Genomic DNA, 56,838 nt, shown 5'->3' with positions numbered 1-56,838 from the left:
AACGCGTGATCTCGGGGCAGGGGCAATTGTTCGGCGACTGACGCGCCGGCGCCGCGCGGCTCATTCTTACTCGTTCTGAAACACTGCTGGAACGGATTCTCCATTTATCCGGGCGGTGCGGGTTCCTAAACTTGCATCGTCGGTTCAGCCAAGCGAATGCGTGCAGGACCGTAACGAAACCGTCTGAGGAAACCGTGAAATCCGTCATCGTCACCATCGCCGCCGTCGCCGCTACCGCCACCGCTCTGCTCGCCGCGCCGGCCGTGTCGTACGCGCAGTCGTCTCACTCGACGCTCACGCGCGCCCAGGTCCGCCAGGAGCTGTTCGACCTCGAATCGGTCGGCTACGTGCCGATTGCCGCCGACGGTGACAACTATCCGGGCGACATCGTCGCCGCGCAGGAACGCCTGGCCGCCAAGCGCCTCGCCGAACGCGAGCACGCCGAGGCGGCCTACGGATCGAACGGCGCACCGGCTACGGAAGCGGGCACGCCGGCGGTGGCGACCGTGAAGCCGTAACGCGCGCGGCCGGTTGCGTCGGGACAGAACGCCGCCGGGCCGCTCGCCGCGCGTCCGGCTAAAATACCGGCCTGCCGCGCCTCCCGCCGCGGCCGGAGAACCTTCATCATGACCGCACGTCGCGGTGCCGCGGTCGTCATCGCACCCGGCCACGAAGCAGCCAGCCTGTCGAAAGCCCAGAAAACGTTCAATACGCTCGTCAAGCAGATCGAGCAGCGGCGCGAGCGGCTCGGCGCGTGGGACGCCGTGATGCCCGCATTCCAGAAGAAATTCGTCGACGGGCTGCTGCCGCTCGAACAGGCGTCGACCGCGTTGCGGATCCGCTTGCTCAATCTGCTCGACGACGCGTTCCTGCAGAAAGGCTTGAGCAAGGCCGAGCAGCGCACGCTGTCCGCGCTGATCGCCGACATGGCGCGCAACCTGCTCGACTTCAGCGACGACGCGCAGTTGAAAATCATCTACAACCGGCACGCCAAATCGGACGACGACCGCCCGGCGGCCGATCGCGCACCGGCGAAGCAGCATGCGGAGCCGACTCCCGACGTGGCGCCGGCGGACGATCTCGACATGCTGTCGCCCGACGAACTCGCCGAGCGCATGCAAGCCGAGCTGGACGCACAGTTCGAGCGCGACATGGCCGCCCACGAGGCCCGCGAGGCACAGCGCGCCAAACGCAGGAAAGCACCCCGGCAATCGGCCGCGGCGGCGAGGCGCGAAGCCGAGCAGGCCGAATCGAGCAAGTCGATCCGCGAGGTCTATCGCAAGCTCGCGAGCGCGCTGCACCCCGATCGCGAAACCGATCCGCAGGAGCAGGCACGCAAGACCGTGCTGATGCAGCGGGTCAACCACGCGTATGCAAAAGGCAACCTGCTGCAATTGCTGGAACTGCAGCTGGAGATCGAACAGATCGACCGGCGCGCGATCGACGGCCTGAGCGAAGACCGGCTGACCCGCTACAACGGCATCCTGGAGGAGCAGATTCGCGAGCTCGATCAGGAGATCCGGCACGTCGAGAACGACTTCCGGCGAACTTACGGGATCGCGCCATCGGTCAAGCTGGCGCCCGATACCGTGATGCGCACGCTCACGCGCGACATCGCCGCGATGCAGCGCAGCAACCACGACCTGACCGTGACGCTGCGCGAGTTCGACGATCCGGAAAACGTCCGCGACTGGCTGAAGGACATGAAGCGCCGGCCGGCTTCGTCGCACTTCGACGACGATTCTTTCTAGGCGCGTCGCCGAGCAACCCGCAGTTGCCGAGCATCAACGCGACGGAACCTTCCCGACGACCGGCTGCGATGCGAATGCGGTTTCGACATACGCGAGGAAGTCGGAGGCGGGCCGTGTCAGCTGCAGCCCCGGTGGCGTGAGCCGGTACAGTTGAAGCGGCGGCGGTGACATCGGCAGCGGCAACGGCGTCAGCTTCTGGCCGAAAACGGTCTCGGCGAGCGAGTGCCGGGTCCACGAAAAGACGGCGTCGGTGGTCAAGAGCAGGCTGTAGAACAGCGCATACGACGTACAGCGGGTGACGCAGTGCGGCGGCGGCAGCCCCGCCCGCTCGTGCAGATCGCGGATGTACGCGGGAAAGCTCTCGCTCGCGTCAGCGTGGATCCACTCCGCTTCGCGCAGCGCATCGAGCGACGTCGCGCCGGCAAAACGTCCGTTCTCGCGCGTGACGAACACGGTGTCGAAGGCGCGAATCGCCTTCACGTCGGCCGATTCGGCGAGCGGGCCCGTGACGGCCGCAAACGCGAGGTCGAGTGTCCGGTTGCGTAACTGCTCGGCGAGCTGGGTGAACGTCAGCTCGCGCAGTTCGCACTCGACGTGCGGCCAGTGACGGCGAAACGTCGCATACGCATCCGCGAAGCCCGTCACCGCGACGATCGGCGTGAAGCCGATCACGAGCCGGCCGTCGCGAAAGCCCTTCATGTGCGCCATGTCCTCGCGCGCCCGTTCGAGCTCGCGGACCACCGCCTGCGCACGCCCGAGCAGCGCGTCGCCTTCCGGCGTCGGCACGACGCCCCACGGCATGCGCTCGAGCAGCGGCACGCCGAACTCGTTCTCCATCTCCTGGATCGCCTTGCTGACCGCCGGCTGGGTCACGTGCAGCGCGGCTGCGGCGCCCTTGATGCTGCCGGCCGTCGCCACGGCGACGAGTGCGCGCAATTGATGGGTTTTCATGATGTGGAATGTATCACCGGAAGTTATTTATATCAAAATTGGTGAGTTTTTTGAGCGGGTGGGTCTCCCTATGCTTGGCCGTGACGGTCGCGAGGCGGCCGATCTCATGGAGCTCATCAATGACGCAGGACCTTGCTCACGTGCTCGCGGCCATTCGCGAGTCCGAGTCCCGATTCATCGCGATCCGGCGCGACATCCACGCCCATCCCGAACTCGGCTTCGCCGAAACCCGCACCGCGCGGCTCGTCGCCGAACGGCTGGCCGAATGGGGCTATGACGTGACGACCGGTGTCGGCGGGACCGGCGTCGTCGGCCGGTTGCGGCGCGGCGCATCGGCGCGCACGCTCGGCCTGCGCGCCGACATGGACGCGCTGCCGATCCAGGAGGCGACCGGGTTGCCGTATGCGAGCACCGTCGAGCGCACGATGCACGCGTGCGGGCACGACGGCCATACGGCGATCCTGCTCGCCGCGGCGCACTATCTCGCCCGCCAGGGGCGTTTCGACGGCACGCTGAACCTGATCTTCCAGCCGGCCGAGGAAGGGCTCGGCGGCGCGAAGCGGATGATCGACGACGGTCTGTTCGAGCGATTCCCGTGCGAGCGAGTGTATGCGCTGCACAACGCGCCGGGCGTGCCGGTCGGTCATTTCGCGCTGCGCTACGGCCCGATGATGGCGTCGTCCGATTCGGTGACGATCACGCTGACCGGCAATGGCGGCCACGGGGCGATGCCGCAGCTCGCGAGCGATCCGATCGTCGCGGGCGCATACATCGTCACCGCGCTGCAGTCGATCGTCTCCCGCAACATCGACCCGGCGAAGCCGGCGGTCGTGACCGTCGGCACGTTTCACGCAGGCACCGCGCCGAACGTGATTCCGCAAAGCGCAACGCTGCAGTTGTCGGTGCGCGCACTCGACGCGGCCACGCGCAATGAAATCGAGGCGCGAATCCACCGGATCGTCGACACGCATGCGCAAGCGTACGGCATGACCGCGCAGGTCGACTACCAGTCGATCTCGCGCGTCGTCGACAACAACCCTGCCGCGTCGGATCTCGCGGTGGAGACCATCGCGGCGCTGGCCGGCGACGGCGCGCTCACGCTCCTGCCCGACGGCGTGATGGGCAGCGAGGATTTCTCGTGGATGACCGAATGCGTGCCGGGTTGCTACGTGCTGCTCGGCAACGGCGTCGATTCGCAAGGCGGCTGTTCGGTGCACAACCCCGGTTACGACTTCAACGACACCGCGCTGAGTTGGGGCGCGGCCTATCTCGCCGGGGTCACCGAGCGCTACCTGAAGGTCATCTGACGAGCGCGTGCGGGGAAAGGCGACGTATCCGCTGCCATCACGATAAGGAATCCAAATGAAAAAACGAATTTCACTGAGCGCCGCCTGCCTTGCACTCGGCGCAGGCCACGCGCGTGCCGTGCCGTACCAGGACACGCTGCTCGCCGCCGTCCCCGAGTACAACGGCCGCATGGCGGAAGGCGTCGCACTGTACGGCTCGGTGGACATGGGGATCAATTACCAGACGGTCGGCGGCCGCTCGTTGTGGCAGACGCAGAGCGGCGGTGAGTGGACGTCGAAGTTCGGCCTGTTCGGCCGCGAGAACCTCGGCGGCAGCTGGCGCGCCGAGTTCAATCTCGAGAGCGGATTTCTCGCCAACAGCGGTGCGCAGCAGGACCCGCAATCGACCTACAACCGGCAATCCTGGGTCGGCCTGTCGTCGGACAGCTACGGCCGGCTGCGTTTCGGCAAGCAGATCGGAACGGCACTGCCGCTGTTCATCGACGTGTTCGGCACGGTGGGCACGAACTCGGTCTATACGTGGCTCGGTGCGGCGGCGGTGCAAACGAGCCGTGGCGTCGGCTACAACTCGGACCTCGGCCCGGGCGCGACACAGTTGCCGGCGCGCATCGACAACGCGATCACATACCGCACGCCGATCGTCGCCGGCACCACGTCGCTGATGCTGATGCTCGCCCCGAGCAACGTGGCCGGACGCGCACCGGCCGCCTCCGCACAAGGGGTGCTGCTGCAGTGGTACAACGGCACCACCTATCTGGCGGCGAGCTACAACCAGGCCTGGGGCGTCAATGGCGCGAGCACCGTGCGCAACGACCTGTACGGATTCGGCGTCGTCCACGACACCGGGCGGCTCGTGCTGTCCGCGTCCTTCAACCAGTACGCGCCGAAGCTGGCCGGCGACGGTATCGCGCGCGTCTACACGGTCGGCACGATCGTGCCGTTCGGGGTCAATGCGATCCGCGCGTCGGTCGTCTACCGCGACACGTCGGGCGTGCGCGACGCAACCGGCCGGCCGGCGAAGGACTCGGCGCTCGGCGTGATGCTCGGCTACGACTACCTGCTGTCGAAGCGCACCGGCCTCTATGCCCGCGCCGGTTTCATCCGCAACTACGGGATCTCGACCGTCATGCTGAACGGGAATCCGTTGCCGACCGAGCCCGGCAGCACCGCGCCGCGCACCGGGACGACGCCGGTCACGATGTCGCTCGGCATGTATCACAACTTCTGACCAGGGCCGCTCTTCGATGAACACACTGAATCGCACGGCCGCCCTCCCGGCGGATGCCGGACAGCGCCCGATGCGCCGCACGATCGTCGCGGCCGCACTCGGCAACGGGCTCGAATTTTTCGATTTCACCGTCTACAGTTTTTTCGCGGCGCTGATCGGCAAGCTGTTCTTCCCCGCCTCGAGCGACACGGGCGCGTTGATGCTGTCGCTCGCGACGTTCGGCGTCGGCTTCGTCGCGCGGCCGCTCGGCAGTGTCGCGATCGGCGCGTATGCGGATCGCGTCGGGCGCAAGCCGGCGCTCGTGCTGACCGTCGCGTTGATGGCGCTCGGCACCGGGCTGATCGGTTTCGCGCCGACCTACGCGCAGATCGGCATCGCGGCGCCGTTGCTGATCGTCGTCGGGCGTCTGCTGCAGGGTTTCTCGGCCGGCGGCGAAGTGGGCGCGGCGACGACGTTGCTGATGGAATCGGGCGGCACCCGCCGGCGCGGCGAACTCGTGAGCTGGCAGATGGCGAGCCAGGGCGGAGCGGCACTCGTCGGCGCACTCGTCGCGCTGACGCTGTCACGCACGCTGTCGCCCGACGCGCTGCATGCGTGGGGCTGGCGTGTGCCGTTCATGCTCGGCCTGCTGATCGGGCCGGTTGGATTCTACCTGCGGCGTCACCTCGACGACACGCTGCCGCACGCGACATCCGGTGTTATGCGCGAGCGCGTGCGCATTCCATGGCGGTTGATCGCGGCTGGCACGTTGCTCGTGATCGGCGGCACGTCGACGATGTACACGATCGTGTTCTTCCTGCCGTCGTTCCTGACGTTGACGACGGGTATGCCGGCATCGGTATCGCTGCTGTCGGGCTGCACGGCCGGCGTCGTGCTGCTGGCCGGCTCGCCGTTCGCGGGACGGCTCGCGGACCGGCTCCGCCGCCGCAAGCCGCTGGTGCGCAGCGTCTGCGTCGTGTCGGCCCTGCTCGTCCTACCGGCCTTTTACGCGATGCACGCGTGGCCGTCGGTGACGACCGCCATCGTCGTCGTCGCCCTTCTGATCGGCCTGATGACGCTGTCGAGTCCGGCCTGTTTCGTGATGATCCTCGAGGCACTGCGCCCCGAAGTGCGCGCGACGTCGCTCGGGATGATCTATGCGCTCGGCGTCACGATCTTCGGCGGCTTTGCGCAACTGATCGTCGGCATGATGTGGCGTGCGACCGGCAGCTTCTATGCGCCTGCCTGGTATGTGATGGCCTGCTGCGCAGCCAGTCTTGCCGGCCTCGCGTTGTTCACGGAGGAAACCGGTGGCGACGGCACACGCGGGTAAGCGGTTCGGCGTAGGCGCCGCGACGCATCGGAGAGGCGCCGCCGGTCGAATCGTCGTGCTGCGGGATGAGCCGCAGCTTCGGCCACGAAGCCGAGCATGACGACACGTCGAGGGCGATGCCGAGTGGCCGTTGCTGCCCGGCTGCGTCACCGCACGTCGCCGATTCCGCCCATCAGCGTCATCAGTTGCTCGCGCAGCCACTGGCTGCCCTGGTCCTGATCCGCGCTGCGGTGCCAGTAGCAGAAGTAGTCGAGCCCCGGCATCTCGAACGGCAGTTCGAGGATGCGCGCCGGATAGCGCTGCAGCAGCCGCAGCGGCGCGGTGAGCGCGAGGTCGCCGCGCATCGCGATCAGCGGCGCGACCATGTAGTGCTGCACGCGCATCTGGATGTTGCGGCGCAGCCCGAGGCGCGTCAGTTCCGCATCGACGTGCCCGCTGCCCTTGCGGCGGCTCGACACGTGGATGTGCCCCATCGACAGGTAGTCGTCCATGGTGAGCGTGTCGCCCCTGAACGGATGATCGTCGCGGATCATGCACGCGTAGCGGTCACGCACGAGCAACGCCTGGTGCAGATGCGGATCGCCGATCAGCGGCGCGTCGATCGCGATGTCGACCGAGCCGTTCGCGAGCGCGGTCGCGACTTCGCGGCGATCCATCGTGTAGCTGCGCACGTGCATGCCGGGCGCATGCGTCTGCAGCAGCTCGCCGAGCGCGGGCAGCAGCAGCGCTTCGGTCAGGTCGCTCATGCTGAGCCGGAACACGCGCTCCGAAGACGCCGGATCGAACACGTCGCCTTCGTGCGCGCTCGAATCGAGCAGTTGCAGCGCCTCGCGCACGCGGCCGACGATGTTCTCGGCCATCGGCGTCGGCATCATCCCGGCCGGCGTGCTGACGAACAGCGGATCGTTCAGCGTCTTGCGCAGCCGCGCCAGCGCATTGCTGACGGCCGGCTGCGTGAGGTTCAGCACCTCGGCCGCGCGCGTCAGGTTGCGCTTGTTGTAGATCGCCTCGAATACGACGAACAGGTTCAGATCAATCTTCGTCAAGCGCATCGCCGGATCTCCTTGCCGGCATCTTACGGCGCGCGCCGCTCGTTCGTCCATGTCGCCCGGCCGATCGTGCCGCTGCTCAGCCGCGCGGCGGCGGCGTCAGGTAAGGCGCCGTCGAACCGGGCTCGCCGTCCTTGATCTCCATCCGCGCGATCGCCTGCAGGTGCACCTCGTCCGGGCCGTCGGCGAAGCGCAGCGCGCGGCCCCACGTCCACAGGTCGGCGAGCGGCGTATCGGGGCTCAACCCCGCCGCGCCGAACACCTGCATCGCGCGGTCGCATACGTCCGTATAAACCGTCGGCACGAGCGCCTTGATCATCGAGATTTCCTTGCGCGCGGCCTTCGCGCCGACCTTGTCGATCATCCATGCGGCCTTCAGTACCAGCAGGCGCGCCTGATCGATCTCGATGCGCGAGCGTGCGATCCATTCGCCAACCGTGCCATGCCGGTTCAACGGCTTGCCGAACGCGACACGCGACTGCGCGCGGTCGACCATCAGCTCCAGCGCCAGTTCGGCCGCGCCGATCGAGCGCATGCAGTGATGGATGCGCCCCGGCCCGAGGCGCGCCTGCGCGAGCGCGAAGCCGCTGCCTTCCTCGCCGAGCAGGTTGCGCGCCGGCACGCGCACGTTGTCGAACGTGATCTCGCAGTGCCCTTCCGGCGCGTAGTGGTTGACCACCGTGATGTTGCGCACGACCGTCACGCCCGGCGTGTCGCGCGGCACGAGAATCATGCTCTGCTGCCGGTGCGACTCGGCGTCGGGATCGGTCTTGCCCATCACGATGAAGATCTTGCAGTTCGGATGCGCGGCGTTCGTGATGAACCACTTGCGGCCGTTGATCACGTATTCGTCGCCCACGCGCTCGATGCGCGTCGTGATGTTGGTCGCATCCGACGACGCCACGTCCGGCTCCGTCATCGCGAACGCCGAGCGGATCTCGCCGCGCAGCAGCGGCAGCAGCCACTGTTCGCGCTGCTCGGGCGTCGCGAACATGTGCAGCAGCTCCATGTTGCCGGTGTCCGGCGCGTTGCAGTTGAACACTTCCGACGCCCAGCCCACGCGCCCCATGATCTCGGCGAGCGGCGCGTATTCGAGGTTCGTCAGGCCCGTGCCGGGCTCGTCGTCCTTCAGGTGCGGCAGGAACAGGTTCCACAGCCCTTCCGCCTTCGCACGCTCCTTCAGTTCCTCCATGAACGAGACCGGATACCGGCCCGCGTGCACTTCCTCGTTCCACTGGCGGATGCGCGGCACGATGTGCGCGTCCATGAACGCGCTCACGCGTTCGCGCAGCGCCTCCACTTTCGGGGTATAGCCAAACTCCATGATCGACTCCTCGAGATTGTCGTGTTCCGTTCGGTCAGAAAGCCGAGACGCCGCCGTCGACGGCGACGGCCTGCCCGGTCAGATAGGTGTTTTCCTTTGCGCACAGCGTCAGCATCGTCGCGACGATTTCGTCGGGCCGGCCGAGCCGCTTCATCGGCGAGCCCTGCGCGAGGAAGTCCTGGCGCTCGCCGATATCGCTGTCGGTGACCATCGGCGTCGTGCTGTAGAACGGGCACACCGCGTTCACGCGGATGCCCTGGCGCGCGTATTCGAGCGCGGCCGTTTTCGTCAGCCCGACCACCGCATGCTTCGACGCCGCGTACGCGGCGAGCTTCGGCGCGCCGCCGAGCCCGGCCATCGACGCGACGTTCAGGATCACGCCTTCGCGCTGCGCGAGCATCTGGCGGATCTGATGCTTCATCCCGAAGAACACGCCCTTCGCGTTCACCGCGAAGCTCAGGTCGAGATCGGCTTCGTCGGTATCGATCAGCGCCTTCAGCGGCGGCGCGATGCCCGCGTTGTTGATGCCGACGTCGAGCCGCTCGAAGCGCGCGGCGGCCTCATGCACCAGCGAAGCCACCTCCGCTTCGACGCGCACGTCGCAACGCTGCGCGATCACGTCGGCACCGGCCGCGCGCAGCGGCGCGGCCACGCGTTCGAGCGCGTCGCCGTTCAGGTCGCCGAGCGCGAGCCGCGCGCCCATCGCGGCGAGTTCGCTCGCGAGCAATGCGCCGAAGCCGCTCGCGGCGCCGGTGATCATCACGGCCTGCCCGGCGTAGCTGTCGATTTTCATCGCGCGCTCAGATCGTCAGGCCGCCGTCGACGACGATGCATTCGCCGTTCGTGTAGCTTGCCGCATCCGACACGAGGTACAGCACGGTGCCGGCCATCTCGCGCGGCTCCGCGTGGCGCTTCAGCGGGATCTTCGCCTTCCACGTCTCGTAGATGTCCTTGTCGGCGAACAGCGCGCCCGCGAACTTCGTCTTCGTGAGCCCCGGCAGCAGCGCGTTCACGCGGATGCCGAGCGGCCCGCATTCCTTCGCGAACGCCTTCGTCATGTTGACGACGGCCGCCTTCGTGATCGAGTAGATGCCCTGCCGGTCGCCCGGCTGCAGTGCGTTGACCGACGCCGTGTTGACGATCGCGCCGCCGCCGTGTTCCTTCATCAGCTTGCCGGCCTCGACCGACATGAAGAAGTAGCCGCGGATGTTCACGTCGACGGTCTTCTCGTACGCGGCGAGATCGGTATCGAGGATATGCCCGAAATACGGGTTCGCGGCCGCGTTGTTCACGAGGATGTCGAGCCGCCCGTGCTTGCCGCGAATGGTCTCGAACGTCGCGGCGATATCCTCCAGACGCCCGACGTGACACGCCAGCGCCTCCGCGCGGCCGCCCGCCGCGACGATCGCGTCGGCCACGGCCTGGCAGTCGTCGAGCTTGCGGCTCGACACGATCACGTGCGCGCCCTGCTCCGCGAGCAGCTTCGCGATTTCCTCGCCGATGCCGCGGCTTGCGCCCGTCACCAGTGCGATCTTGCCCGTCAGGTCGAACAGGTTCGTTGCCATGTTGCTGTGCTCCTCCATTGATTGGATTGTCGTGTCGCCGCCCGGCGACCCTGGCGCGCTCAGCGATGCGCGTCGATCACGCCGACCGCCAGTTCGGCGAGCCGGCCGGCCATTTCGCCGACACGCAGCGCCTGCTCGCTCGATGCGTTGCCCTGCAGCGCGCGCGCCTTCACGCCCTGCGCGATCGCCGCGAGCCGGAAGAAACTGAACGCGAGGTAGAAGTGCCAGTCGCGAATCGGCGCGATGCCGCGCAGCTCGCAATAGCGCGCGACGATCGCCGCTTCGTCGGGAATCCCGAGCGCCGCGCGATCCTGGCCCGCGAGCCCGCGCACCTGCCCGCCGGACGGCAGCCGCAGGCACATGCAGAAATACGCGAGATCGGCGAGCGGGTTGCCGAGCGTCGACAGTTCCCAGTCGAGCACGGCCTGCACGCGATAACCGTCATGCGCGAACATCAGGTTGTCGATCCGGAAATCGCCGTGCACCAGCGCCGGCCGGCCCGTATCCTCGGGGCACGCGTTCGGCAGCCAGTCGATCAGCGTCTCCATCGCGTCGAGGCGCCCCGTTTCGGCCGCGCGATACTGCTTCGTCCACACGCCGATCTGGCGCTCGAAGTAGTTGCCGGGGCGGCCGTAGTCGGCCAGGCCCACCGCGTCGACATCGACGTCGTGCAGTGCGGCCATCGTCCGCAGCAGCGCGTCGTAGCACGTCGCGCGATCGGCCCGCGGCAGTTCCGGCAGCGCGGGATCCCAGAAGATCCGGCCGTCCTCGAAACTCATCACGTAGAACAGGCTGCCGATCACGTCGCGGTCCTCGCAGAGGTGATACGGGCGCGCGACCGGCACCGCGGTGCCCGACAGCGCGGTCAGCACGCGGAATTCGCGGTCGACCGCGTGCGCGGACTTCAGCAGTTCGCCCGGCGGCTGGCGGCGCAATACATAGGGGCCGCTCTTCGCGTTCAGCAGGAAAGTCGGATTCGACTGGCCGCCGGCAAACTTCTCCGTGTCGACCGGGCCTTCAAAGCCCGGCACGTGCGTTTCCAGATAGCGCGTCAGGCGGGCTACGTCGAGTTGCTGGGAAGGGTTCGTCATCGTCGCGATCGTTCGTGGGTCAGCCGTAGGTTCGCCACGCGTGCCGTTCGGGATCCTCCAGATGCGGGATGCCGTTGAACGACGCGAGGTGGAACGCATCGGCATTGAAGAAAAACTGCGAAAGACTGCTGTTGCGGATCTGCAGGTTCAGCGCGATCGCGCTCGACGGCGGTGCCGCGAGCACCTGCTGGACGGTCACCGCGATCGGGCCGCCGGAACTCACCGCGAGCACGCGCTGACCGCCGCCCTCGCGGATCGCGGCGCGTGCGTCGGCGACGCGCTGCTGGAAATGCGACCAGGTTTCGGGGGCCGCGTCGCCGAGCTTGTCCTCGGTCCACAGCTGCAGCACCTGCCGGAGCGCGCGGAAGTGCTCCTTCATCGAGCCGGCGGCCAGCTGCGCGACGTCCGGATAGTCGCTCGCGGCCGCCGCGAACAGCCCGTGGAAGTCGTATTCGTTCAGGCCGGGATGGCGGTCGACCGGCACGCCCTCGCGGCCCATCCCGCGCAGGATCGCGTCGACCGTCTGCGCGTGGCGGGTCATCGTGCCGCGGATCACGCGATCGAACGTCAGGCCCTGCCGCGCGAAGTATTCGCCGAGCCACGCGCCCTGCTGCTCGCCGGCAGCGGAAAGCCGGTCGTAGTCGTCGGTGCCGAATGATGCCTGCCCGTGCCGTACCAGAAAGAGTTCAGCCATCGCATGCCCGCCTGAGTGAAGGATTCAGCATAGCCAGCGGGGCAGCATTTTTGAAATTTATTTGTTGAATGAACCGACATTCATGACGGAAATACACCTGCCCTCGCGGGCGGCCCCGGATTTGTCCGACTTATACTGCCCGATCCGCCCCCTTCACAGGAGTCCAGACCATGTCGCATTCCCCGCCCAACGACCTGCCCCGCTATCGCTTGCTGACGGGCAAGGACGACGCCACGTTTTGCCACCGTGTATCGGATGCACTGGCGCTCGGCTATCGCCTGTACGGATCGCCCGCCGCCACCTTCAACGGCGATCACGTCGTCGTCGCCCAGGCCCTGCTCTGGCCGGACGCCACCGACACGGACGCCGGCGCGTAATCCCGGCCGCCCGCCGCGCATCGTCCGATGCGGCAGCGGCGCCCCACGGACGCATCGGCCCCGGCGGCGCGGTACGCAAATTGCGACAGCACCGTGTCGAATAAATTCTGGAGGGATGCGATGCTCGGTACGATCCTCATCATCGTTCTGATTCTGCTGCTCATCGGCGCATTTCCTGCATGGCCGCACAGCCGAAGCTGGGGTTACTGGCCATCGGGCTCGGTCGGGCTCATCGTCGTCATCGTCGTCGTGCTGGTGCTGCTGGGTCGGATTTGACGCACGAACGCGCGTGCCCGTTGCATGAGCACGCGCGTTCCAGTCCCGGCGCCAGGACTTCCGTCGTGACTTCTTTACACACGCGAGCAAACCGTAGCAGCACACGCGGTGCCGTGCGTCACGCTTGCACGCTCGCCCACCTGTTCCGGGCGCGTTGCCCGCCTTCGTTCGATCGACCGGACCGTGCGGTAGTATGGCGACTCGATGGAACCCCGATGGATCTGAACGAGTGGCCATGCCCGAATTTTCCTCATCTCCCGGCGCCGGCCAGGGCACGCAAGCGCTCGTCCTCATCGCCGAGGACGAGCCCGAGATCGCCGAGATCCTGACCGCCTACTTCGCGCGCAACGGTCTGCGCACCGTGCATGCCGCCGACGGCCGCCGCGCGCTCGAACTCCACCTGTCGCTGAAGCCGGACCTCGTGCTGCTCGACGTGCAGATGCCGCACGTCGACGGCTGGAAGGTGCTCGCCGAGATCCGCCATCGCGGCGACACGCCGGTCATCATGCTGACCGCGCTCGACCAGGACATCGACAAGCTGACCGGGCTGCGCATCGGCGCCGACGACTACGTGGTCAAGCCGTTCAACCCGGCCGAAGTCGTCGCGCGCGCGCAGGCCGTGCTGCGCCGGTCGATGGCCGGCTCGCGCCAGGAAGAACAGCGCGTGCTGCGCGCCGCGCCGTTCGAGATCGATCTCGAACATCACGAAGCGACGGTCGAGGTCGGCGGCACACGCCACACGCTCGTGCTGACGCTCACCGAATTCAAGCTGCTCGCGCAACTCGCGCGCGCGCCGCGCCGCGTGTTCAGCCGCGCCGAGCTGATGGCCACCTGCCTGCCGGAAGGCGATGCGCTGGAACGTACGGTCGACAGCCACGTCAGCAAGCTGCGCAAGAAACTGGACGACCTCGGCGTACAAGGCGTGCCCGCCAGCGTGCGCGGCGTCGGCTACAAACTGTGGAGCGGCGAGTGAAACTCGATGGCCTGAGCCGCCAGATCGCGCTGACGATGGGCGCGATCGCGTTCGGCATCACGGTGCTGATCGTCGTGACGGCCTACGCGTTCTACTACCTGCTGTACCAGTACTCGCCCGAGTACTTCAAGCCGCAGAGCTGGCTCCCGAGCGGACCGGAGTGGGTGTGGATCGTCTCGACCACGCTGGTCGGCCTGCTGATCTCGGTCGTCGTCGCGATCAACCTGTCGCGCCGCATCCTCGTGCCGCTGAACTCGGTGACGGACGGCATCCGCCGCGTCGCGCGCGGCGACCTCCGCGCGCGCGCCGTCGCCGGCGACCGTTCGCTGCGCGAAGCCGCGCTGCTCGCCGACAACTTCAACGCGCTCGCGAGCGAGCTGCAGCGCGTGACCGAGGAGCAGACCTTCTGGAATGCGGCGATCGCGCACGAGCTGCGCACGCCCGTAACCGTGCTGCGCGGCCGGCTGCAGGGGCTCGCCGAAGGCGTGTTCACGCCGAACGAAGCGCTGTACCGCAGCCTGCTCGCGCAGGTCGAGGGGTTGACGCGGCTGATCGAGGATCTGCGCGTGGTCAGCCTCGCCGACAGCGGCCACCTGAGCATCGAGATCCGCGACGCCGACCTCGCCGCCGACGTGCGCGCCGTGGTCGACGTGTTCACGCCCACGCTGCAGGCCGCCGGCCAGCATCCGGAGCTCGATCTCGATACGCGGCGCATGTGCTGCGACCCGGTCCGCATCCGCCAGGCGTTGCTGGCGCTGCTGGAGAACGCGCGCCGCCATGCGGTGCCCGGCGCGATCCGGATCCGGACGCGCGTCGAGCACGGCATGTGCCGGCTGAGCGTCGAGGACGACGGCCCCGGCATCCCGGCCGATTTCGCGCCCCATGTGTTCCAGGCATTCCGCCGGATCGACGATACGCAACCCGGCGGCACCGGCCTCGGGCTCGCCGTCGTCGCGGCGATCGCGCATGCGCACCGCGGCGAGGCCATCTGCGTGCCGACCGGCGCGGGCGGCACGCGCTTCGAGCTGCAGTGGCCCGACAACCTCGTGCCGGCATCCGACCGCGAGCGCTTCCCGGCGTAACGCGGCGCCGTTACGCGCTCATGCGCACCGCTCGCGTCCAACCTGGTCGAGCGGCGGGCCGAAGCCGAGCACCGTGTACTCCGTCACGGACACCGTTCCTCTCCCGCCGGCGCCCTGCACGACCACCGCGCGCACGGCGCCGGCGCGATCGAATTTCAGCTGCGTGCCGACCGTGGCGTGACGCAGCGCCTCCAGTTCCTCGATCCGGGCGATCGCCAGCTTGCGCACCGCGCCGGACACGTACACCGGCAGGAACACCAGCGCGATGAAGATCGACACGGCTTCCTTCGACACGCTGTCCAGCACCGGCCGGCCCGACATCACGAGCGACAGCGACGTCGCGGCGACGCAGATCGCCAGCACGGTCGCACCGACGCCGAGCGACGCGAGCCGCTCGGCCGCCTTCTTCATGCGCGCCTTCACGAGCGCACGCGCGGTCGCGGACGTCACGAGCCATTCGCGCTGCGCGCCGTGGTAACCGGCGAAGCCGAGGAACAGCGTCGCGGCCGCGCTGACGGCGATGCTCGTGTACAGCGCGTCGACCATCATGCAGACGAATTCGAGCGCGAACACGATGACGAGCGGGACCAGCAGCAGACGGAACGAATAACCGTCGCGGCCGTGCCCGCGAATCCACCACCTCACCGGCGCAAGCTGCCAAAAGCGGCTTTCCGGGCGGAGCGATAGTGCTTCGTTGTCGGTCAAGTTCCCCCCCTGTCGGATGCTGCGCCGTGTCGGCGCGGGCCGTGGACCGGCACGGCCGCAACCGCATTCTCCCAGATGCGCGGCACGGCGAGAAAGGAACCACCGCCTGCCGCCCGGCTCCGGCCCGACTCCGGCATGCGCCTCGCCCGACCACCACATTTTGTGCATCGCACGACCGACCCTGAGCAAAAAGTATCGGTTTCCAAACTCTTTTGATGTGGTGATCGCATCGCCCGCGTCACACCATTGTTCCTGCCGTCATCGACGGCATTCGAACAAGCAGAATCAAGGAGACACGGGTGAACAAGATGCGAATCGTCGCAGCCGGCCTGCTGCTCGGCGCCTGTCTGCCGGGCGTCGCGGCCGCGCAAGCCTGCAAGGTGCCGACCCTTCGGGTGCTCGCGCAGAAGAGCCTCGGCCTGTCGGTGATGGAGAAGTCGCTGGCCGACTACGAGAAGAAGAGCGGCACCAGGGTCGAGATCAGCTATTTCGGCGAGAACGACCGTCGCGCGAAATCGCGGCTCGACGCGTCGACCGGCGCGGGTTCCTACCAGATCTACTACGTCGACGAGGCAAACGTCGCCGAATTCGCGTCGGCCAACTGGATCGTGCCGCTCCTCAAGTACTACCCGAAGGAATACGACTACGACGATTTCCTGCCCGGCCGCCGCGCGGTCGCGAGCTACAACGGCGTCGCGTACTTCGCGCCGCTGATCGGCGGCGGCGACTTCCTGTTCTACCGCCGCGACCTGCTCGACGCCGCGCACATCCCGGTGCCGAAGACGCTCGACCAGCTCGTCGCCGCGATCAAGAAGCTCAACGCGCCGCCGAAGCTGTACGGCTGGGTCGCGCGCGGCCAGCGCGGCTCGGGGATGAACGTGTGGCGCTGGTCGCCGTTCATGCTCGGGATGGGCGGCGCATGGACCGACAAGGGCGGCCAGCCCGCGTTCAACTCGCCGGCCGCCGTGAAGGCCACGCAGCTCTACAGCGACCTGTTCAAGTACGCGCCGCCGGGCGCCGCGACCTACGACTGGAGCAACGCGCTCGAAGCGTTCCGCTCGGGCAAGGTCGCGTTCATGATCGAATCGACGCCGTTCGCCGACTGGATGGAGGACGCGAGCAAGTCGAGCGTGGCCGGCAAGGTCGGCTACACGCGCCCGCCCGCGCCGCTGCCGTCGGCCGCGTACGGCCACGGCTTCGCGATCTCGGCGGTCGGCGCGAAGGACGACTGCACGCGGATGGCCGCCGGCCGCTTCATCGCGTGGGCGACCAGCAAGGACCAGGAACAGGCGCGGCTGCGCAACGGCGTGTTCAGCGACTACAACCGCTCGAGCACGATCGGCAGCCCGTACTTCAAGCAGCACGTCGCGCCGCAGATCCAGGCCGGACTGAACGACACCAACCCCGTCACGCAGGTGACGATCTGGCGCACGCCGCAGTGGCCGGACATCGGCGACAACCTCGGCATCGCGCTCGAACAGGTGTTCACCGGCACGCAGACGGATATCCGCGGCACGCTCGACGACGCGGCCCAGTACGCGAAGGATGCGCTCGAACATGGCACTCGCAAATGACGGCGCGGGCGGGCGCGCGCTCGACGTCCGCCCTGCCCCTTCCCCTCCTGCGGCCCGGCACGGCCGCGCGCGCCGCGACCGCACGAGCCTGCCGTGGGTATTCCTCGCGCCGACGCTCGCGCTGCTCGCGGTCCTGAGCCTCGTCCCGACCGTCGCCGCGATCAACCTTGCGCTGCGCAACCGCGTGCTGCGCTACCCGGACAGCGAATACGTCGGCCTGCGCAATTTCGTCCGGCTCGCGTCGGACCGCCGCTTCCTGAACGCGATCGAGGTGTCGGTGCTGTGGGAAGTCGTCACGGTCGCCGGCGCGGTGCTGGTCGGAATCGCGCTCGCCGTGTTCCTGTTCGAGCGTGTGCACGGCCGCTGGCGCCGTCTTGCGTCGCTGGTGCTGATCATGCCGGTGCTGCTGCCGCGCGTGTCGGCCGCGTTCATCTGGAAGTTCATGTACGCGCCGCTCACCGGCATCCTGAGCTGGCTGCTCGGCACGCTCGGCGTCGAGAACACCGCGTTCCTCGCCGATCCGCATCTCGCGCTGTACGCGGTCGCGCTCGTCGACGTATGGCAATGGGGGCTGTTCTTCTCGGTCGTGATCCTGAAGCTGCTGGAGACGCTGCCGCCCGAGCCGCTCGAAGCCGCGCGGCTCGACTACGCGACGACGTGGCAGGTGCATGCGTACATCGCGCTGCCGATGCTGAAGGCGCCGCTCGTGAGCCTCGTGTTCATCAAGATGGTCGAGTCGCTGCGTTCGTTCGACCTGATCTACGTGATGACCAAGGGCGGCCCCGGCATCGCGACCGAGACGCTCGATCTCTACGCGTACCAGCAGGGCATCGGCCTCGCCGGCAAGGTGTCGTATGCGTCGGGCATGGCCGTGCTGATGATGGTCGCGACCACGCTCGTCTTCACGCTCATCTGGAAGAGGGTCAACAAATGGGACGACTGATGGCTCGCCGAATGGCTCGCCGCGGCCCCGCCGCCGTTTCCACCGTCGCGATCGCCGGCGCGATCCTGCTCGTCGCCGCGTTTCCGCTGTTCTGGGCCGTGCTCAATTCGCTCAAGCACCTGCTCGACATCGTCACGCCGACGCCGCGCTTCATCTTCACGCCGACGCTCGCGAACTACGAGCAGGTGCTGTCGAGCCCCGAAGTGTTGATCGGGCTCGGCAACAGCATCGCGATCGTCGGCGCGGCCGTGCTGATCGGCGCGGTGCTCGGCGTGCCGGCCGCGTATGCGATCGCGCGCTACCCGGTGCGCGGCAAGCGCGACATCCAGTTCTTCCTGCTGTCGCTGCGCTTTTTGCCGCCGGTCGCGGTCGCGCTGCCGCTGATCGCGATCTGGGTCGATCTCGGGCTGTACGACACGAAGCTGTCGATGATCGTCACGTACCTGCTGGTCACGCTGTCGACCATCACGTGGCTGTCGATCCCGGTGTTCCGCCGGCTGCCGCGCGAGATCGAGGAAGCCGCCGCGCTCGACGGCTACGGCCCGTACGCGGTGTTCTGGCATATCGCGCTGCCGGTGTGCGCGAGCACGCTGCTCGGCGGCATCGTGTTCAGCTTCGTGCTGGTCTGGAACGAACTGACGATCGCGCTCGCGCTGACGTCGTCGCGCAGCGCGACGCTGCCGGTGGTCGCGTCCGCGTTCACGTCGCTCGGCCAGGAAGTGCCGTGGGGCGTGATCAATGCGTCGACGGTGCTGCTCGCGCTGCCGCCGCTCGTGTTCGTCGGCATGCTGAGCCGCCTGCTCAATTCGATGGTCAAGGGAAAATAAGGAGGAAACGTTGAAAGCGCTCGTACTCGAACGCACGCGCGAGCTCGCGCTGCGCGACATCGACCTGCCGCAACAGGTCGGCCCCGGCGATGTCCGGATCAAGGTGCATACGGTCGGCGTCTGCGGCAGCGACGTGCATTACTACGTTCACGGCGGCATCGGCCCGTTTCGCGTCGACGCGCCGATGGTGCTCGGCCACGAGGCGTCCGGCACCGTCGTCGAGACCGGCGCCGCCGTCACGCACCTGCGCGTCGGCGACCGCGTGTGCATGGAGCCCGGCGTGCCGCGCCTCGATTCGCCCGCGACGCTGCGCGGGCTCTACAACCTCGATCCCGACGTGCGCTTCTGGGCGACGCCGCCCGTCCACGGCTGCCTGACGCCGTTCGTCGTGCACCCGGCCGCGTTCACGTACCGGCTGCCCGACAACGTGTCGTTTGCCGAAGGCGCGATCGTCGAGCCGCTGTCGATCGGCCTGCAGGCCGCGAAGAAGGCGGCGATGAAGCCGGGCGACCTCGCGGTCGTGATCGGCGCCGGCACGATCGGCGCGATGACGGCGCTCGCCGCGCTCGCGGGCGGCGCCGCGCGCGTGATCCTCGCCGACGTCGTACCCGAGAAGCTCGCGCTGTTCGCCGGCAACCCGGCCGTCACGACCGTCGACGTGCGCACGCGGCCGCTTGCCGACGCCGTAGCGGAAGCCTCCGGCGGCTGGGGCGCGGACGTCGTGTTCGAGGCAAGCGGCAGCGCGAACGCCTATGCGGGCCTCGTCGACCTGATGTGCCCGGGCGGCTGCGCGGTGCTGATCGGCATGCCGGTCGCCCCCGTGCCGCTCGACGTGGTCGCGCTGCAGGCGAAGGAAGGCCGCATCGAATCGGTCTTCCGCTACGCGAACATCTTCCCGCGCGCACTGGCGCTGATCGCGTCCGGCGCGATCGACGTGAAGCCGTTCATCTCGCGCACGTTCCCGTTTTCCGAAGGCGTGCGCGCGTTCGAGGAAGCGGCGAGCGGCCAGCCGCGCGACGTCAAGATTCAGATCGAAATGGATTGAGCCATGGCCCAGATCACCTGCAAGGCTTTGTCGAAGCACTACGACGGCGGCCCCGCCGTGCTGCATCCGCTCGACCTCGAGATCGCCGACGGCGAATTCATCGTATTGCTCGGCCCGTCCGGCTGCGGCAAGTCGACGATGCTGCGGATGATCGCGGGCCTCGAGGCGATCACCGGCGGCGAACTCGTGATCGGTGATGCGGTCGTGAACGACCTGCCGTCGCGCGAGCGCAATGTCGCGATGGTGTTCCAGAACTACGCGCTGTACCCGCACATGACGGTGTACGACAACATCGCGTTCGGCCTGCGGCGCCTGAAGGTGCCGGCCGACGAAATCGACCGCCGTGTGCGCGACGTCGCGCGCATCCTGAGCCTCGACGCGCTGCTCGAGCGCCGCCCGCGCGCGATGTCGGGCGGCCAGCAGCAGCGCGCGGCGATCGCGCGCGCGATGATCAAGACGCCGGCCGTGTTCCTGTTCGACGAGCCGCTGTCGAACCTCGACGCGAAGCTGCGCACGCAGTTGCGCGGCGACATCAAGCGGCTGCACCGGCGGCTGAAGACGACGACGCTGTACGTCACGCACGACCAGCTCGAGGCAATGACGCTCGCGGACCGCGTCGTGCTGATGCGCGGCGGTCGCATCGAGCAGATCGGTACGCCGGCCGAGCTGTACGGCCAGCCGCATACCGTGTTCGCCGCCGGGTTCGTCGGCACGCCCGCGATGAACTTCGCGGACGGCACGATCGGGCGCCACGGCGCGACCGTGGTGCTCGACTGCAACGGCACGCGCTGGCCGCTCGCGTCGTCGCGCTTCGCGCGGCTGCAGGACGGCCAGCAGGTCAAGGCGGCGGTCCGCCCGAATCACCTGCGGCTCGTCGCCGAAGGCGATTCGACCCCCGGCACGCACGCGCTGACCGGCACCGTGGAACTCGTCGAGCTGCTCGGCGCCGAGGCGCTCGTCACGCTCGACTGGCGCGGCCAGCCGTGCGCGGCCCTCGTGCCGGCACCGATGGCCCCGGCCCCGGGCGCCGTGGTAGCGTTGCGCTTCGACGAAGCAGCCCTGCACCTGTTCGACGCCGGCACCGAGCGCAACGTCACGCTGCCCGACGCGAACCCGATCGCGCACGCGGCCCCGCCGGCGGCCGCGACGCGCGCCACGCCGCCTGCCGCGACGGGCTGGTCGATGTCCCGCTCGTAGCACGCCGGCACGCCCGACGGAGCACATGATGAACCCGGATCTCGAGATCGTTCCCACCCACCGCGACGAATCGTTCCGCGCGTGGGTCCACGACTATCCGCATTCGGTCGCGAAGTGGCACTTTCATCCCGAATACGAGATTCATCTGATCCAGGCGTCGCACGGCAAGGTGTTCGTCGGCGACCATATCGGCGATTTCGGCCCCGGCAACCTGATCGTCACCGGGCCGAACCTGCCGCACAACTGGGTCAGCGAACTCCCCGACGGCGAGCGTGTGCCGTCGCGCGACGTCGTGCTGCAGTTCTCGCGCGATGCGATCGAGAAGATGGTCGGCGCGTTCAGCGAGCTGCAGCCGGTGATCGACCTGATCGACGACGCGGCGCGTGGCGTGCAGTTTCCCGACCGCATCGGCATCGAGGTCGCGCCGCTGATGCTCGAGCTCGCGAACGCGCACGGCTGCCGGCGCGTCGAGATCCTGATGTCGCTGTTCGACCGGCTGTCGTCGTGCCGCGAGCGGCGCGTGCTCGCGGGCCCCGGCTACCGCAGCGACGCGCAGCACTACATGTCGTCGACCATCAACCAGGTGCTGTCGTACCTGCAGCAGAACCTGCCCGGCGTGCTGCGCGAGACCGACGTCGCCGCGTTCGCCGGCATGAGCGTCAGCACCTTCACGCGGTTCTTCCGCCGCCATACCGGCTCGTCGTTCGTGCGCTACCTGAACCGGCTGCGCATCAACGAGGCGTGCGAGCTGCTGATGTTTTCCGACCTGACGGTGACCGACATCTGCTACCGGGTCGGCTTCAACAACCTGTCGAACTTCAACCGTCAGTTTCTCGCGATGAAACAGGTGCCGCCGTCGAAGTTCCGCGCGCTGCATCGCCTCAACGAACCGCACGGCCGCGACGACGACGCGCCGCTCCCGCGACGCGCGCCGCCGCGCGCCCCAGACAGGACGCTTCATACGTGACATTTCTCGGCATCGATCTCGGCACGTCCGAGGTCAAGGTTCTCCTCACCGATTCCGGCTCCGTGCCCCTCGCGACCGGCTCGGCCACGCTGTCGATCAGCCGCCCGCATCCGCACTGGTCCGAACAGAGCCCGCAGGCGTGGTGGCACGCGATGCTCGATGCGATCGCGTCGGTGCGCGCCGCGCATCCGGCCGGCTTCGCCGCGCTGCGCGGCATCGCGCTGTCCGGGCAGATGCACGGCGCGACGCTGATCGATCGCGCGGACCAGGTGCTGCGGCCCGCGATCCTGTGGAACGACACGCGCGCCGGCACCGAATGCGTCGAACTCGAGGCGCTGGTGCCGGAGTCGCGCGCGATCACCGGCAACATGGCGATGCCGGGTTTCACCGCGCCGAAACTGCTGTGGCTCGCGAAGTACGAGCCGGCCGTGTTCCGCGCGGTGCACAAGGTGCTGCTGCCGAAGGATTACCTGATCTGGCGCCTGTCCGGCGAATTCGTGTCCGACCTGTCCGATGCGTCGGGCACGCTGTGGCTCGACTGCGCGCGCCGCGACTGGTCCGACCGGATGCTCGCCGCGACCGAGCTGTCGCGCGCGCAGATGCCGCGCCTCGTCGAAGGCAATGCGCCGGCCGCGCAACTGCGCGATGCGCTGCGGCGCGAATGGGGCATCGCGGGGCCCGTGACGATCGCCGGCGGGGCCGGCGACAACGCGGCGTCGGCGATCGGCATGGGCGTCACGGGCGCCGGCAGCGGCTTCCTGTCGCTCGGCACGTCCGGCGTGCTGTTCGCCGGCAACGACCGCTTCGCGCCGAACCCGGATGCGGCGGTGCACGCGTTCTGCCACTGCATCGAAGGACGCTGGCACCAGATGAGCGTGATCCTGTCGGCCGCCGCGAGCCTCGACTGGCTCGCGCGCGCGCACGGCACGACCGCCGGCGCGCTGGCCGCGCGCGCCGGGCACGCCGATCCGGCGCGTGCGCCGCTGTTCCTGCCGTATCTCGGCGGCGAGCGCACGCCGCACAACGACGCGCATGCGCGCGGCGTGTTCTTCGGGTTGTCCAACGAGCACGACGCGGACGACCTCGCCTATGCGGTGATGGAAGGTGTCGCGTTCGCGATGGCCGACGGCTACGACGCGCTGCGTGCGGCCGGCACGACGCTCGACACGGTGTCGTTCATCGGCGGCGGCTCGAAGAGCGCGTTCTGGGCGCGGCTGTGCGCGAATGCGACCGGGCTCGCGATGCAGCGTCATGCGGACGGTGCCGTCGGCGCGGCACTCGGCGCCGCGCGTCTGGCGCGACTGGCGGCGACGGGCGACCCGCTCGAGGCAGTCTGCGTCGCGCCGCCGGTGACGGAGACGGTCGCGCCCGATTCGGCGTCGGTCGATCGGCTGGCGGGGCGGCTCACGCGGTATCGGCGGTTGTATCGGGCGTTGCGGGAGGAATTCGCGGCCGCCGACTGAGCGGCCGCGCCATCGCGCTTGACCCGGCCCTTGGGGTCGCCTTTATGCTGGACGCAACCAATCGACCGCAAAGAGGTGACGGATGGGTAGGTCCACGCCCCGTTTGAACGCATCCGCGGCCGCCGCGCAGCTTGGTGTTTCGACCAAGGCGCTGCGGCTGTATGAGCAGCATGGCCTCGTCATGCCGGAGCGCACGCCGGCCGGATACCGCGCGTACGGCCCGGACGACCTCGCCCGCGCCGCCGACATCGCGGCACTGCGCAAGCTCGGCCTCAGCCTCGCGCAGGTGGCGGACGTGCTCGACGGCGATGCGCGCAGCCTCGATGCCGCACTGGCGGCACACGAAACCGCGCTCGATCGCGGCGTTCAGGATCTGGTGCGCAAGATGGACCGCGTGCGCGCGATCCGCGCCGGCCTCGCGCGCGGCCGGATGCCTGCCGGCGGCGAGCTGACGCGGCTGCTCGACGATTCGGGTACCGGCGTCGCGTTCAGCCTGCCGTGGCCGTGGGGCGGCGAGTGGTTCGAGTGTCGCGATATCCGGCCGCTGAACTACATCATCGGCTCGCTGGGAAGCGGCAAGACGCGGCTCGCGCTTCGGCTGGCCGACGCGCTGCCCGGTGCCGTGTTCGTGGGGCTCGATCGACTGGAAAACGACTGTGCGGCGGCATGCGCGGCAGTGCGCGCCGATCCAGCGCTGAAGTCGTGCGTCGACCGCGCGCTGACCTCGCTCGCCGACAGGGGCGCCACGCCGTCGGCAGCGCTGACCGCGCTGCTCGTCAACCTCGAAGCGGAAGGCCCGCGCACGCTGGTCGTCGACATGATCGAACAGGATCTCGACCGTTCCACGCAACTGGCCTTGATGGCCCATCTGCGTGAACGCGCCGCCGCCGGCAGGCGGCCGCTGTTCCTGCTCACGCGCTCGTCGGCGATCCTCGACCTGGCGGCCGTCGGCCCCGACGAAACCATCCTGTTGTGCCCGGCCAATCACAGCCCGCCTTCACGGGTGGCGCCTTACCCGGGCGCGCCCGGTTACGAGGCGGTGGCGACATGCCTGGCGTCGCCGGCGGTCCGCGAGCGGCTCGCCCGCCGGCCGGAAGCGGCGTGAGCAGGTATCAGGATTCCAGCCGCCCCAGCCTGCGCGCCATCGCCGGGCTCACCGCATGCACGGGATCGAAGCCGAAGAATTCGAGCACGTGCCGCGCGACATCGTCGCGATCGTTGTCCGCGCAGATCATGTGATAGCTGTTTTCCAGCACGATCCCGCGCGCGTCGGGCATCTTCTCCAGCAGGAAATCGGCCGAGCGCAGGCTCGTCAGTTCGTCCTCGCGCGCATGCAGCACGAGTGTCGGGCACGGCGTGCCTGGCGCGGCCTCGCGCACCCAGTCGCGCATCCGGTCGACCTGCCGCACGCACGCGAGCGGCACCCACGCATAGTGGAAACCGTCCTGCCGCTCGAACTTCTTCTTCACGATCGCGCGGATCGTCGCGTTCTTGATGCCGAACGGATCGCCTTCCTCGACGCGCATCCGTTCCGCCACCCCCGGCACGCGATACAGCACGTGCCGCAGCGACCGATACCACGGCGTCGACCAGCCGTCGATGAATACCGGCGCGGCCAGCAACGCGAGCCGGCCGCGCACATGCTGCACGCGGTGGCACAGCAGCAGCGCGACCAGCGCGCCCATGCACATCCCCGCGACATGCAGCGTGTCGTACTCGCGTTCCAGCGCACGATACTGTTCGGTCACCGCGTCGAGCCACGCCTCCGCGCGCACGCCGACCAGATCCTCGGGGCGCGTGCCGTGCCCCGGCAGCGTGATCATGTGCGGGTCGGCGCCCGCGCGCCGCATCGCCTTGTGCAGCGAACCGAGATCGTATTGCGTGCCGCCGAGCCCATGGATCAGCAGGACGCCCGTACGCCCTGTCATGACGCGTGCCCGCTCATTCGTCCGCCGGCCACACGCGCTCGATCTGCCAGACGCCCGCGACCACCGTCACGTCGACGTTCGAATCGAGCAGCGGCGCGCCGTGGTCGGTGATCGTCCGCGTGCCGCCGTCGCGCAGCACGATGCGCAGCGACAGCGACGCGCGGTCCTCGCCCGCGATCTCCGCGTTCCAGTAGTCGCTCAGTGCTTCGCGGTCGCCCGGCTGCACGCGTTCGAGCACGAGCGGCACGCTCGCGATCTGCGACGCGTCGACGCCGACGCCGAACACGCGCTCGACGTCGCCGCTCCAGTCGATCCGGCCCGACTCCGGATCGAGCACGTACGCGATCTGGCCGGCGCTCGCGAGCGCGAGCTCCATGTTGTTCTGCAGCACCGCCGCATGCTCGTGCACGCGTTCGCGGGTCGTCTTCAGCGTGCTGACCGCCAGCACCAGCAGCGATGCAACCGCGAGATAAAGCTGCGCTTCGAGCAGCGCGCTGCCGTAGTGTTCGTGGAACGACGAGAACGGGCCGTCGCCCTGCGCGGTCTGCTCGATCACGATCAGCGCGAGCACCAGCACCGACGACGAGCCCGCGCGGCCGCCGAGCAGCAGCGTGACCGCCACGGCCAGGAACAGCGGGACATAGGTGAGCGCGAAGCCGGCGCCCGTGCCGAATTTCCGCGACGTGTCGCCGTCGAAGATCGCGAGCGCGACGAGCGCGAGCAGCGCGAACGCGACGATGCCGAGCATCAGGTCGAAGCGCTCGTGGTCGCCGGAGCGGTGCGCGCGAAAGCGCGACCACGACGCGAGCACCGGCGTGACCAGCAGCACGCCGACGAAATCGGACGCGGCCCACACCGACCACACGTCGAAGAACGACGCGCCCTTGACCGTCGTGTACCACGCCGCGCCGCCGATCGCGCCGACGACGCCCGCGATCAGCCCGGCGAGGATCACCGAGCGCAGGAAGTACAGCCCTTCGAGCGAGAAGCGCACGCGCTGCACGAGCCAGACGGCCAGCGCGGCCGCGCCGACCTCGTCGACCGTGAACAGCACGGCGTTGACGAGGCTGCCGTGTTCGATCGCGGTCAGCGCGAGCTGGCCGACGAGGAACGCGCCGGCCAGCGTCAGCCAGTCGCGCACCGGGCGCAGCATGAAAGCGCCGACCGTCACGCCGGCCGGCAGCCAGATATAGCCCGTCAGCCGGACGGGGCCGTTGAACTCGTGCGAGATGTAGCCGGTCGCGAGATACAGCGCCGCCCAGAGCAGCGCGGCGACGAGCCCCGGCCGCGATCGTTTGGTGTCCATCGAGAATCCCTGTATGCCGCGCCTGCGGCCTGCAGGTGCGCGATGTGCGAATGATATGCGGACGGCGCGGGCCGGGGAATACCGGGGGCCGGCGGCGCCGGCGTGCCCGCAAGCCGGCGGTTGTGACCGGGAAGATATCGGAAAAGTTCGCGGGTGGCCGGATGCTGTCGGGACACGTCCGCGTGTCCCCCTGGCCGAATGGCCAAATTCGCGCATGGCAGGTCGTTCACCCCCATCATGAAAGACATCCGGAAGCACACGTTTCGGGTATCGTCCCCCTTTCCAGCCCGCATTCGACATGACCACATGCAATGGAAACCGTCCCGGCCCGGCCGATCTCGGCCCCTTTGATGCCATGAGCCGATTTCGCGTCACGTACGACGGCCCCGCGCTCGAATCGTCCGAGATGGACGTGCGCGAACTCGCGCCCGCGCTGCTTGCATTCGGCGATTTGCTCGACGCGTCGACGCGTGCACTGTGCGGCGATCAGGTTCGGCCGCAAGTGAATGTGCGCGGCAGCTTCAAGACCGGCAGCTTCGGCATCGACTTCACGCTCGCGACCTCGTTGCTCGGCCGCATGCGCGACATGCCGAGCGGCAACGAAGGCACGGCGCTCGCCAATGCGGTCACGATCCTGACGGCGCTCGGCATCGCCGCGCCCAAGGCGAGCAAGGGGCTTTTCGCCGTCCTCAAGTGGCAGCGCGGACGCGAGATCCGGCACGTGCGGGTGCAGGACCACGGCGCGGTGCTGCAGGTCGACGGCGACGAACTCGAGATCGACCTGCCCGTCCTCACGCTGTTGCGCGACGTCCGCGTTCGCCACGCAACCGCGCAGGTCCTTGCGCCGCTCGCGCACGAAGGCATCGAGATGTTCGCGGCCGGCACCGATACGCAAGTGTTCGAGACGGTCGCCCGCCACGAAATTGCGTGGTTTCACGCGCCCGAGCCAGCCGATGCGCTCCTGCTCGACGAGCATCGCAAGATGGCGTTCTCGATCGTGTCGCTCGCGTTCAAGGACGACAACAAATGGCGGCTGCACGACGGCACGTCGACGATTCATGCGGCGATCACGGATGCCGGCTTCCTGTCGCGCGTGAACAACAGCCAGATCAGTTTCAGCAAGGGGGACGTGCTCGTCTGCAATGTCCGCATGCAGCAATGGCAAACTTCGGACGGGGCAAAAACCGAATACGAAGTCACGGATGTCCTCGAACATCGTCCGGCCGGCCGGCAGATTCAGTTGCCCGGCCTGTGATCCGCGTCGCCGCTCCAATGCCCAACGCAATCCGTCATCCATCATGAAAACGGCGATCGATCTGCGTCCTGCCTCCGCCGCCGACCTCCCCTTCCTGCTGACGCTCCGTCGACTGACGATGACCGAGCACCTGCAGCGGGTCGGCGCGCCGACCGACGACGCAGCGCACGACCAGCGCATCCGCGCCCACTTCGAAGACGCGATGATCGTCTGCGAAGGTGCCGCCGCGATCGGCCTGCTGAAGGTGACGCGCACCGCCGTCGAGTGGCACGTCCACCAGATCCAGATCCTCCCCGCGCACCAGTGCCGCGGCATCGGCGAGGCCGTGCTGCGCGCCTTGCTGGCCGACGCCGCACGCGAGCACGTGCCGGTCTCGCTGAGCGTGCTGCACGGCAACCCGGCGCGAAGGCTCTACGAACGGCTCGGCTTCCGGCTCGCGTCGGAAACCGCCACGAGCGCGAACCTGATCTGGCGCGCATGACGCGCGCGATATCGCCGTCGCGTTACTGCGTGATCTTCGCGTCCTTCAGCAGATCGCCGATCATCTGCGCGCTCGCCTTCTCGACCGCGATCGCCTGCAGCTGCTGCTGAAGTCCCGGCTTCGCGGCCTCGAAACCCGGCACCTGCGTCGGCCGCTTCGCATCCAGCTTCACGATCGCCCGCACACCGTCGACCGGAATCGAATCCTTGGTCGTCGCGCCGACGGCCAGTTTCTCGAGCGCCTGCGCGACCGGCAGCGGCAACCCGCCCGTCTTGCCTTCCGCCGCCGGCGTGTTGAAGCTCACCCAAGACAGCTCGCCGCCGCTGTCGCGGCTCGGCGCCATGCTGTACTGCCGCGCGAGCCCGTCGAACGACTTGCCCGATTTCAGTTCGCTCAGCACGGTCGCGGCCGTCACCGGATCCTTGACGACGATCACGCGCGGCTTGTATTCGCTCTTGCCGAGCGTCGCGACGAGTGCGTCGTAGCGTGCCTTCACCTGCTCGTCGGTCACCGGCTCGGGCTTCACGTTGTCGCGCAGGTACAGCTGCACCTCGGCCGTCACCTTCGCCTGCTGCACCGCCGCCTTGACCTCGGGCTTGTCGCCGTAGTTCGCCTTTTCGGCGGCCTGTTGCACCAGCACGCGCGTGATCAGCTGGTTCTTGATCGCCTGCCGGACCTGCGGCGAGTCGGGTTGCCCGGACGCACGCAGCAGCGTATCGACGTCGGCCTGCGTGATCGGCGTGCCGTTGACGGTCGCGACGGTCGCGGCCGTCTGCGCGTGAACAGGGCCGCACAGTGCGCCGGCCAGCGCGGCAATCAGCACCAGGCGGTTCGGTGTCGTCTTCATCTTCATCGTTATCGTCGCTTCGAGCGTAAGAAGCGCGGCATGGAGCGCCGCGCCGGTTCATCGTGCACGCACACGCAGCGCCTGCGTGTGCCGCTGTCATTGTGCACGGAACCGCGTTTCCGCGTCGGGAGGTTGGGGAATGCCGCGCCGCGCAACGCGGCCGCACGCCCGGCACATCAAGGCGTCCAGCGGTACACGGTGATGCTGTTCCCCTTCACGTTGTTCTTCATCACCACGTACTCGCCGTTCGATCGACGGTACGCGCGGAGGCTGTACATCGCGTCGATCGCGCTGCTCGTATCGACCGTCGCGGGGCTCGCATTGACCAGCGTGGTGTCGAGATTGCCGGTGGCGAGGTTGAACGCGTCGACGTTCGGCCACAGCGGTCCGCTGCTGCTGAACCAGTAGCCGACGAACAGATGATTGCCGACCGCGTCGATCGATTTGGCGCCGCTGTGCGGCAGCGTGATCACCGGATCGGGCTTCGTCGTGTTGCCCGCGCTCCAGCCGTGGTACACCTCGATGCGCGTGCCGATCGACGTCCAGTCGTTGCTGCCGGGCGCACCCTGCGCGAGCACCATCGTGTCGCTGTCCGCGAGATAGACGATGCGCGTCAGCGGCAGGATGCTGGCCGGAATGCGCGTCGCGACACCGGGCCCCCACGACGGCTTGCCGTTCGCGTCGAAGCCGGTCAGCGGGTAATGCGTGATCGCGCCGGTCTTGTCGAGGCCCGCCCACACGCCGCCCTTGCTGTCGATGCTGAAGCCGCTCGTCACGCGCTGCGTCGTGTTGAATGCGGGGCCCGGAATCGAGCCGTCCGGAATCGCGATATAGCCGTTCGCCGCGTTGAAATGGTAGAAGTAGAAGACCGGCGGATTCTGGCCGGCCGCGACGAGAATCCGGTTCGTGCCCACCGACGTGAGCAGACCGAAGTGTTCGTCGCGCTGCGTGTCGCTCATGTTGATGCGCGGGTCCGCCGGGTACGCGAACGGATCGACGGTGTTCGCGACGAACTTGCCGCCCGCGGTGCCGCTGTACACGTGCGTGCCGCCATAGAACAGCGCGCCGTCCGTGACGGGATCCGGCGCGGCGATGCCTTCGAAATTCAACGACTGCAGCGTATAACGCAGGCTCCCGGTGCTGCTGTACGCATGAATGTCGGTCGCGCCGTTGCGGCCGAGATCCCAGCTGCCGCCCCACGGATTGTTGAGCACGTACAGGTTGCCGCCGGTGTCCTTGCCGATCCCGACGATGCGCGTGAAGCGCTGCGCGCCGACCTGCCCCTTGATGCCCGTCGTCGTGTCGAGATAGCCGCCGCGCACGCCGAACGTGCCGGCCAGCGCCGGTCGGCCCGCCACCGTATAGCGCTTGATGTTCTGGTCGGGGCCTTCGTCGCCCGCCAGCAGCTGGCCGGCCGCCGCATCGAAATACAGCGCCGACGGCCGCGACCCGGCCGGCATCCGGATCGTGTTCAGCAACGCGCCCGCCGGGCTGAAGCCGACGATCGAGCCCGCGCTCTTCTGCGCGACCCACACGTTGCCCGCACCGTCCACCGCGAGCGCGCCCGGCGCCGACACGTCGATGTCCCGTTGCCACACGCCGTCGGTGGTGAATACGCGCACGCGATTGCCGTAGAAGTCGCTGGCATAGAGCAGCGAACCGGCCGTCGCGAGCCCGGTGACGACGTCGATGCGCGGCTGGTTGGTCGCCGCGCTGATCTGGATCACGCGGTCGCGATATTTCGTCGCGCGGTTGTAGCGCCCCACCGCGCCGCTGCCGTACGTCTTGCCGGGCTGCAGCGCGACGAAGAGCGACGTCGCGTTGCCGGTGATCGCGCTGCCCTGGAATTCCGAATGCGTGCCGATCGAGCCGATGCTCTTGCCGTTCTGGTAGATCGCCACACCGCCTTCATCCTCGTCCCACATCGACGCGGTATAGATCACGCCTTCGGGCGCGACCCACATCGCGCGCGCGACGTTGCCGACGTGCGCCGCGAGCGTACCGTAGGTGTTCGCCAGCCAGTCGGTGGTATTACCCGCGTGCGCGGCCGGCGCAATCGCGGCGATCGCCGCGGCAACAAGCGCAGCCTGGATTCGTTTGCTGGCGACCATGACGGTTGCTCTCCTGAATGATGCAGACATTCACCTGAGGGACCGGCCGGCCAGATGGCTTGAAATCCGCAATGCGTAAATTCTTCCCGTGAATCATCCGGCGCAATCGGTATTACGTACGGCATGCGTTCGATAATGAGCAGGGCGAGAATAGCGTTATATAAATCGAAAAAAATTGCGGTCCGCTCGTGCTTGCGGCAAGCACGAGTGCGCGACAGTGAATGTTCACTTACGCACCAGCACGGGAATGGGGAGAATCGGGCGTTCGCCTGCGTGAATATCGCCGCTCGTCCTGCGGCGACGGATTGAAACGGCAAACGCTTTTAGCGGAGAATCGAAAAAGGCCGCCGAATGCGGCGCAAAATCACTGCACAAAACAAATCGCCGGCCAGAATCCGTCGCGAATCCTGGCCGGCGATTGTCATCGACTGCGGATCAGGCAACGCGTCGCCGCGCTGCCATGCATCATGCCGATGTCTCCCGCACCTTTACCTCGGTTACCGTGCCGCCGTCCGAATCATTGTCGTCGCGCGGTTCGCCGAGTTGCCCTTCCCACTTCGCGACCACCGCGGCCGCGATCGAGTTGCCGACCGCGTTGGTGGCCGAGCGCCCCATGTCGAGGAACATGTCGACGCCCATGATCAGCAGCAACCCGGCTTCGGGCAGGTTGAACTGGTTGAGCGTCGCCGCGATCACGACCAGCGACGCGCGCGGCACGCCGGCCATCCCCTTCGACGTCACCATCAGCATCAGCAGCATCGTGATCTGCGTGCCCAGCGGCAGATGAATGCCGTACACCTGGGCGATGAACAGCACCGCGAACGTGCAGTACATCATCGAGCCGTCGAGGTTGAACGAATACCCGATCGGCAGCACGAAGCTCGAGATCTTGCGGTTCACGCCGAAGCGGTCGAGCGCGTCCAGCAGCTTCGGATACGCGGCCTCGGAACTCGCCGTCGCGAACGACAGCAGGAACGGCTCGCGAATCAGCCGGATCAGCGTGAACGCACGCTTGCCGAGGAACGTCACGCCGGCGAGCGTCAGCACGCCCCACAGCAGCGCGAGCGCCAGATAGAAGCTCGCCATGAACTTCGCGAACGTCAGCAGGATGCCGAGCCCTTCGGTCGTGATCGTCGACGCGAGCGCCGCGAACACCGCGACCGGCGCAAACCACATCACCGCGCCCGTCACCTTCAGCATCACCTGCGCGAGATCCTCGATCACGCCAGTCAGGCGCTTGCCCGCGTCGCCGAGCGCGGACAGCGCGGTGCCAAAGAAGATCGAGAACACGACGATCTGCAGGATTTCGTTGTTCGCCATCGCCTCGGCAATCGACTTCGGCACCAGGTGGACCACGAAGTCCTTCAGCGTGAAGGCGCCCGTCTTCAGGTTGAGGGCCGCATCGGAAGGCGGCAGCGGCAGGCTCAGGTGGCTGCCCGGCTGCAGGATCGTCGCGGTCAGCAGGCCGAGCAGCAGCGACGTGAACGACGCGATGAAGAACCAGCCGAACGCCTTGACGCCCACACGGCCTACCGCGCTGCCGTCGCCCATCTGCGCAATGCCGACGGTCAGCGTCGCGAAGACCAGCGGTGCGATGATCATCTTGATCAAGCGCAGGAATACATCAGACAGCAACGACACGTAACCGGCGACTTCCTTCGCCATCTTCGGGTCGGGAAACGCGCTGTGGCATGCATAACCCACGGCGATACCAAGCATCATCGCAATGACGATGTACTTGGTAATGTTGTGCTTCTTCTTCATTAGTAATCCAAATCACAAAACGTATGTTGCTAACGGCTGGCAAATCATTCGCGTCCGGCTGCGAATCGGAACCTGTGTCGCCACGCGGGCGACCAGTCCGCCCTGGCGGTCGCCAGGGCGGACAAGGGGGGGGCATTCTAACGCAAATGGCGCACCGGCTTTCAAATCTGAAAGCGGCGCCGGTTGATCTGTGTCCGGATGTCGCCGGCAAAACAGGTTTTGTCGCGATCCAGCACACCCCTGGCGAGGGCCGGCCGGCGTGGAACAGCCCGGCCGGTCGGCGAGAAATCGGTCGGCGCCGCCGTGGCAAACGGGTTGCGCGCACGCACGCGTCAGCGCCACGCTCCGCGCAGGCGGCCGAGACGGTCAAGCGATCGCGACACATTCTCACAAAGATGCGCAGACCTCGACACTACGATACGTAAACGATATGTAATATTTGGAAATGATTCGCGTTGGCGCCCTGCCCGGGCGTCGATCCGCGATCGCGAGCCGCAAACGCGGCACCGTGTTCGAGTCATTGCTCCCGACGGGTTGAGCCATTCATTTCATCAGTAGTCCTTTTAATGGACGATCGAGGAAAAGCGGCATCGTGATGAACATTCTGTACACCAACTTCCACGGCGACTACGGCGGCGGCCAGGATACCTACGTACGCGATCTCGCCGCCGCGATGAGCCGGCATCACCGCGTGACCGTCGCGTCGCCGGCGGGAAGCCGCCTGTCGCGTCTGTTGAAGGACAGCCCCGACGTGGCCATCTTCGACATGGAATTCAAGCCGCGCTGGAACCGGCTGTGCCAGGAAATCGTCCGGCTGCGCCGGCGCATCGTCGACGAGCGCTTCGACGTCATCCACGTGAACGGGTCCGCCGACCACCGGCAGGTCATGCTCGCGCTGCTCGGGTGCCGCTACCGGCCCGCGGTCGTGCTCACCAAGCACAACACCTATCGGGCCGACAGTTTCGGCAACCTGCTGCGCGCACGGCTCGCCACCGACCACACCATCGCGGTCAGCGACTATGTCGCGAGCATGCTCGCGCTGCGTTCGCCGTATGGAAACGTCACGGTCGTGAAGCACGGCGTGCGCCGCCCGGCCGCCGAACGGCTGGCCGGCGACGAAATCCGCCGCCGCAAGATCGCGCTGTTCGGGCCGTCCGGCGCGGACGCAATCGTGCTGGGCAGCAGCGCCGGCACCGCGCCGGAGAAAGGCTGGATGGACCTGATCGCGGCGCTGGGCCGGCTGCCCGAAAGCGAGCGCGAGCGGTTTCGCGTGCTGCTGGTCGGCGCGGAGCCGTCCGGCGAGCAGCGCGAACAGATCGCGCGGCACAGCATGGCGTCGCGCACCGCGTTCACAGGTCGCCTCGACGACGTACGGGCGCCGTTCGCGATCGTCGACGTGTCGTTCGTGCTGTCGTACCACGAGAGCCTGTCGTACGCGTGCCGCGAAGCGATGTCGCTCGGCTGCCCCGCGATCGTCACACGCGTGGGCGGGCTGCCCGAGAACGTCGAGCCGGGCATCGACGGCTGGGTCGTCCCGCCGCGCGAGCCCGAAGCGATCGAGGCCATCCTGCGCGCGATCGTGCGCGAACCCGGCTGCGTCCGTTCGATGGGGCGCAGCGCGCGGCTGAAAGGCAAGCGCGAGTTCTCGTTCGACACCTTCGTCGACGCGACGCTGTCCGTCTATCAGAAATCGATTCGACACAACCCCTACCGCTGGGTGACATCCATGAGGTCCGCTTGATGGCAATGAATATCTGGAAGAAGTACTGGGATTTGCGGACGCAGGAATGTCCGTGCGACGTGCACTTCGTCGAATGGCTGGAATCCGTGCGTCTCAGGGGCGTGCGCATCTATCACTTCGGCACCGGCGGCCATCACCATGTCGGCATGGAATGCGCGCGGCCGCACCTGAACAACACCGTTTTCGGCGTGACGGCATCGCCGAAGGAATACAAGTCGTACGTCGAGCTCGTCACGCGGCAACCGGAGATCAGCAAGACCTACCTCGCGTATTTCGGCGACATCTATACGAGCAATTCGGGCCTGCTGCCGGCATTCGACGTCGTCACGCTGTTCCATCTGTGCGAATTCCGCGACGAGTCGAACAGCCGTTATGGCGCGAAAACGGACGAAGAAGTGCTCGACCTGTTCGCACGCCATACCGCGCCCAATGGTCACCTGTTGTTCTACAAGGGCTCGTCGGCATACCGCAAGGCCGAGCCGATCATCGCGCAGTGGGCGGCAAACGCCGATTTCGTCGAGATCGGCGACTTCAAGACCCTGCGGATCTTCCGCAAGGCCGCATAACGCCGCGTTTTTCCCGGGCTGCCGATGTTTCTTTCCGCCACGCGCCATCCGATCCTGATGTATCACCAGATACGCCCGTTGCCGCCGCCGGCCGACCGGCTACGCGGCCTGAGCGTCGCACCGGACGCGTTCCGCCGCCAGATGACGCTGTTCAAGCGGCTCGGCTACCGTGGGCTGAGCGTGCGTGAACTGCGGCCGTATCTGCGCGGCGAGCGCAGCGGCAAGGTCTTCGGCATTTCGTTCGACGACGGTTTTCGCAACGTACTGACCCATGCGATGCCGGTGCTCGACGCGCTCGGGTTCACCGCGACCTGCTATTTCGTCGCCGGCCGCTTCGGCGGCCAGAACGACTGGGATGCGGCTGACGACACCGCGCGCTCACCGCTGATGACATGCGAGGACATGCTCATGTGGCGCGACCATGGCCATGAAGTCGGCTCGCATACGCTCGATCACGTCGCGCTGTCGCAGGTGCCCGGGTTCGAGTCGGATCATCAGGTAAGCGAGTCGAAGCGGCGCCTCGAGGCATTGAGCGGCCAGCGCGTCGAATCGTTCTGCTACCCGTACGGCGACCTGGATGCGCGGGTACGCGACCAGGTCGCGGACGCCGGATACGACAATGCGACGACGACCCGGCGCGGATGTGCCGGCGCGGCCGACGATCCGTTCCTGCTGCCGCGGATTCCGGTCGCGGGCGGTGTGGGGCCGCCCGGCTGTGGCTCAAGTGCGTGAAGGCGCGGGTCATCGCACGCGGGTAGCACGGCGCCGTCGCCGGCACCCGCATCGATACGCGAGCCGCTCACCACGACGGCGATCGGCCCGCCCATCCAACGCGTTCTTCACATGGACGGGCCTGCCGCCGGGTCAAACCGGCGAGCGAAACACACGCGTCGCGGAGGGTGCACGCACATGCTGCTTCAGGTACGCAAGCGCAGCGTCGATCGACAGCACGTGCTGCTCCCCGTTCCTCATCCGCAGCGACACCTCGCCGGCCAGCGCTTCCTTCCGCCCGGCCACCGCGACGATCGGCGCGGCGAGTTCCCGCGCGTCGAAGATCTTGCGCGGCAAGCGCTCGGCACGGAAATCCCGCAGCACCCGGCAACCGATGTCCTCGAACGCGAACGCCGTGTTGTCCGCAAATGCGCGTTCGTCCTGCCCGATGTTCGCGACGACGATCTGGTCGGGGGCCAGCCACGTCGGCAACCATCCCTCGTAATGCTCGAGCAGGATGCCGATGAACCGCTCGAGGCTGCCGAGCACCGCGTGATGCAGCATGACGGGCGTCGCGCGCACGCCGTCTTCCGCGACATAGGTTGCGCCAAGCCGCTCCGGCAACACGAAGTCGAGCTGGATCGTCCCGCACTGCCACTTCCGCCCCTGACGGTCGAGCAGGTGAAACTCGAGTTTGGGGCCGTAGAACGCGCCTTCCCCGGGCAGCATCGCGAAATCCAGGCCGGCCGCTCGGGCGGCGGACGCCAAAATCGCTTCCGCCCGATCCCAGACCGCATCGTCGCCCGCGCGAACCGCCGGCCTCGTCGACAGCGCGACGTCGAACCCGTCGAACCCGAAGTCCGCGTAGATCGTCTTCAGCAGCACGCAGAATCGCGCGACTTCGACCTCGACCTGATCGGGCAGGCACAGCACATGCGCATCGTCCTGCGTGAAGGCGCGGGCGCGCATCAGCCCGTGCAGCGCGCCCGACGGCTCCGCGCGGTGCACCGCGCCGAATTCCGCGTAGCGGACCGGCAGGTCGCGATACGAACGAACGCCCTTCCTGAAGAGCTGCACATGGCACGGGCAGCTCATCGGCTTGAGGCAGTATGGGTGGCTGTCGCTCTCGAGCGAGAACATGTTCTTCCCGAACTTCTCCCAGTGGCCGCTCTGCTCCCACAGGCCGCGCGACACGATCTGCGGTGTCCTGACTTCGGCGAAGCCGGCTTGCCGCATCCTGGCGCGGATGTATTCCTCGACGGTCCGGTAAAGGACCATGCCGCGCGGATGCCAGAAGATGGCGCCCGGACTTTCATCCTGCTGGTGAAACAGATCGAGTCTGCTGCCAAGCACTCGATGATCGAAATCGTCCATCACGTTCTCCGTTGACTGGGGTGCCGGTCGAACGGAGCATGAAAAAAGCCCCGTCCGTTGCCGGCGGGGCTCCTGGGGATGATGTGACGCATGAATCTACGACGTGCAACCTCCCCCCGGCCCGCCGTTGGCGGTCGTGGTGGTGGTCGTGGTGGTCGTGACGAAACGTGCGTTCATGGGGTGAATCTAGTCAACCTCGTGCGGCCTGTCAATCATGCGTTCGAATCGCGATGCGTTACGCGCGCCGCCCGCCGGTTCGGTATCGCGACAGCAAATCCTCACGCGCGTATGTTCGCCGCCTCACGACGACATGGCGGGCGGTAACCCCGATCGAGTGCCGGTTGCGTCTAATCCCGACCTCACTCGCAACGCAACGCCTCCCATGGATCTCCACCATTTCATGGCGGCGCTGCGCGGCCGCCTGGCATACCGGCATACACGCACCCGGCCGTACCCACACCATCGCGCGATCCACGGTCGACTCGATGCCGGCGTTCAACGCCACCGTCGAAACCGCACGCTTCAACCGCGAAGAAGCCGCTTTGCTCACGCGGCGTGCAGCGCGCGCAGCGCTTCGAACGTCACGATACGGCCGGCCAGCGCGCTCGCGGCAACCGTGTACGGACTGGCCAGCCATACGTCCCCGGGGCCGGAGCGCCCCGGAAAATTGCGGTTGATCGCACTGATCGTCACATCGTCCTTGGTGGCCGATTGACCCGGCCCGCAGTTCGCGCACGCACCGCAGCCCGGCATCACGAGCGTCACGCCGGCCTGCTCGAACGTGGGAAGATAGCCGCGTTCCGCGCAGTATTCGCGCACGTGCATCGTGCCGAACTGCAGGAACAAGCGTGTCGTCGGTGCCACGCGCATGCCGCGATCGACGCCCCACCGCAGCACTTCGTGATAAAAGTCGAAGTCCGCCTGCTTGCCGGCCGTGCACGATCCGCCGTAAGCCACGTCGATCGCGACGTTATCGGCCAGCCCGCTCACCGCGACACCGTTGCTCGGGTCGCCCGGCCGCGCCAGCATCGGCTCGATCTCGCGCGCATCGATGTGGATCACGTCGCGGTAGACGGCATCGGGGTCGCTTCTCATCCACGGCTCGAGCACGAAATCCACACCGCGACGTTCTTTCAGGAACGCAACGGTCCGCGCATCGGGTTCGACGATCCCCGTGAACCCGCCCAGTTCGGCGACCATGTTCGTCAGCGTCGCGCGCTCGTCGACCGGCAACGCGCGCACGGCTGAACCGCCGTATTCAAATACCAGGCCAATCGCGCCGCCGGAGCGGATCTCGTCCATCTGCAGCAGATAGAGCACGATGTCTTTCGCCGTCACGCCGGGACGCAGCGCGCCGTCAACCTCGATCCGCAACGTTTCCGGAATCCGGCAGCGAACATAACCCGTGACCCAACTGTTGGCGATCTCGGTGGCGCCGGCGCCGAATGCCAGGCTACCCAACGCACCCGCGTGCGGCGTATGCGAATCGGTGCCCGCGACGATCTGCCCCGGCAACGCGTACTGCTCCGCCATCATCGAATGGCAAATGCCTTCCGAGCCGGGCGCGTCCGGCAACGCACCGTGTGCGCGCACCGGGTAATCGCGTGCGAATTCGCTGTGCCCGGCGACGAGATTCGCGATCCCGGGCAGCAGCCCGTCTCTCACGTGCGGAATGCTCTGCCGCGCAAGTGCGAGATGATCGTGGAACGCGATGATGCGGTCCGGATCGTGCAGCTGCGCCGGTTTGCCGAACGCTCGGTGCATCAGATACGCACACATGCCGGTGAAGTAGTCGTGGCTGAAGCGCCAGTCCGCGGCGACGAAAACGCCGTCTCCTCGCGATGCCCCCTGCATTTCCGGATGAAGGTGGCGTGCGAGAATCTTCTCGACGAGCGTACGCGGCCCGTGCGCCGCGCCCGCGCCCGCGTCGGCCGGCACGGTGCGCTCGTCCGCGTTCGGCCATCGGACGGTCTTGCTGTAGGCGAGCAGCCCGCCGCTGCGGATAATCCGTTGCGTGAGCGCATCCCGGCCCTGCAGGAACACGTCGATCGGGATCGCTTCACCCGCGAGCAGGCGGTCCAGCACGGAGAAATCGGTCGTGGTGAGGATGCCGATGTTGTCGCAGTTCTGCTGGTAGATCCGCTCGAAGCTTTCCGCGACGATCAGGCGGATGCCGGCCGACAGTTCGGCCAGCGGTGCCGATTCGCGCGACGAGCCCTTGCCGTATCGCTTGCCGGCCACGGTCACCTGGAAGCCGCCGTCACGCACCGCGTGATTCCCGATCGGTAAGCGGCCGCCCGCCTTGAAGCCGACGTACGGAAACTCGCCGAGCCGCTCGTCGTAGGTCAGCATGACGGTGACCGGCGTGATCTCGTCGGTCGACACGTCATCGCGCAACGCACCGGCCTCCTGCCGCGTCAGCGCGCGCCCCGCGAACTGCGCATCGATCGTGTCCGGATCGCGAGTCAGGTACAACACCTTCCCCGTCAGTCGAAACGTATCTTCCATAAGTGCTCCTCGGTTGCATTCGGTCATCGGTGGCGCCGGGCAGTCCACGCTGTCGGCGGCGGTCGCTTACGGGTCGGCGTGGGGCAGGCGTACGGCAAGCCATGCCTGCACCATCGCGGCGATCCGGTCGGAATTGCGGTCCAGCATCAGCATGTGGGAGTTGCCATGGATACCGTGCGCGGGCAGCGACAGCGTTTCCAATCGCCCGCCCTGCTCCGCCAGCGCCCGCTCGTAGCGCAACGACACGCGGGTCAAACCACGCCAGAACGCCGATCCGTCCAGGTTGTCACCCCATACAAACAATTGCGGGATCGCGGCGATGGCGTGCAGGTCGGCCTGTTTCGTGTCGGGCATACCGGTCGGCTCGAGCGCGACGATGGCGCGGATCTTGTCGGGTGCGTGCAATGCGGCCACGAACGCAAAATTCGCGGCCTGGCTGTGCGCGATGACGACGCACGGGCATACGCGCTGCACGAGCGCGTCGTAGGCGGCCTGGGTCAATGCGTCGTTGGTGGCCCAGCGCGGCACGAACTGCTTGCTGAACGCATCGAAAGCGTCGACCGGAAACTGCGACTCCGGGTAGGCCGCGCGCGACGCTGGCGTATCCGAATAGGACGGCCCGATCCTGAAGAGCAGCCATGCTTCCCGCTTCGACCGGAAGAACGGCTCGTCCGGATAGAGATCCGGGTAACGCGCCCACGACGCCCGCCCGCGCTCCACGGCATCGCTGACATACACGTCGTAGCCCGCGCGCAGGAAGGCCATCTGCCAGCCGTCGCGCCCGTCCGGCGTCGTCTCCCAGTTCACGCCGGTCAGGCCGCCGCCGTGCCACAACAACACGGGCAACGCCTTGCGCGGATGGGCGAGCTTCACGTACTGCACATACATCTGGCCGACTTCGAACGTGCCGTTCGGGTCGACGACGGTCGGCGGCGCCCCGGGCGAGAATACGATGCTGCGCGACGGCAGGCCGGACAGCTCTGCCGCATGTCCGCCGATATGGAAACTGCCGATCGACGCGACCTCCAGCGTGCGCGCATCGCTGCGATACGTCGCCGTCGAATCGGCCGGCGTGTCGGCACAGCCCGTCAGTGTCAGACAGCCGGTCGCCGCGATCGACATCGCACCAAGCCACCGCATGCACGCGGCAAGCGCCGTTCGCATGCGGTGCGCCCGCCGGTCGATATCGCCCCTGACGGGCACGCGCGCATGACTCACGGTGTGGCCTCGCCGGTGTCGACCGCCCGGTTCGCATGAAACAGCGCACCCAGCGCAAGCAGGTACAGGCCGCTCAACCACAGCATCAGTGCCTGAAAGCCGGCATCGGCGAGCAGATAGGCACCGATCGCGAGCAATATCCCGTTGGCCACCCCGAAGTTGCGTTCCATGCGCGCAAACATCGCGACCCGCGCAAGCGGGTCGAGCGCCGACAGGTCGAGATTCGCCATCGTCGCCGGCCGCACGCCGCCCGAGCCGAGACCGAGCAGGCTGATGCCGACCAGCCCCGACACGAAATAGTCGATGCCGTGGTAGGCCAGCACGTCGCTGCACCCGAGCACGAGCATGGAGCTGAACATGCAGGCGAGCGTCGCGATCATCGGCGCTTTCACGCCGAAGCGTGCAATGAATCCGTTCACGGCCAGTGAAGTCGCGAACGCAGACAGCGTAAACAGGCCGAGCACGGCGCCGAACAGAAGCGGATCGACATCGACCATGATGAAATAGAACGGCAGGAAACCGACGAACGGAGCGAGGGTGAACGCGCGCGACAACGAGTAAAAGCCCATCCAGAAACGCTGTCTCGGGTCGAGCACGGCCGCCTCGGTCGCCGCTTCCGTTGCCGGCCGCGGCTCGGCCCGCGGCTCGCGAATCATCAGCACCAGCAGCGTCGACGCGATGCTTGCCGCGAGTGACGCATAGAACGGCCAGAACGGCTGATAGTCGAACAGGATGCTGCCGGTCGATCCGGCCACCAGCGTCGCGATGAACATCTGGCTTTGCGAGCGCGTCTGCGTGCGCATGAACAGCGTCGCGTCGCCGGCCGCGCCCGCCAGCGTGCGCAGCAGGCTTGAATCCGTCGACAACGCGACGCTGAATCCGGTGCCGCCGACGATCTGCGCCAGCACCAGCAGGTTCATGTCGACATCCGCGAGCCGCGTGCCGGCGAGCAACAGCACGATTCCGCCTGCCTTCATGGTTTCGCCGGCCGCCACGACTTTTTTTTCCGACATCACGCCGAGCAGCTTTCCGCCGAGCCCCGACGTGACGGTCGTCACCAGCCCGTAAATGGCCAGCAGTGCAATCACGCGATACAACCCGAGCTCCACCAGGTAAAGGTGGAGGAACAGCACCGGCAAATGGAAGTACAACCGCGAGACGACCCGGTACAGCACGAACAACCGGATGTCGCGGAGGCCGGGCGGCGGAGTCGGGACCGGATCGCTCATCGTCGCGCGCAATCGCTAGGCGATCACGATGTCGCCCTGGCGCAGGACTTTCAGCGTACCGTCGAGCAGCGATACGATCGTGCTCGATTTCGTCGTCGTCGGCTTGCCGGGCGCCGGCGGGACAATGAAGTCGACCGCATCGGGAAAGGTCCGCGTGGCGAGATCGTAGTCGATCAGGCAATCGTGCTCGACGCCCGAGAGATTCGCGGAGGTCATCGCGAGCGGCCGTCCGAACGTTCCGATCAGTTCATTCAGCACCGGATTCCGGTTGCAGACGACCGAGATGGAATCCTCCTTCAGGTAGCGGTGATCCGGCGCGCGTGCCGACTTCGGCAACACGAAATTCAGCGGCCCCGGCCAGAACCGTTCCATCAGCGTGCGCACCGTATCGGCCTGCTCCGCTTCGAGACTCGCATATGCCCACAGCTCCTGCGGGTCGGACACGAAAAGCGTCAGCGGCTTCTTGACGTCGCGCTTCTTGATCTCGTACAGACGCGCGCAGGCGCGCTCGTTCCACGGATCCGCCGCGAACGCATAGTTCGTGTCGGTGGGCACCATCAATACGCCACCGTTTTTCAAGACCTGCGCGGCATGTGCGTTGGGTAACATGAATCCAGTCTCCTCTGGTTGAAGTCGTGGGCAGCGCGGCGACTCGCCGTCGCCGCGCCATGCGCGTCAGATGCTCACCTCGACGCTGCGGCCGGCCAGGCAGTACTGGCTCGGCTGCAACGCCCGCTTCCAGTCGACCCGCACACGCACCGTGACCACCTTGACCGGCAGTTGCCGGCGAGCGATTTCGGGCGGCGGTGCCGCGACGTACTGGCCAACCGTCACGCGGCCGGAGCCTGACCGGACCGTCTCGATCACCCCCGTCCAATGTCGCGCATCGTGCGACAGCGACACCTTGACCGGCGCGCCGACCTTCAGGTCGCGCACGTCCGATTCGTCGAAAAACGCATCGACCCACACGTCGTTGCAGTCGATCAGTTGCATGATCGGCGCCCCCGCGGTCAGCGCTTCGCCGCTCTGCGCATCGAGCGACCAGACGACGCTCGGCCGGTCCGCGACGAGCGTTGCCATGCGCTGACGCGCGTATTCGGCGCTGACGCGGGCCAGCTCCTCGTTCGTCGACGCGCCGAGTGCCTTCGTTTCCTGCAACTGCTGACGCAGATCGACGAGTTCCAGTTCCAGTTGCCGGTTGCGCTGTTCGGGCTCGCTCAGCGCGCGCGGTCCGTCGAGTTGCAGGCCGACGCGTGCCGCGGCGTACGTGGCCTCGCTCTGGCTGACCTGTGCGCGCTGCGCCTGCACCTGCGCGACGCTCACCCGCGCATTCGCGATGCTGCGGTCGTATCCGGCGCGACTCAGGTAGCCTTTCTCGAACAACGCGGTGGCGCGGCGCATGTCGGCTTCCGACAACGCCGACATTGCATCGAGGCGAGAAAGCTCCGCATGCGCCTGCGCGATCTGCGCACCCGCGTAGCGCGCCTGCAGCGTCTGCTGACTGCGGCTTTCGCTGCGGTACTGATCCTGCTGCTGTTGCCGATCCGCGATCCGCAAGGCGAGGCTGCGCTCGCGTTGCGCGAGATCGCTGCTCTGCACCTTCAGTTGCTGCTCGAGTACCCGCAACTCCGATGCACGCGGGTTCGACAGGTCGCCGGCAATCGTCGCGACCGGCTGCGACGCTTTCGCCAAATTGCCGACCTCGACACCGGGGACGAACGACAACGTCCCCGCAATCGGTGCGCGCACGACGATGACGGTGGCATTGATGAACGCCTGCTTGCTGGCTGGCCGCTTCAGCCACCACCAGCCTACCGCCAGGATCGCGACGATGATGGCGACCACGGGCAACGCACGCTTCCACGCCGCCCGCGCCGAATCGACGTGGAGCGCTATCCACGATTCGCGACGCATCGTGCTTCCCCTTTTTCTCTGGTTGGATTCCGTGCGATCGAGGCCCGGGCGCTCAACGTCCGTAGTAGGCGGTCGTCGACGCGCTGTCGATCGTGTTCGCGTGAATCAGGAACCGGGCGACCGCGTTCGGCGTGGTCCCGTCGATACCCAGCTTTTCGACGGACAACGCGTGCAGGGTGAACACGTATCGATGCGGTTCCGCGCCCGGCGGCGGGCATGCGCCGCCGAAGCCTTGAACGCCGTAGTCGTTCGTGCTCTGGATCGCGCCGGCCGGCAGCAGGCGGCCATCCTTCGCGCCGCTGTTGGCGGACAATCCTTCGGTATCCGGAGGAATGTCGAACGCAACCCAATGCCAGAACCCGCTGCCCGTCGGCGCGTCCGGATCGTACAGCGTGATCGCGAGACTCCGCGTGCCGGCAGGCACGCCAATCCAGCGCAAGGCCGGCGATCGGTTGTCGCCGTCACCGCCGAAATCGTTGTACTCGTGTGCCTTGGCGAGCTTGCCCTGCTCGGCGAATTCCGGCGAAGTAAGGCTGAACGTTGTCATTTTTCTGTCCTGTTCTAACGGTTGCGTACGGATTCGGATTCCGCCGGCGGCATCAGGCCAACGCGACGCGACGGGCCCGGCTTTCGATGCAGGGCCAAGATAGCACGCACCCGTTTTCCTTCGAACAATTGGATCGACAGTACGTCGATTGTTTCTCCCAGAGGACAATCATTTCGCCAGGGAGTCAACGCTCGGCAGGCGCTGCAGGCTGTCCGTTCTGCGTTAGAGTCCGGAGCAAACGGCCCTCGAACGGTCGACGCTCAGGAGGCCTCATCGCATGACCGGACGACTCTCGACATCCCTGAAAGCCTGCGCGCTGCTCGTGCTGGGCGCGTGCGCGCAAGCCGCGTATGCGACCGACCTGATGAGCGCGTGGCAGGACGCGCAGGCGAGCGATCCTGGTTACGCCGCCGCGCGCGCTCAGCGAGCGGCGGGCGTCGAGGCGTTGCCGCAGGCACGCGCGGCGCTGTTGCCGCGCCTGCAGGCGGCGCTCGGCGTCGGATCGACCTGGGCAAGCGTGTCCGACCTGCCTCGCCAGGAATACACGACCAATGGCTATGGCGCATCGCTCGTCGTACCGGTGTTCCACTGGGGCGACTGGCAGGGTTACGAGATCGGCAAGCTGAAGGTCGCGCGCAGCGAGATCGTGTTCGAGAAGGCCAGGCAAGCCCTGATGATCGACGTCGCGCGCGCGTACTTCGACGTGCTGCAAGCGCAGGATCAGCTCGCGTTTTCGCGCGCGCACGAGGCGGCACTCGATGAGCAGCTCAAGATCGCCCAGGCCGCCTTCGACGCGGGCACGCAGACCGTCGTGGATCTCGATCAGGCGCGTGCCGCGCTTGACCTCGCGCGGGCCGAGCGAGCCGGTGCGCTGAACGACTATCAGATCCGCACCGAACGCCTGAACAAGCTGGTCGGCCATCCGGTCGGTTCGCTGGCCGCATTGCCCGACGATGCGTCGGTATCGCCGCTCGCCGCGGCCGATCTCGACCAGTGGACCACGCTTGCGCGGCAACGCAACCTCGACGTCGCGACTTGCGAGATCGACAGCGAGATGGCCAGCCGCGAAACCCGCCGCGCGCAGTCCGCCGACCTGCCGACAGTCGATCTGATCGCCACCTTCAACCACAGCAGCCAGGGCAACTCGCGATACATGTACTCGGCGACGCTGCCCAGCCAGAACGGCATCGGTGTCGCGGGCGGCGCCGGCAACTCATCGGTGATCGGCGTGCAGATCACGATCCCGATCTTCACCGGCGGCTACGTGCAGAGTCGCAAACGCGAAACGCTTGCGCTCGAAAGCCGCGCCGGCAACGCGTTGCTCGATGCACGCGAAAACGCGGTCCTCGATGCACGGCAGACGTATCTGTCGTTGCTCAACGGGAGAGACATGATCGCGGCGCTGCGCTCGGCGGTCGTCTCGACCCGGACCTCGACCCGATCCGCGAAGACTGCCTACGAGATCGGCGATCGCACCAGCACCGACGTGCTCATCGCCGAGGACAAGCAGTATCGGTCGCGCACCGCATTCAGCCGCGCCCGCTACGACTACATGCTGCACTGGCTCGAACTCTCCCGTGCCGCCGGACAGTTGACCGACGCCGAACTCGCGAACGTCAACGCGCTGCTCACGACGTCGTTGCCGTCCGCGACGTCCGTCCGTTGAACCCGTCGGCGGCGCGGCCGGGTGACGCCCCCGCCCGACGCGTCACGCCGGTTCGAGCGAACGCGTACCAACCGAAACCCGACCCGTCAAACGAAAACGGCCGTCTGTCGTGCGGATGCATCGACAGACGGCCGGCGATCCGCCGGGCCGACGGCCCGGACGGATGGATCAGGCGGTTTCCGGCACGCGCGCCGGAATCTTGCCCACCAGGCGCGCGTAGGCGAACAATCCGCCCGCATCGACGATGTTGGCGAGCTCGCCGACCGGCTCGATCGGCGCACCCGGCTGGCCGTCGTCGATCCGGACGACCTGATCGTCGACCGAAATCTCGATGATGTCGCCGGTCCTGATCCGCTCGCACAGCCGTTCTTTCGACGCGACCGGCAGCAATTGCCCCGTCGATACGCAATTGCGGAAGAAGATCCGTGCGTACGACTGCGCGATCACGGCCCTGACACCGGCCGCGCCGAGCGTGACCACCGCATGCTCGCGCGACGAGCCGCAGCCGAAGTTCTGCCCGGCGACGACGATGCTGTACGGCGACTTGCCAAGCGCCGGATCGATGAACGGGATCGAACCTTCCGGCAGCCCGCACATCGCGAGCGACGCGAGTTGAGCGTACCCTTCCGCGCTAGACGGATTGATCTTCAGATACTCGGCCGTCAGGATCTGGTCGGTATCGATGTTGTCGCCGAGCACGTAGGCCATGCCCCGAATCGTTTTTTCGGTCATCTGTCGGGTCTCACAAAAATGCGTTGGGATTGACGAGCCGGCCGGCCACCGCGGCCGCGGCCACCGTATAGGGGGAACCGAGGTAGATATTGGCGCGCTTGTTGCCCATGCGGCCGACGAAGTTCCGGTTGGTGGTGGATGCCACCGACAGCGGTTCGTTGACGCGGCCGAACGTGTCGGCCGGGCCGCCGCAGCACGCCGCGCAACTCGGCTCGGACGAAAGCGTGACGCCCGAATCGGTCAGGATCGAGTAGATCGACGTGTCGCCGATCTGGGTCGTCACGATGCCATGGAAGACTTCCTTCGTCGCCGGCACGGCAAAAGTCGGCACGGCGACCTTGCGTCCTTTCAGCACCTTCGCAGCGGCGACGAAATCCTCGAGCTTGCCGCCCGTGCACGAACCGATGTACGCCTGCTCGATCCGGATATCGCCGACGTTGTCGACGCTGTCGACGTTGTCCGGCGAATGCGGTTTCGCGACGAGGGGCTGCAGCCTCGATACGTCGATGTCGAGTACGCGCGCATACCGTGCATTCGCGTCGGGCGTGATGACCTCGAACGGGATGTCGTTACGCGCGGCGAGATAGTCGAGCGTTGCCTGATTCGGCACCATGATCCCGTTCTTCGCACCGCATTCCACGACCATGTTGCAGAGTGTCATCCGCTCTTCGACCGACAGCGCATCGGTGACTTCACCGCCGAACTCGATCGCCTGATACGTCGCCCCGTCGATCGTCAGTTCGCCGAGCACGGCGAGAATCAGGTCTTTCGCAAGGACATGGCGCGGCAGTTCGCCGTGAAAGTTGACGCGGATCGTGTCGGGTACCTTCAACGGGATCTCGCCCGTGCCGAGCGCGAATGCGGCGTCCGTGATCCCGAGGCCGACCGCGAAGGTGCCGAACGCACCCGACGTGACCGTGTGCGAATCGGTGCCGAGCAACACTTCGCCCGGCCGGTTGTGGCCGCCTTCCGCGAGGCCGATATGGCAGACGCCGCGATACTTCGGCGTCCCGACATCATAGAAATACTTGATCTGCTGCTCGCGCGCGAACTCCCGCATCACGCGGACGTTCTGGTTGGCAAGCACGTCGGCCGTATAGATGAAGTGATCCGGGATCATCACGAAGCGCGCCGGATCCCATACGCGCGCGTCGGCGCCGAACTCCTTCTTGAAGATGCTGATCACGCCCGGCGAACACGGGTCGTGCGACATCAGGATGTCCACCTTGGCCCAGATCACCTCTCCGGGCGTGATATGCGTCCGACCGCTCGCCTTCGCCAATACCTTCTGGCTCAATGTTTGTCCGTGGTTCATGCTCACCCTTTTTCTGGCATTGGGATATCGGCGCGGCCTCGATGAATGCATCGCCGTCGTATGCAAAAAAAGTAACACGGCACGCATACAGTCGAAAACAAATCGTTTATATTTCGAGCGTTTGTTTCCATGGAGAAACGAAGTGAATCAGCTCGATCAACTGAATTCGATGGCGATCTTCGCGAAGATCGTCGACACGTTGAGCTACACGGAGGCGGCGAAAGTGCTCGGCCTGTCCAAGTCGGCCGTCAGCAAGGAGATCAGCCGGCTGGAAACCGGGCTCGGGGTCACGCTGCTGAAACGTACGACCCGGCGTATCGAAGTCACGGAGGTCGGGCGCACCTATTACGCGTACTGTTCGCGATTGCTCGCGGAAGTGCGCGGCGCCGACGCGTTCGTGCGCCAGTATCACGAAGAGCCGATCGGCAATCTCCGTGTCGTCGCGCCGATGACCTTCGGCAATCACGCGATCGTGCCGACGCTGTGCCGTTTCATCTCGAACAACATCCACGTCCAGGTCGACCTCGAGCTGACCGACCGGATGGTCGATCTCGGCGAGCAGAACATCGACGTCGCGATCGTGATCAGCCGCGACAACCCGGAGCAGCCGGGCACCAACACGCACGCGTTGACCGACATCCATTGGGGCATCTATGCGTCACCGGACTACATCGCCGCACACCCGCCGGTCACGCGCCCGGAAGATCTCGCTCGACACCCGTTCCTGCTGTTTCGCGGCCCCGCGCACACGACCGCGCTGCAGTTGCGGCAGGGCAAGCGCCAGCTCGAGACGCGCGTGCGCTGCATCCTGCGCTCGAACAACAGCGTCGCGCTGCTGAACGCGGCCGTCGCCGGCGTCGGCGTCGCCTACCTGCCGCGCTACGTCGTGCGGGACGCCATCGCCAGCAACGAGCTGGTTCAGCTGCTGCCGAACTGGGCGTCCGAAGTGCGCACGGCCTACGTGCTGTATCGCGAAGACAATTTCCTGTCGCCTCGTGTCCGGATGTTCGTTCAGGATCTCACCCGCTTCTTCACGACGGAAATGCGCGCGCTCGGCAACTAGTCACGCGCCGGCCAATCGACGCCCGTCGCGCGTCGATTGGCGCCGCGCTGCCTCGCGCTTCCCTGTCTCGCAGCCCCGCCTCAATCCCCCCTTCCTCGCATTCGCCCGTCCGGGTCGCTCGTCGATCAGGCATGCGTACGACTTTTCGTCGCGCCGATTCGGCTCAAGAGTTTCCCATTGGAAACAATTCAACGCCCACAAATGTTCGAGTAACGTCTCCAGCAATCCGGTGATAGTCTGAACTCCAATAAAGCGCGCCACGTCGTTGCGCACCAACCACCCACAATGGAACCTGAGAGATAAACCAGATGAAGACCATCAAACGGATCGAAACTTTACGATTCCATTAAAAAGCAGTCCTTAAATTATCAAATTTAAATATTCAATGTTTGTTTAAAAACAGACTGCTTTTGCACGCCTGTCGCCAGGAGAACGTTCCGTTGGCAAGGAACCGGCTCGCCTGCGACCAGAAATTCTCGAATACGGAAACAAAGAATTCGGTGCCCGTCATGAACCCTCATGCCGGGCGCGATGTAGTGTTCCCGCCCGGCCGGGCTGGAAATTCGCGTTGAAGTTTCTTACCTTATCGAGGATATTATGAAGTCGACGTTTGAATTTTCCGACCAAGAAAAAAGCGACCTATCGACCGCGCTACGAAAAATCGATAAAAGCCCCTACCAGGATTACTCGGGGTTTCATCGCGGTATCGGCGCCTTGGTCGAGAACGGCAGCATTCCGGTCTTCTTTCTGAACGTCTGCGAAACCATCCGCAACGAACGAACCGGCCAGAAGCGCTACGCGCATCTGCTGCGCAATGTCCCGCTCGACGACACGATTCCGGTCTTCGATCAGAATGATCCGGTCCAGGACAAGTACGCGAAGAAGAAATCCTACGTGGGCGAGGCGCTGCTCGAGTTGTTCGCCCAACTGACGCGGACCCCGCTGCTCGCGTACCAGACCCGCAACAACGGCGACTTCTTCCACGACGTCTACGCCCACAAGAAATATAGCCAGACCCAGACGCAGAAAACGGACGGCGAACTGTTCTTCCACAACGACCGCACGGCTCACCCGGTGCGGGCCGACTACCTCAGCCTGCTCGGCATGCGTTGCAACGACGCCAATCGCATCTACACGGGCTTCCTCGACGGCCGCGCGCTGCTCGATCACATCAGCGAGGCGCATCAGGCCTTGTTGCGCGAACCGCACTTCATCACGCCGTACGACGAATACTCCCGTGATTCGAACCTGAATCAGACGGTGTCGGACCGGCACGTGATCCTCGAGAACGCGCACAGCTTCCGTTATTACGACACGCGTACCACCTACGCCCCGGGCGCGCCGCTCGGCGCAATCGACGCACTGCTGTCGCTGAAAAACGCGATCGTGAAAGCCAACAAGGAACGCGTGCAGATCCGCACCGGCGACTTGTTCTCGTTCGCGAATCAGGATGCGCTCCACAACCGCGAACTGATCGAGGTCAACGATCACGAAGACGCGCTCAAGCGCTGGCTTCTGAAGACCTACAGCTTCCGCGACGACGCGAGCATGCACCGCTTCGACCACTACTTCGCGGAACAGCCCGGCCTCGTCCGCGAATCGGCCGCCCTCGCCTGATTTTCCAATCGACTGCCGTCGCGGTCGCACCCTGCCTTGCATCGCCAAGGCCGGAGTGGTTCGTCACGCGCGTACCGCGCGCGTGACGCAGCACGCCCTCGCCTATCCGGCGATCGGCGTCCCTGCCGCTCCTTCGTCCCACGCCAGTCCCCTCGGTCTTTCGTCATGCGTGACGCAGCAATCGTCACGCATGCCGCCAACGGCACAGGTCTCTCATCATGCATATCCTGATCATTCCCGGCGCGAATCGCGCCGCCCCGCTCGTCCGTCACGTGATCGCGCTGCTCGACGATCTCAAGTCGCGCAACGGCGCGCTCGACTACACGTGCGTCGACGCGGGCACGCCCGATGACGGCGCGTATTCGGCCTGTTTCGAATCGGACATCGTGCTTGCCACACCCGGCGCGAGACATGCGACGGCCGTCGCCGCATTCGCCAAGGTAGCCGGGCTGCATACCGAACTTCATGCGATCTCCATCCCGGCGGAGCTGAAGCGGTTTTCTCCCGTGTCCGCGCGGCATGCACGCGCAACGGATTGCCTGATTCTGGGCGATGCGTCGCGCGGCACGAAGAACACGCATACGAGCGGCGTCGTCGCGGGCGAACGCGAGCTCGTGGGCTGGTATACGCAGCGCTATACGGAGAGCGACATCCGTCGCCTCGCGCACCGGGCCTTCAGGCTGGCCGGCGCTCGCTCACGACGCCTGACCTCGGTCGACCGGTCGGATCGCCTGGACGTGATGGGGATGTGGCGCGACATCGTGTCCGAGACCGCGTTGCAGTACCCGGACGTTCAGCTCGAGCATCTGCTGGTCGAGCAGGCGATCGAGCGGTTCATCGTCGAGCCGGACGGGTTCGATACGGTCCTCGCAGGCGGCGACCTCGCGCCGCTGCTGGCCGCGCACGCGAGCGCACTGACCGGCTTTCCCGGTCTGCTCACCCGTGCCCGCGTGGGGGACGGCCCGGCCGTGCTGTACGAGATCGGCCTGCCGGTGCACATGGACCTGCCGGCCGGCCTCGAGGTCGACCTCGAGGCGCGCGCGGCTGCAAACGCGGTGTCGCTGCTGCTTCGCCACCCGCCGCAAGACGCGATGCCGGACCGTCCGGCGTACCCGCCGCAGATCCTCGACGCGATTCCGTCGCTACGCCACTGAATGCACGCGGCAACCGGTCACTTCCGGCCCGCTTCCTGCACGGAGAATTCGACATGTCCCCCGCCTTTTCATCATCGCCGACGCATCGGCCGGCCGCGCTCGAGCGCGCGTATCGAACCGCGACGCTACGCATCATCCCGATCCTGTTCGTCTGCTACATGTGCAACTATCTCGATCGCATCAACGTCGGCTTTGCCAAGCTGCAGATGCTCGATCAACTCCGAATGAGCAACACGGCGTTCGGGATCGGTGCCGGCGTATTCTTCGTCGGATATGTGTGTGCAGGCGTGCCGAGCAGCCTGGTATTGCGCCGCGTGTCGCCGCGCCGCTGGATGTGCATCCTGATGCTTTCATGGGGCACGCTGTCGGCCGCCCTGCTGTCGGTGAAGACACCCGCATCGTTCTATGCGCTGCGATTTCTGACCGGCGTGGCGGAAGCCGGCTTCTTTCCGAGCATCGTGCTGTATCTCGAGCAATGGTTCTCGACCAAGCATCGCGGCCGGGTATTGTCGCTGTTTCTGGTTTCGATTCCGGTGTCAGGCGCGGTCGGCGGACCGTTGTCCGGCTGGATGCTCGATTATTTCGCCGGCGGTCGCGCCGGCCTGTCCGCGTGGCAGTGGCTTTATCTGCTGCAGGGCGCGCCGACCGTCCTGTTCGGCATCCTGCTGCTGTTCGTGCTGCGTGATCGCGTCGAACAGGTGTCCTGGCTGACTGATGCCGAAAAGCAGATGGTCCGCGAGGATCTCGATAGAGACGCGCGCACGCGTGCCCTGCCCGCACACCCGACAGGCTCGACGAGCCATGTGCTGTTCGACCGAACAGTCCTGTCGCTCGGCTTCGTGTACTTCTGCATCCAGATGGGCGCCTACGCGATGAACTTCTGGCTGCCGACGATCATTCACGCGCTCGGCGTCACGAAGCCGGGCCAGATCGGCCTCGCAAGCGCGGTGCCCTATCTTGCGGCGAGTATCTCGATGGTCGTCGTCGGCCGTTCCGCCGACTTCCGCCAGGAGCGCCGTCTGCATCTCGGGGTGCCGTTGTTGATCGGCTTTCTGGGACTCTTGCTCACGGGCGGCGCGGGCGGCGACATGATCCTGTCGATCGTCGGCCTGACGCTGGCGACCGCAGGCACGCTGACCGGCATCGCGATGTTCTGGCCATTCACGTCGTCGCTGCCCAATCGCCCACCCGCGGCCGGAGTCGCACTGATCAATTCGCTCGGGCAGATCGCCGGCTTCGTCAGCCCGTATTTCATCGGTTGGGTCCACGATACGATCCATTCGACGACGCCGGCACTCTATATGCTATCGAGCCTGATGGCGGCAGGTGCGCTGTTGATCGTGCTTCGACCGGGTCCCTCGCACGTCGTTCCCGGTGCGTCGACGCTGGAGACCGAATAGGCACGCGCGACCGGCGGGCCGACGTGAAAAAGTCAGGCCGGCGGCGGTGATCGGTCAACCGACAGCGGGCCGCATCTGGCCCGCCGTCGATAGCGAGATGCGCCAGCAACGCGATCTCGTCGAAACGATCCGGCGTGTGTCCGGGATCATCGCGGCCGCGTCGCGCGCGGTCGAGCTGACTACCCGACATGCTCTCGATCCTCGAGGCTGCTTGCCGGGCGGCCATTTACGGCCGCCCCGCCGCAGCAGGTCAGGCAGCGGGGTCCGGCAGGAAACCCGCATCGATCTCGATCTTCGACAGGTGCGCGACCGTGTTGACGAGCGTCTTGCCGGCCACGGCCATCGCAATCGCCACCGCCGCGCGGCGGTCGAAGCCCGCCGCCTTCAGCGCGTTCACGTCGCTATCCGATACCTGCGTGCGCTTCGATGCGATGGCTGTCGCGAACTGGCGCACCGCTTCGAGCTTCGGATCGGCAAGCGCGCTGCCGGTACGCAACGCGTCGACCACGTCCGCGGCGGCACCGAGCTTGCCGGCCAGCGTCGCGTGGACGGCCACGCCGTAGTCCGCGGCATTCACGCGGCTCGCGGCCGCCATTGCGACCTGCTGCGCCACCGCATCGAGGGACGTCGCACCGAGAGCATGGAGCCACTGCAGGTAAGCCGACAGCACCGGCGGTTCGACCGCAAGCGCGTGGCCGAGATTCGGCACGAAACCGAATACGCCGCGCATCGCGTCGAACAGCGGCTGGGCCTCCGCCGACGCAGACACGTCGTCCAGTCCGCCAAACAGCGCCTGACCTTGTGCGACGTCCAGCGTGCGCGCGAAGAATGCGCGAATGATGCCGGCCACTTCGTCCAGATGCGACTCGAGCGGGAAATGACCGCCATCGACGAAATGCACCTCGGCATCGGGGATATCGCGCTTGAACGCCTCGGCTCCCGCCGGCAGGAAAAACGGATCGTTCTTGCCCCACACCGCCAGCGTCGGCGGACGATGCGTGCGGAAGTATTCGTGGAAGCGCGGATAGGCCGCGACGTTCGCCTTGTAGTCGGCGAACAGGTCGAGCTGGATCTCGTCGTTACCCGCGCGGTCGAGGAAGTGCTGGTCGAGCGTGTAGCTCTCCGGCGCAATGTGCGACGTATCCGCCTCGCCATGCCGGTACTGGAACTGCGTGGTACCGGCCGTCAGGAAACCGCGCAGTTGCTCACGGTTCGCATCGGACGGGTTCTGCCAGTATGCACGCATCGGATTCCAGCCGTCGCTCAGGCCTTCCTCGTACGCGTTGCCATTCTGCGAGACGAGTGCGGACACGCGATCCGGGCGCGACGCAGCCAGACGGAAGCCCACCGGCGCGCCGTAATCGAAAACGTACAGCGCGTAGCGCGTCAGGCCGAGCGTGTCGGTAAAGCGCTCGATCACTTCCGCGAGATGGTCGAAGGTGTAGCCGAACGCCTTCGCTTCCGGGGCGTCGGAGAAACCGAAACCGGGCAGGTCCGGCGCGATCACCCAGTACTTGTCGGCGAGACGCTCGATCAGCCCGCGATACTGATGACTCGAAGTCGGGAAACCGTGCAGCAGCAGCACCGCGGGCGCGTCCTTCTGGCCGGCTTCCCGGTAGAACAGATTGAGGGCCGAGCCGGTACGACGATCGGCGACGGAGGCGGTTTGATAGGTCACGCGTGTGGACATCGAAAATCTCCTGGATCACGGAATGAGGCGTCGGCCCGGATGTACTGTACCGAACGATCGGTACAGTACATCCGGGAATGATGGGCGTCAAGGTTGATTTAACGAGCAAGGCAACTTACCCTTCCGCCTGTACCGAACGATCAGTACTTTTTGGGAAGCGAAAAGATCTATGGCCACCGCTCAGGCATCGAAAGACGAAATCATTGACCGGCTGTTCACGGTGTTCCGGGATCGCGGCTTCGACGGGGCGTCGATCGCCGATCTGTCGCGCGCAACCGGTCTCGGCAAGTCGAGCCTCTATCACCACTTCCCCGAGGGAAAGGAGCAGATGGCCGAGGCCGTGTTGGAGCGCGCGACAGCGGTAATCGACAGCGAAATCCTGAACGCGGCGCACTCGTCCGGCACGCTGAAAGCCCGCATTCGCAAAATCGTGGCCACGCTGGACCAGATGTACGTCGGTGGGCGCGCCCCCTGCGTGCTCGGTCAACTCGCCACGGCCAACATCGGCTCGGTTGCGAAACAGGGTTTGTTGCTGGCGTTTTCGCACTGGATCGACGCCATCGAAGCCCTGGCGCGTGAAAGTGGCATGTCGCCGGCGCGGGCGCGGCATTTCGCGGAGGACTGGGTTGCTCGCCTGCAAGGAGCGCTCATCCTGCAGGCGGCAAACGGCGATCTCGGGCCGTACAAGCGGGCCATGGCCGCGTTGCTCGAACTTTCGAAGGAAGGCAGGGAACACGCTCCGGAGTAGGTCTCGTCGCCAGCTTCCGATGGCGTCTGGTGATTCCGGGGCGACATAGGGCATCGGCGGGCGAATCGCACGCATTGAACGGCCTTTTTCCATGCGCGGCATGTGACGCTCCGGCTAACCTTTCAGATATTTCCAGAATCAAACCGGACGACTCGCCCATGCCGCGTCGAGATAATCGTGTCCCGGTACATAAGGCCTCAGCAGGAAGGGATGACGCCGTGTCAGCCCGTCCGCGAAGAAGTACCAGTCGCC

At 66.6% G+C, this 56,838-nt stretch carries 53 protein-coding genes (2 of these 53 only partly in view); 29 read left to right on the top strand and 24 right to left on the bottom strand.

Features of this window, described 5'->3' with window-relative positions; translation table 11 throughout:
• From AC1VVG_RS20625 to AC1VVG_RS20615, 3 genes are all read left to right on the top strand, one after another.
• Positions 1-41, top strand: the final stretch of a protein-coding gene (locus AC1VVG_RS20625) for a DNA polymerase II (RefSeq protein WP_482836102.1). The gene continues 2,344 nt to the left of window position 1, outside the view; the window shows 41 of its 2,385 coding nt (coding positions 2,345-2,385); the start codon falls outside the window, past its left edge; it ends in the stop codon at positions 39-41.
• A 153-nt stretch (positions 42-194) separates the two neighbouring features.
• Positions 195-518 (top strand): DUF4148 domain-containing protein, encoded by a 324-nt coding sequence (locus AC1VVG_RS20620; protein ID WP_034189693.1) that lies wholly within the window; start codon positions 195-197, stop codon positions 516-518.
• A gap of 108 nt (positions 519-626) precedes the next feature.
• Positions 627-1,751, top strand: coding sequence for a J domain-containing protein (locus AC1VVG_RS20615; protein WP_301741288.1), 1,125 nt, complete (start codon positions 627-629; stop codon positions 1,749-1,751).
• A 33-nt stretch (positions 1,752-1,784) separates the two neighbouring features.
• Here the strand turns inward: AC1VVG_RS20615 and AC1VVG_RS20610 are convergent, their stop codons facing one another.
• Entirely contained in the window at positions 1,785-2,702 is a 918-nt protein-coding gene (locus AC1VVG_RS20610; RefSeq protein WP_482836101.1) for a LysR family transcriptional regulator, read from the bottom strand.
• A 119-nt stretch (positions 2,703-2,821) separates the two neighbouring features.
• On the opposite strand from AC1VVG_RS20610, the gene AC1VVG_RS20605 reads away from it, so the two are divergent.
• Genes AC1VVG_RS20605 through AC1VVG_RS20595 form a run of 3 tightly spaced genes read left to right on the top strand, consistent with a single transcriptional unit; the run spans position 2,822 to position 6,549 of the window.
• Positions 2,822-4,009 carry a M20 aminoacylase family protein gene (locus tag AC1VVG_RS20605; protein ID WP_482836100.1) on the top strand — a complete coding sequence of 396 codons (1,188 nt, stop codon included), beginning with the start codon at positions 2,822-2,824 and terminating at the stop codon, positions 4,007-4,009.
• 55 nt (positions 4,010-4,064) lie between these two features.
• The gene (locus AC1VVG_RS20600; protein ID WP_482836099.1) at positions 4,065-5,237 is read left to right on the top strand and encodes a porin; all 1,173 of its coding nucleotides are present in this window, start codon (positions 4,065-4,067) and stop codon (positions 5,235-5,237) included.
• A 16-nt stretch (positions 5,238-5,253) separates the two neighbouring features.
• Positions 5,254-6,549: an MFS transporter gene (locus AC1VVG_RS20595; protein ID WP_069705929.1), complete on the top strand. Its 1,296-nt coding sequence runs from the start codon at positions 5,254-5,256 to the stop codon at positions 6,547-6,549.
• A 146-nt stretch (positions 6,550-6,695) separates the two neighbouring features.
• Here AC1VVG_RS20595 and AC1VVG_RS20590 read toward each other — a convergent pair whose 3' ends face one another.
• From AC1VVG_RS20590 to AC1VVG_RS20565, 6 genes are all read right to left on the bottom strand, one after another.
• The gene (locus tag AC1VVG_RS20590; protein ID WP_034189699.1) at positions 6,696-7,601 is read right to left on the bottom strand and encodes a LysR family transcriptional regulator; all 906 of its coding nucleotides are present in this window, start codon (positions 7,599-7,601) and stop codon (positions 6,696-6,698) included.
• Between the two features lie 76 nt (positions 7,602-7,677).
• The gene (locus AC1VVG_RS20585) at positions 7,678-8,922 is read right to left on the bottom strand and encodes an acyl-CoA dehydrogenase family protein (RefSeq protein ID WP_049032066.1); all 1,245 of its coding nucleotides are present in this window, start codon (positions 8,920-8,922) and stop codon (positions 7,678-7,680) included.
• A 34-nt stretch (positions 8,923-8,956) separates the two neighbouring features.
• Positions 8,957-9,715 (bottom strand): SDR family NAD(P)-dependent oxidoreductase, encoded by a 759-nt coding sequence (locus AC1VVG_RS20580; RefSeq protein WP_482836098.1) that lies wholly within the window; start codon positions 9,713-9,715, stop codon positions 8,957-8,959.
• 7 nt (positions 9,716-9,722) lie between these two features.
• Positions 9,723-10,487 carry an SDR family oxidoreductase gene (locus tag AC1VVG_RS20575; protein ID WP_034189702.1) on the bottom strand — a complete coding sequence of 255 codons (765 nt, stop codon included), beginning with the start codon at positions 10,485-10,487 and terminating at the stop codon, positions 9,723-9,725.
• Between the two features lie 59 nt (positions 10,488-10,546).
• Entirely contained in the window at positions 10,547-11,578 is a 1,032-nt protein-coding gene (locus AC1VVG_RS20570; protein WP_226227086.1) for a phosphotransferase, read from the bottom strand.
• A 19-nt stretch (positions 11,579-11,597) separates the two neighbouring features.
• On the bottom strand, positions 11,598-12,272 hold the full coding sequence (locus AC1VVG_RS20565) for a histidine phosphatase family protein (RefSeq protein WP_482836097.1): 675 nt from the start codon (positions 12,270-12,272) through the stop codon (positions 11,598-11,600).
• Positions 12,273-12,442: 170 nt separating this feature from the next.
• On the opposite strand from AC1VVG_RS20565, the gene AC1VVG_RS20560 reads away from it, so the two are divergent.
• The 4 genes from AC1VVG_RS20560 to AC1VVG_RS20545 all read left to right on the top strand — a co-directional run bounded on the left by AC1VVG_RS20560 (position 12,443) and on the right by AC1VVG_RS20545 (position 14,980).
• Complete coding sequence (locus AC1VVG_RS20560; RefSeq protein ID WP_049032069.1) at positions 12,443-12,649, top strand: DUF1737 domain-containing protein; 207 nt, start codon at positions 12,443-12,445, stop codon at positions 12,647-12,649.
• A gap of 120 nt (positions 12,650-12,769) precedes the next feature.
• On the top strand, positions 12,770-12,925 hold the full coding sequence (locus tag AC1VVG_RS20555) for a DUF3309 family protein (RefSeq protein ID WP_034189706.1): 156 nt from the start codon (positions 12,770-12,772) through the stop codon (positions 12,923-12,925).
• Positions 12,926-13,160: 235 nt separating this feature from the next.
• On the top strand, positions 13,161-13,898 hold the full coding sequence (locus tag AC1VVG_RS20550) for a response regulator (protein WP_059556365.1): 738 nt from the start codon (positions 13,161-13,163) through the stop codon (positions 13,896-13,898).
• Positions 13,895-14,980, top strand: a complete 1,086-nt coding sequence (locus tag AC1VVG_RS20545; protein WP_059556366.1) for an ATP-binding protein — start codon at positions 13,895-13,897, stop codon at positions 14,978-14,980. Before AC1VVG_RS20550 ends, AC1VVG_RS20545 begins: the two co-directional genes overlap by 4 nt.
• 18 nt (positions 14,981-14,998) lie before the next feature.
• Here the strand turns inward: AC1VVG_RS20545 and AC1VVG_RS20540 are convergent, their stop codons facing one another.
• Positions 14,999-15,685 (bottom strand): hypothetical protein, encoded by a 687-nt coding sequence (locus AC1VVG_RS20540; RefSeq protein WP_482836096.1) that lies wholly within the window; start codon positions 15,683-15,685, stop codon positions 14,999-15,001.
• A 308-nt stretch (positions 15,686-15,993) separates the two neighbouring features.
• Between AC1VVG_RS20540 and AC1VVG_RS20535 the strand changes: the two genes are divergently transcribed.
• The 8 genes from AC1VVG_RS20535 (at position 15,994) to AC1VVG_RS20500 (ending at position 24,806) form a co-directional block, all read left to right on the top strand.
• Entirely contained in the window at positions 15,994-17,259 is a 1,266-nt protein-coding gene (locus tag AC1VVG_RS20535; protein ID WP_482837193.1) for an ABC transporter substrate-binding protein, read from the top strand.
• Positions 17,243-18,202: a carbohydrate ABC transporter permease gene (locus tag AC1VVG_RS20530; RefSeq protein ID WP_482836095.1), complete on the top strand. Its 960-nt coding sequence runs from the start codon at positions 17,243-17,245 to the stop codon at positions 18,200-18,202. The genes AC1VVG_RS20535 and AC1VVG_RS20530 overlap by 17 nt, the downstream gene beginning before the upstream one ends.
• Positions 18,190-19,029, top strand: a complete 840-nt coding sequence (locus AC1VVG_RS20525; RefSeq protein WP_482836094.1) for a carbohydrate ABC transporter permease — start codon at positions 18,190-18,192, stop codon at positions 19,027-19,029. Before AC1VVG_RS20530 ends, AC1VVG_RS20525 begins: the two co-directional genes overlap by 13 nt.
• A 10-nt stretch (positions 19,030-19,039) precedes the next feature.
• Positions 19,040-20,074 (top strand): NAD(P)-dependent alcohol dehydrogenase, encoded by a 1,035-nt coding sequence (locus tag AC1VVG_RS20520; RefSeq protein ID WP_124609183.1) that lies wholly within the window; start codon positions 19,040-19,042, stop codon positions 20,072-20,074.
• 3 nt (positions 20,075-20,077) lie between these two features.
• A complete protein-coding gene (locus tag AC1VVG_RS20515) occupies positions 20,078-21,271 on the top strand; it encodes an ABC transporter ATP-binding protein (RefSeq protein ID WP_482836093.1) in 1,194 nt (397 codons plus the stop codon).
• A gap of 28 nt (positions 21,272-21,299) precedes the next feature.
• Positions 21,300-22,238 carry an AraC family transcriptional regulator gene (locus AC1VVG_RS20510; protein WP_049030664.1) on the top strand — a complete coding sequence of 313 codons (939 nt, stop codon included), beginning with the start codon at positions 21,300-21,302 and terminating at the stop codon, positions 22,236-22,238.
• The gene (xylB, locus tag AC1VVG_RS20505) at positions 22,235-23,701 is read left to right on the top strand and encodes a xylulokinase (RefSeq protein WP_482836092.1); all 1,467 of its coding nucleotides are present in this window, start codon (positions 22,235-22,237) and stop codon (positions 23,699-23,701) included. Before AC1VVG_RS20510 ends, xylB begins: the two co-directional genes overlap by 4 nt.
• Positions 23,702-23,783: 82 nt before the next feature.
• A complete protein-coding gene (locus tag AC1VVG_RS20500) occupies positions 23,784-24,806 on the top strand; it encodes a MerR family transcriptional regulator (protein WP_034189714.1) in 1,023 nt (340 codons plus the stop codon).
• 7 nt (positions 24,807-24,813) lie between these two features.
• On the opposite strand, the gene AC1VVG_RS20495 is transcribed toward AC1VVG_RS20500, so the two are convergent.
• Positions 24,814-25,629: an alpha/beta hydrolase gene (locus tag AC1VVG_RS20495; protein ID WP_069705938.1), complete on the bottom strand. Its 816-nt coding sequence runs from the start codon at positions 25,627-25,629 to the stop codon at positions 24,814-24,816.
• Positions 25,630-25,642: 13 nt separating this feature from the next.
• On the bottom strand, positions 25,643-26,935 hold the full coding sequence (locus AC1VVG_RS20490) for an MASE1 domain-containing protein (RefSeq protein WP_482836091.1): 1,293 nt from the start codon (positions 26,933-26,935) through the stop codon (positions 25,643-25,645).
• Between the two features lie 298 nt (positions 26,936-27,233).
• Between AC1VVG_RS20490 and AC1VVG_RS20485 the strand changes: the two genes are divergently transcribed.
• Complete coding sequence (locus tag AC1VVG_RS20485; RefSeq protein ID WP_482836090.1) at positions 27,234-28,190, top strand: LAPAL motif-containing putative phage structural protein; 957 nt, start codon at positions 27,234-27,236, stop codon at positions 28,188-28,190.
• Positions 28,191-28,233: 43 nt separating this feature from the next.
• The gene (locus tag AC1VVG_RS20480; RefSeq protein WP_034189718.1) at positions 28,234-28,671 is read left to right on the top strand and encodes a GNAT family N-acetyltransferase; all 438 of its coding nucleotides are present in this window, start codon (positions 28,234-28,236) and stop codon (positions 28,669-28,671) included.
• A 22-nt stretch (positions 28,672-28,693) separates the two neighbouring features.
• On the opposite strand, the gene AC1VVG_RS20475 is transcribed toward AC1VVG_RS20480, so the two are convergent.
• From AC1VVG_RS20475 to AC1VVG_RS20465, 3 genes are all read right to left on the bottom strand, one after another.
• Positions 28,694-29,524 (bottom strand): peptidylprolyl isomerase, encoded by an 831-nt coding sequence (locus tag AC1VVG_RS20475; RefSeq protein ID WP_482836089.1) that lies wholly within the window; start codon positions 29,522-29,524, stop codon positions 28,694-28,696.
• A 170-nt stretch (positions 29,525-29,694) separates the two neighbouring features.
• The gene (locus tag AC1VVG_RS20470; protein ID WP_482836088.1) at positions 29,695-31,629 is read right to left on the bottom strand and encodes an SMP-30/gluconolactonase/LRE family protein; all 1,935 of its coding nucleotides are present in this window, start codon (positions 31,627-31,629) and stop codon (positions 29,695-29,697) included.
• A gap of 465 nt (positions 31,630-32,094) precedes the next feature.
• Positions 32,095-33,393: a dicarboxylate/amino acid:cation symporter gene (locus AC1VVG_RS20465; protein ID WP_034189721.1), complete on the bottom strand. Its 1,299-nt coding sequence runs from the start codon at positions 33,391-33,393 to the stop codon at positions 32,095-32,097.
• A 595-nt stretch (positions 33,394-33,988) separates the two neighbouring features.
• Here AC1VVG_RS20465 and AC1VVG_RS20460 point away from each other — a divergent pair.
• Genes AC1VVG_RS20460 through AC1VVG_RS20450 form a run of 3 tightly spaced genes read left to right on the top strand, consistent with a single transcriptional unit; the run spans position 33,989 to position 36,432 of the window.
• Positions 33,989-35,134 carry a glycosyltransferase gene (locus AC1VVG_RS20460; RefSeq protein ID WP_482837192.1) on the top strand — a complete coding sequence of 382 codons (1,146 nt, stop codon included), beginning with the start codon at positions 33,989-33,991 and terminating at the stop codon, positions 35,132-35,134.
• Between the two features lie 5 nt (positions 35,135-35,139).
• On the top strand, positions 35,140-35,700 hold the full coding sequence (locus AC1VVG_RS20455) for a hypothetical protein (RefSeq protein ID WP_049031011.1): 561 nt from the start codon (positions 35,140-35,142) through the stop codon (positions 35,698-35,700).
• 24 nt (positions 35,701-35,724) lie between these two features.
• The gene (locus AC1VVG_RS20450) at positions 35,725-36,432 is read left to right on the top strand and encodes a polysaccharide deacetylase family protein (RefSeq protein ID WP_482836087.1); all 708 of its coding nucleotides are present in this window, start codon (positions 35,725-35,727) and stop codon (positions 36,430-36,432) included.
• Positions 36,433-36,564: 132 nt separating this feature from the next.
• On the opposite strand, the gene thrS is transcribed toward AC1VVG_RS20450, so the two are convergent.
• The 7 genes from thrS to AC1VVG_RS20415 form a co-directional block, all read right to left on the bottom strand.
• On the bottom strand, positions 36,565-37,785 hold the full coding sequence (gene thrS, locus AC1VVG_RS20445; protein WP_124609191.1) for a threonine--tRNA ligase: 1,221 nt from the start codon (positions 37,783-37,785) through the stop codon (positions 36,565-36,567).
• A gap of 546 nt (positions 37,786-38,331) precedes the next feature.
• Positions 38,332-40,293, bottom strand: coding sequence for an aconitase family protein (locus AC1VVG_RS20440; protein ID WP_049033758.1), 1,962 nt, complete (start codon positions 40,291-40,293; stop codon positions 38,332-38,334).
• A 66-nt stretch (positions 40,294-40,359) separates the two neighbouring features.
• Positions 40,360-41,415 carry an alpha/beta hydrolase gene (locus AC1VVG_RS20435; RefSeq protein ID WP_482836086.1) on the bottom strand — a complete coding sequence of 352 codons (1,056 nt, stop codon included), beginning with the start codon at positions 41,413-41,415 and terminating at the stop codon, positions 40,360-40,362.
• A gap of 92 nt (positions 41,416-41,507) precedes the next feature.
• The gene (locus AC1VVG_RS20430) at positions 41,508-42,740 is read right to left on the bottom strand and encodes an MFS transporter (RefSeq protein ID WP_482836085.1); all 1,233 of its coding nucleotides are present in this window, start codon (positions 42,738-42,740) and stop codon (positions 41,508-41,510) included.
• Between the two features lie 15 nt (positions 42,741-42,755).
• Positions 42,756-43,349, bottom strand: coding sequence for an L-threonylcarbamoyladenylate synthase (locus tag AC1VVG_RS20425; RefSeq protein WP_034189725.1), 594 nt, complete (start codon positions 43,347-43,349; stop codon positions 42,756-42,758).
• A 66-nt stretch (positions 43,350-43,415) separates the two neighbouring features.
• Positions 43,416-44,654 (bottom strand): HlyD family secretion protein, encoded by a 1,239-nt coding sequence (locus AC1VVG_RS20420; protein WP_482836084.1) that lies wholly within the window; start codon positions 44,652-44,654, stop codon positions 43,416-43,418.
• 52 nt (positions 44,655-44,706) lie between these two features.
• Positions 44,707-45,201, bottom strand: a complete 495-nt coding sequence (locus AC1VVG_RS20415) for a YbhB/YbcL family Raf kinase inhibitor-like protein (protein WP_034189727.1) — start codon at positions 45,199-45,201, stop codon at positions 44,707-44,709.
• A 277-nt stretch (positions 45,202-45,478) separates the two neighbouring features.
• Between AC1VVG_RS20415 and AC1VVG_RS20410 the strand changes: the two genes are divergently transcribed.
• Entirely contained in the window at positions 45,479-46,867 is a 1,389-nt protein-coding gene (locus tag AC1VVG_RS20410) for a TolC family outer membrane protein (protein ID WP_034189728.1), read from the top strand.
• Positions 46,868-47,035: 168 nt separating this feature from the next.
• Here the strand turns inward: AC1VVG_RS20410 and AC1VVG_RS20405 are convergent, their stop codons facing one another.
• Positions 47,036-47,575 carry a LeuD/DmdB family oxidoreductase small subunit gene (locus AC1VVG_RS20405; RefSeq protein ID WP_233622771.1) on the bottom strand — a complete coding sequence of 180 codons (540 nt, stop codon included), beginning with the start codon at positions 47,573-47,575 and terminating at the stop codon, positions 47,036-47,038.
• A gap of 34 nt (positions 47,576-47,609) precedes the next feature.
• Positions 47,610-48,914 carry a 3-isopropylmalate dehydratase large subunit gene (locus AC1VVG_RS20400; protein ID WP_482836083.1) on the bottom strand — a complete coding sequence of 435 codons (1,305 nt, stop codon included), beginning with the start codon at positions 48,912-48,914 and terminating at the stop codon, positions 47,610-47,612.
• A gap of 142 nt (positions 48,915-49,056) precedes the next feature.
• Between AC1VVG_RS20400 and AC1VVG_RS20395 the strand changes: the two genes are divergently transcribed.
• From AC1VVG_RS20395 to AC1VVG_RS20380, 4 genes are all read left to right on the top strand, one after another.
• Positions 49,057-49,977 carry a LysR family transcriptional regulator gene (locus AC1VVG_RS20395; RefSeq protein WP_343726453.1) on the top strand — a complete coding sequence of 307 codons (921 nt, stop codon included), beginning with the start codon at positions 49,057-49,059 and terminating at the stop codon, positions 49,975-49,977.
• A 714-nt stretch (positions 49,978-50,691) separates the two neighbouring features.
• The gene (locus tag AC1VVG_RS20390; protein WP_226227098.1) at positions 50,692-51,594 is read left to right on the top strand and encodes a TauD/TfdA family dioxygenase; all 903 of its coding nucleotides are present in this window, start codon (positions 50,692-50,694) and stop codon (positions 51,592-51,594) included.
• Between the two features lie 218 nt (positions 51,595-51,812).
• Positions 51,813-52,748, top strand: coding sequence for an isocitrate/isopropylmalate family dehydrogenase (locus AC1VVG_RS20385; protein ID WP_473376004.1), 936 nt, complete (start codon positions 51,813-51,815; stop codon positions 52,746-52,748).
• A gap of 53 nt (positions 52,749-52,801) precedes the next feature.
• A complete protein-coding gene (locus AC1VVG_RS20380; protein WP_482836082.1) occupies positions 52,802-54,148 on the top strand; it encodes an MFS transporter in 1,347 nt (448 codons plus the stop codon).
• A gap of 250 nt (positions 54,149-54,398) precedes the next feature.
• Here AC1VVG_RS20380 and AC1VVG_RS20375 read toward each other — a convergent pair whose 3' ends face one another.
• A complete protein-coding gene (locus AC1VVG_RS20375; protein ID WP_482836081.1) occupies positions 54,399-55,838 on the bottom strand; it encodes an alpha/beta fold hydrolase in 1,440 nt (479 codons plus the stop codon).
• Between the two features lie 169 nt (positions 55,839-56,007).
• Between AC1VVG_RS20375 and AC1VVG_RS20370 the strand changes: the two genes are divergently transcribed.
• Complete coding sequence (locus tag AC1VVG_RS20370; RefSeq protein ID WP_034189735.1) at positions 56,008-56,586, top strand: TetR/AcrR family transcriptional regulator; 579 nt, start codon at positions 56,008-56,010, stop codon at positions 56,584-56,586.
• 138 nt (positions 56,587-56,724) lie between these two features.
• Here AC1VVG_RS20370 and AC1VVG_RS20365 read toward each other — a convergent pair whose 3' ends face one another.
• Positions 56,725-56,838 carry the 3' end of a hypothetical protein gene (locus AC1VVG_RS20365; protein ID WP_124609194.1) on the bottom strand. 681 nt of this gene lie beyond the right edge of the window, so the window shows 114 of its 795 coding nt (coding positions 682-795); the start codon falls outside the window, past its right edge; it ends in the stop codon at positions 56,725-56,727.

This window comes from Burkholderia sp. L-4 (genome assembly GCF_056856535.1).
The sequence above is the reverse complement of the archived record's forward strand: the minus strand, read 5'-3'. Positions and strand labels throughout refer to the sequence as shown.

Bases quoted from the DNA above. Each gene is read 5' to 3' on its own strand.
- AC1VVG_RS20615 (WP_301741288.1), top strand. From the start codon at position 627: ATGACCGCACGTCGCGGTGCCGCGGTCGTCATCGCACCCGGCCACGAA.
- AC1VVG_RS20610 (WP_482836101.1), bottom strand. From the start codon at position 2,702: ATGAAAACCCATCAATTGCGCGCACTCGTCGCCGTGGCGACGGCCGGC.
- AC1VVG_RS20605 (WP_482836100.1), top strand. From the start codon at position 2,822: ATGACGCAGGACCTTGCTCACGTGCTCGCGGCCATTCGCGAGTCCGAG.
- AC1VVG_RS20600 (WP_482836099.1), top strand. From the start codon at position 4,065: ATGAAAAAACGAATTTCACTGAGCGCCGCCTGCCTTGCACTCGGCGCA.
- AC1VVG_RS20595 (WP_069705929.1), top strand. From the start codon at position 5,254: ATGAACACACTGAATCGCACGGCCGCCCTCCCGGCGGATGCCGGACAG.
- AC1VVG_RS20590 (WP_034189699.1), bottom strand. From the start codon at position 7,601: ATGCGCTTGACGAAGATTGATCTGAACCTGTTCGTCGTATTCGAGGCG.
- AC1VVG_RS20585 (WP_049032066.1), bottom strand. From the start codon at position 8,922: ATGGAGTTTGGCTATACCCCGAAAGTGGAGGCGCTGCGCGAACGCGTG.
- AC1VVG_RS20580 (WP_482836098.1), bottom strand. From the start codon at position 9,715: ATGAAAATCGACAGCTACGCCGGGCAGGCCGTGATGATCACCGGCGCC.
- AC1VVG_RS20575 (WP_034189702.1), bottom strand. From the start codon at position 10,487: ATGGCAACGAACCTGTTCGACCTGACGGGCAAGATCGCACTGGTGACG.
- AC1VVG_RS20570 (WP_226227086.1), bottom strand. From the start codon at position 11,578: ATGACGAACCCTTCCCAGCAACTCGACGTAGCCCGCCTGACGCGCTAT.
- AC1VVG_RS20565 (WP_482836097.1), bottom strand. From the start codon at position 12,272: ATGGCTGAACTCTTTCTGGTACGGCACGGGCAGGCATCATTCGGCACC.
- AC1VVG_RS20560 (WP_049032069.1), top strand. From the start codon at position 12,443: ATGTCGCATTCCCCGCCCAACGACCTGCCCCGCTATCGCTTGCTGACG.
- AC1VVG_RS20555 (WP_034189706.1), top strand. From the start codon at position 12,770: ATGCTCGGTACGATCCTCATCATCGTTCTGATTCTGCTGCTCATCGGC.
- AC1VVG_RS20550 (WP_059556365.1), top strand. From the start codon at position 13,161: ATGCCCGAATTTTCCTCATCTCCCGGCGCCGGCCAGGGCACGCAAGCG.
- AC1VVG_RS20535 (WP_482837193.1), top strand. From the start codon at position 15,994: ATGCGAATCGTCGCAGCCGGCCTGCTGCTCGGCGCCTGTCTGCCGGGC.
- AC1VVG_RS20530 (WP_482836095.1), top strand. From the start codon at position 17,243: ATGGCACTCGCAAATGACGGCGCGGGCGGGCGCGCGCTCGACGTCCGC.
- AC1VVG_RS20525 (WP_482836094.1), top strand. From the start codon at position 18,190: ATGGGACGACTGATGGCTCGCCGAATGGCTCGCCGCGGCCCCGCCGCC.
- AC1VVG_RS20515 (WP_482836093.1), top strand. From the start codon at position 20,078: ATGGCCCAGATCACCTGCAAGGCTTTGTCGAAGCACTACGACGGCGGC.
- AC1VVG_RS20510 (WP_049030664.1), top strand. From the start codon at position 21,300: ATGAACCCGGATCTCGAGATCGTTCCCACCCACCGCGACGAATCGTTC.
- AC1VVG_RS20500 (WP_034189714.1), top strand. From the start codon at position 23,784: ATGGGTAGGTCCACGCCCCGTTTGAACGCATCCGCGGCCGCCGCGCAG.
- AC1VVG_RS20495 (WP_069705938.1), bottom strand. From the start codon at position 25,629: ATGACAGGGCGTACGGGCGTCCTGCTGATCCATGGGCTCGGCGGCACG.
- AC1VVG_RS20490 (WP_482836091.1), bottom strand. From the start codon at position 26,935: ATGGACACCAAACGATCGCGGCCGGGGCTCGTCGCCGCGCTGCTCTGG.
- AC1VVG_RS20485 (WP_482836090.1), top strand. From the start codon at position 27,234: ATGACCACATGCAATGGAAACCGTCCCGGCCCGGCCGATCTCGGCCCC.
- AC1VVG_RS20480 (WP_034189718.1), top strand. From the start codon at position 28,234: ATGAAAACGGCGATCGATCTGCGTCCTGCCTCCGCCGCCGACCTCCCC.
- AC1VVG_RS20475 (WP_482836089.1), bottom strand. From the start codon at position 29,524: ATGAAGATGAAGACGACACCGAACCGCCTGGTGCTGATTGCCGCGCTG.
- AC1VVG_RS20470 (WP_482836088.1), bottom strand. From the start codon at position 31,629: ATGGTCGCCAGCAAACGAATCCAGGCTGCGCTTGTTGCCGCGGCGATC.
- AC1VVG_RS20465 (WP_034189721.1), bottom strand. From the start codon at position 33,393: ATGAAGAAGAAGCACAACATTACCAAGTACATCGTCATTGCGATGATG.
- AC1VVG_RS20460 (WP_482837192.1), top strand. From the start codon at position 33,989: ATGAACATTCTGTACACCAACTTCCACGGCGACTACGGCGGCGGCCAG.
- AC1VVG_RS20455 (WP_049031011.1), top strand. From the start codon at position 35,140: ATGAATATCTGGAAGAAGTACTGGGATTTGCGGACGCAGGAATGTCCG.
- AC1VVG_RS20450 (WP_482836087.1), top strand. From the start codon at position 35,725: ATGTTTCTTTCCGCCACGCGCCATCCGATCCTGATGTATCACCAGATA.
- thrS (WP_124609191.1), bottom strand. From the start codon at position 37,785: ATGGACGATTTCGATCATCGAGTGCTTGGCAGCAGACTCGATCTGTTT.
- AC1VVG_RS20440 (WP_049033758.1), bottom strand. From the start codon at position 40,293: ATGGAAGATACGTTTCGACTGACGGGGAAGGTGTTGTACCTGACTCGC.
- AC1VVG_RS20435 (WP_482836086.1), bottom strand. From the start codon at position 41,415: ATGTCGATCGCGGCGACCGGCTGTCTGACACTGACGGGCTGTGCCGAC.
- AC1VVG_RS20430 (WP_482836085.1), bottom strand. From the start codon at position 42,740: ATGAGCGATCCGGTCCCGACTCCGCCGCCCGGCCTCCGCGACATCCGG.
- AC1VVG_RS20425 (WP_034189725.1), bottom strand. From the start codon at position 43,349: ATGTTACCCAACGCACATGCCGCGCAGGTCTTGAAAAACGGTGGCGTA.
- AC1VVG_RS20420 (WP_482836084.1), bottom strand. From the start codon at position 44,654: ATGCGTCGCGAATCGTGGATAGCGCTCCACGTCGATTCGGCGCGGGCG.
- AC1VVG_RS20415 (WP_034189727.1), bottom strand. From the start codon at position 45,201: ATGACAACGTTCAGCCTTACTTCGCCGGAATTCGCCGAGCAGGGCAAG.
- AC1VVG_RS20410 (WP_034189728.1), top strand. From the start codon at position 45,479: ATGACCGGACGACTCTCGACATCCCTGAAAGCCTGCGCGCTGCTCGTG.
- AC1VVG_RS20405 (WP_233622771.1), bottom strand. From the start codon at position 47,575: ATGGCCTACGTGCTCGGCGACAACATCGATACCGACCAGATCCTGACG.
- AC1VVG_RS20400 (WP_482836083.1), bottom strand. From the start codon at position 48,914: ATGAACCACGGACAAACATTGAGCCAGAAGGTATTGGCGAAGGCGAGC.
- AC1VVG_RS20385 (WP_473376004.1), top strand. From the start codon at position 51,813: ATGCATATCCTGATCATTCCCGGCGCGAATCGCGCCGCCCCGCTCGTC.
- AC1VVG_RS20380 (WP_482836082.1), top strand. From the start codon at position 52,802: ATGTCCCCCGCCTTTTCATCATCGCCGACGCATCGGCCGGCCGCGCTC.
- AC1VVG_RS20375 (WP_482836081.1), bottom strand. From the start codon at position 55,838: ATGTCCACACGCGTGACCTATCAAACCGCCTCCGTCGCCGATCGTCGT.
- AC1VVG_RS20370 (WP_034189735.1), top strand. From the start codon at position 56,008: ATGGCCACCGCTCAGGCATCGAAAGACGAAATCATTGACCGGCTGTTC.